Raw genomic sequence first — 57,671 nt, forward strand, 5'->3', positions numbered from 1 at the left:
CGTAGAAAACTTACTTCGTAAGCATCCGCTTTGTTTTCGTAGAAAACTTACTTCGTAAGCATCTGCTTTGTTTTTGGAGAAAACACGCTTCGGTAGCACAAGCTCTGTGTCATTTTCGTTTCGTGTTGAGCTCCCATGAAACCTGATGTTCTTTGGCCACATCTTCAGGCTTCACATGCTGCACAAAAAGATTTTGCAGCTGATCCAAATGGGTTTGAGCAACAGCTGGAGCGATCACATTGTCAAAATTCATTTCCCCGCCTTTAATATCCTTAAACATATTCAAGGTTTCTATCTGCAATTGAGAGTAGCTGGTTGCTTTAAAGTCGCCCTTCACCTTTTGACTTAGGCCTACCGCCGCGTTCATCTTGAAAGCTACTGTCGGATAATTCAACATGAGATATTTCAAAAATTGTTTACTTTCCTCCAAATGTTTGCTTTTGGCAGATAATGTATACGCGGTTCCAGGTGCAATCATGAAATCATTCGGATCGCCCTGCCCCTCAACAGTAGGAAACTTCATGAATCCTACTTTTTCCTTATCTGGCCAGGTTTCAATCTTGGGAACCTCCCAGGTTCCTATGTAATACATCGCAGCCCTGCCAGTTCGAAATAAATTGGAGGCCGTTAAAGAATCGACGGACGTTGCTCCTTCATCAAATGCACCTGCCTGAATCAAATTTTGCAGCATCAGAACGGCATGGACAAAGACCGGATCATTAAAATTCCTTTTGTTATTAATGATATCCTGCAGAAAGCCGGGACCACTATTAAGCCGCTGAAGAATATTCATAAAAAGAAAGGAAGTTGTCCAACGATCCTTGGCACCGATGGCTATCGGAGTGACGCCTTTGGCTCTAAGCTGCTTGGTGACCTCGATTAATTCTTCGAAGGTTTTGGGAAAGCTCAATCCTGCTTTCGCGAATATATCCTTATTATAAAAGATTCCAGCAATGTTCAGATTATATGGTAGCGCATACACTTTTCCATCAAACGTATAATAGTTGAGCACACCGCCTTGGAATGTCGCTTTTAATTCACCCTCCAGGATATCGTCTAAAGGGGCGAGCACACCGCTGTCAACAAACGGTTTCATTTGGGCTCCTGGATTTACCATCGTAATATCGGCTACTTCACCGGATGCGGCTTGTGCTTTAAGCTTGTTTTTCTGTTGTTCGGTATTCAGACGATCAAATTCAATTGTAATATTGGGGTGAATTTGCATATAATCATTGACAATTTTTTCTTCAATTAAATAGGAAGGGGAATTTTTATCTGACTGAAGGGTTTGGAGTGACAGGGTAATTCCACCGTGGTCAGACCTACGGTCGGCTCCAAATCCTTGACCGATTGAAGAAGCATCATATTTATTTGCGCAAGCAGCAACTATGCTTATCAGGGATACCGCCAGAAACACACCCAAATATTTAGTGCTGTACATTCTTCAACTCCCCCTGTAAGTTCAGTTTGATTTCATTCTAAGCTCCTATCAGCAGCATGGTATAGACATAAAAATAAAGAATTTATGTTTGATTTTTCAAGGTTATACTACAATGAGAGAAGCATTCAACTCTTCCTTATTATACAAGATCTATCTCTAAAAAATATGCTATTTTTTCCTGTATTTTACATACAGATATATGCAATGTAAAAGCCCCCAGTGTCCCCAGAGGCTTTTACATTGCATATATGATTACAAACAACTGCGAGTAATGATGACCAATAGAATGAATAATACCAATATTGCGCCTGTGCTCGTGCGAATACCGCCAACAACCGGACCAACTCCACAACCTGCTCCTGCTACCAAACCCATTGATTTCATCCTCCCCTCATACAGTTCTTAGTTATGGTATGTAGGTGGGAGTTGTAAAGATTGGGCGTACAAGCAGAATAGGTATTATATGGATAGGAAAGAAGCAGCGTTAATATGTGATTTTTACTGTTCGTGTCGCATCCAAATAATCGACTTTTGCACCCAGCACCTCCGCCAGCAGACGAACCGGTACCATGGTGCTTTCCCCGATCAGCTTTGCCGGAGTGTCTGTTTTCCAGGTTACCCCGTTAATCTCATACTCATTGGTAGTCGTATACAAGGTGACTTTCAAACCCTTCTTTGTATAAACAGCTGCACGCAGCTGTTCATTCCACTCTACGGATGCCCCAAGAGCTGCAGCCAGATCACGAATATATAAATAAGAAGAGCCTTCTACAATAGCAGGAGACAGATTCATCGGAAAATCAATACCATCGATCTGATAGCTGCTGGCATTCAGCCCAAAGCTTGCTGTGTGAGAAATAGGGTTCAGCGTGAGATAGCTCTGCCTGTATACGGTCGCGTTCTGGTGCAGCTTCTTCTTGCCGATCTGGTCGGCAGGCTCCGTTGAAAAATCCCATTCCTTGACTTCCGTCTTCGTGCTGCCATCACGATGAGTCACTTGAAGGTTAATCTTCACGTGATAGGCCGTATCGAACTGAAGCGGTTGGCGAGGTAAAACAATCACTCCGTTTGTCAAATCACTATCGTTATCCGGTGTATTTGTTAGCAGATCAACCGGTTTTTTGCTGCTGTCCAGCAGCTCCGCGCTTAGAAGCTTAACCTTCTTCACCTCTGATCCGTAATATTGTGCCATAATCGGATAGCCAACAGGATACGTTTGATTAGAATGAATACGCAAGGGATCCGGCTGCTCATCGCCTTTAAACGAGGTCGGCACATACCGATCCCCTTCAACCGGTGATACGACAAGCTTGTCAGGTGTATCCGATTCCGAACTAAATTCTATAATCGTATAATCGCCTACCTTGCCAACCCCCACCTCTTTGATATAAGGGTTCAAAAACGGGTCCCGGTGGTAAGGAGCGTCAAATAATACATCGATGACTTGACTGATAGACCCGGAATAAAAGGCAGCATCTTCTCCTACTCCTGATGTGTAACCAAAGTAAGCGCCGCGCTCTAATGGAGATTTACCAAAAAATCCTTTTTTGTTCGGGTTCTCCTCATGCAGGCTTTCCATGCTATCCGGGCTTTGCTGAATTTTATTGGCATCCAAATACTTGGCATGCGCTGTAGCACTGGCATTCAGACGACCGTTCATCTTGACGGTGGGTAATCCATAGAGCAGCCTGTAATCATTAAGAGCTGCAAATCCGTCCAGCTGTTCCGGGTTGGCGGCAGTAAAGTCGCTAATCGCGTCCTGAGCCACTGTAAAGGACCATGATGCCTCAACAGGCTCATACCCTCTATAACTAATCGACATACGCACATTTTGCAAACCCGGCTTCAAACTATAGTCGGGAGTATAAGTGAACGTACCTTTCTCTTTATCATAAGAGGCAGTCACAGGTTCACCATTCAGATACATGGTGTAAGCGGGATTGGCAGTCATGGTCGTTTTAAAATAAAAGGTAATCGTAGGCTTGGTCACTCCTACAATCTCCTGGGGAGCCACCTCATAGCCGTAAGAAGCAGCAGCATCAACCTGTCGCGGTGGAAACACCAGACTGGCACAGCCAATGAACAGAACCAGAGAGAGCAGCAGCATATATTTGACAAGACTCGTTTGCGATTTCAATGGACAACTCCTCCTTCAGTGTGTCTATATGGATTCGACATGTTATCCGTTATTCTAATCCAATTCGGCAGGCACAAAAAGATTCCTTCATTTAAATATTCCCAGTGGACGTTGTGATTTATCTTGCTGCATAACAAATAAACATTCCACTGCAAGCCATAAAGCGCTGCAGCAGAATGTTATTGGATGTAAGGACCGTAAAGCCACAATTGCTTGCTTTAATGCTTTGATCTTAAATCAAGGTTACGTTATCACGGCTGTTCCGTGTGCGGGCAGGTGTTTTGCGTTTTTCAATCAATCGGTTAATGGCATCGATATACGCTCTTGCACTAGCTTCAAGAATATCTGTACTGACCCCGCGGCCCTGAACCGAGTAATCTCCCTGACGCATCAGTACGTGAACCTCGCCCAGTGCATCCTTACCTTGAGTAACAGATTTGATTGAATAATCTTCCAATTCAACCTCTTCCTTGGTTACCTTATCAATAGCCTTGTAGATCGCATCAACCGATCCATTGCCAACAGCTGCCTCTTCCACAGCGCCGCCATCCAAGGTAGTGACACGGATAGTTGCCGTAGGCACGGATTGATTGCCATAAGATAGCTGCAGGTTATCCAGAGCGAATACCTCCGGTGTTTCGATCAGCTTTTCTTCGATCAACGCACGGATATCTTCGTCTGAAACTTCCTTTTTCTTGTCGGCTAAATCTTTGAATTTGGAAAATGCAGTATTCACTTGTTCATCCGACAGCTCATACCCGATATCGATCAGTTTTTCACGGAACGCATGACGACCGGAATGTTTGCCCAACACGAGTGTGCTTTCTTTCAGACCGATCATTTCCGGAGACATGATCTCGTAGGTTGTCTTTTCCTTCAACATGCCATCCTGATGAATACCCGATTCGTGAGCAAAGGCATTAGCCCCTACTATCGCTTTGTTACCAGGTACGACCATACCTGTCAGCTTGCTGACCAGACGGCTGGTACGGGCAATTTCACCAAGCACCAATGAAGTTTTGGCTTGAAAGAAGTCCTGGCGTGTTTCCAATGCCATAGCCACTTCCTCCAGCGAGGTATTACCGGCACGTTCTCCGATACCATTGATCGTTCCTTCAATTTGATCGGCACCATTCAGTACGGCTGCGAGCGCATTGGCGGTAGCCATCCCCAAATCGTCATGGCAATGTGCACTCAATTGAATCTTTTCAATATCCTGCACATTTTCCTTTAACACTTTAAAAATGTTGCCGAACTCACTCGGATTCAAATAGCCTACCGTGTCTGGAATATTAACGACCGTTGCACCCGCACGAATGGCCATTGCTGTGACTTCACACAGGAAGTCAAGCTCTGTACGACCCGCATCCTCAGGTGAGAACTCAATTTTGTCAAAATACTTCTTGGCATAACGGATGGCCTTATCTGCCGTCTCCAGCATCTGCTCCTTGCTCATCTTCAGCTTATACTTGCGATGGATGGGGGACGAAGCCAAAAACAAGTGAAGACAAGGGTCCTGAGCACCCTTAAGCGCCTCACGCACGGCATCTATGTCCTGCTCACGGGAACGGGCCAGACCGATAACTGATGCATTCTTGATCGCACGAGCTACCGCGTTCACACCCGCCAAGTCACCGGGAGATGCCGCGGGAAATCCAGCTTCAATCCGGTCGACACCCAGCCTTTCCAGCTGCAATGCGATCTCCAGCTTCTCCTGCATGTTCAGGTTCACGCCTGGGGATTGCTCTCCATCTCTCAGCGTCGTATCGAATATATAAATTTTTCTCATGGGTGGTCACCTCCTAAGAATTTTGCTTCGGCAAAATTTACTTCGTAAGCATTACTGAGTTCTCGTAGAAAACTAACTTCGTAAGCATTGCTGAATTTTCGAAGAAAATTTACTTCGCCTTTAAGCAGAAAAAGGTACGGCTCGAAGCTGAGAAAACCGGTGGAGTTACCGCCGCGAGCATTCCCATTATCTTCAAGCCGACCTCAGTTATCTGTATATGCCAATCAACGAACGAGACTTACTTTTTAATCCAGTGCATCAATTCACGCAATTGTGAACCAACTTTTTCAATCGGATGTTCGGACTCGATACGACGAGTTGCTGTCAGGAACGAACGACCGGATTGGTTTTCCAAGATGAAATCGCGAGCAAATTTACCTTGTTGGATGTCAGTCAGTACACGCTTCATTTCTTTTTTGGTTTCATCTGTCACAATACGAGGTCCGGAAACATAGTCACCATACTCAGCTGTGTTGGAGATGGAATGTCTCATTGTAGCCATTCCGCCTTCATACATCAAGTCAACGATCAGCTTCAACTCGTGCAAGCACTCGAAGTAAGCAATCTCAGGCTCGTAGCCAGCTTCCACCAGCGTTTCAAAACCAGCTTTAACCAATGCAGTAGTACCACCACAAAGCACAACTTGCTCACCGAACAGATCCGTTTCAGTTTCTTCACGGAATGTAGTTTCGATCAAGCCTGCGCGTGTGCAGCCAATACCTTTTGCGTAAGCCAAACCAAGATCTTTGGCTTTACCGGAAGCATCTTGATAAACTGCGATTAATCCAGGTACGCCAAAGCCCTCTACGTATACACGGCGAACCATGTGACCCGGGGATTTAGGTGCAACCATGAATACATCTTTATCAGCTGAAGGAACAATTTGTCCAAAATGAATGTTGAAACCGTGTGAGAACACGAGTGCTGCGCCTTTTTTCAGGTTAGGCTCAATTTCATTGTTGTAAGTGCTAGCTTGTGTTTCATCCGGCAAAAGGATTTGTACAACATCTGCCAATTTAGTAGCTTCGGCAACTGTAAATACTTCAAAGCCGTCGTTTTTCGCTTGATCAAACGATTTACCTGGACGAAGTCCGATAACAACTTTCAGACCGCTGTCACGCAGGTTTTGCGCTTGCGCGTGGCCTTGGCTTCCGTAACCGATGATTGCGATTGTTTTACCTTTTAGTGCGCCTAGATCAGCGTCTTTTTCATAATACATTGTAACTGCCATGGATATGATTGCCTCCTTTAATTTAAAACCCTGTGAGTGGGCGATCAAACGGACAACACGCTGCGAAGTTCACATTGTCCATAATCAAGTCATCCACTTGATCCCCCACTCACAAAGCTGTTTTCTTTGTTTTGTTTTGAACTACTTTTTGCTTGAACTACTTAACGATGCCGCGAACCATAGCCGTAACACCTGTTCTTGAAAGCTCACGAATACCGTAAGGCTTCAAAAGCTCAGCCATTGCTTCAATCTTAATCGCATCGCCTACTACCTGAATAATCAATGACGACGGGCTAATATCGACAACCGATGCACGGAACGTTTCGACTAATCCGAAAATTTCCGGACGCAAGCTTGGGTCTGCATTGACTTTGATCAAGGCAAGTTCGCGCGCAACCATCGGGTTGGAGCTCAAATCAATAACTTTAATGACATCAATCAGCTTATACAGCTGCTTGGATACTTGCTCTAAGGTTTTAGCGTCTCCGGTTGTCACAATAACCATGCGCGACAAGCCCTGTTCCTCGGCTTCCCCTACGGAGATGCTCTCAATGTTAAAGCCTCTGCGTCCGAACAAGCCGGACACCCGCTGCAGAACGCCAGGTTGGTTATTCACTAAAACGGATATCGTATGTTTGTGATTCATTCCGAATCCCCCATTATCATTTGATCTATCGTCGAGCCTTGTGTAACCATTGGATACACGTTCTCATCCCTGCGGACGAAAAATTCGACGAGTACCGGACCTGGGGTGTCCAGTGCTTCCTGCCACATGCGGCGAGCTTCTTCTTTATTCGTTGCTCTTAAGCCCTTAACGCCGTAAGCTTCAGCAAGCTTAACAAAATCAGGACTGCCTGCCAGATCAATATGGCTGAAACGATTGCCATGAATGATTTCCTGCCACTGGCGTACCATACCCAGCACCTGATTATTGATAACTACAATTTTAACAGGTATTTGGTTAATCGCACAAATCGCCAGCTCCTGCGAGCACATCTGCATACCGCCATCCCCATTAATGGAAACAACCATTCGATCCGGGTTAGCTACCTGAGCGCCAATCGCGGAGGGGAATCCGAAGCCCATCGTGCCCAAACCGCCGGAAGTGATCCATGAGCGCGGCTTGTTGAACTTATAATATTGGGCTGTCCACATTTGGTGCTGCCCTACATCTGTCGTAACAATCGCGTCACCGTTGGTTGTTTCATGAATCATTTCAATGACATACTGCGGCTTAAGCTCCGTGTCCGAATCAATATAGCGCAGTGGATGGTTAGCTTTGTCCGCCTGAACGTGCTCGATCCACGCAGCCGATTGTGATTTCTTCGCCTTCAGAAGCGCAAGCTGCAGTACCGCTTTGATATCACCCACTACAGGGATATGGGTCTCCACAATTTTACCGATCTCTGCAGGATCCACATCGATATGAACGATCTTCGCTTTTGGCGCAAATCCGTTAACCTTCATCGTTACCCGGTCATCGAATCTTGCACCGATTCCGATGAGCAAATCGCAATTTTGCAGCGCATGGTTAGCCGCGTATGTTCCGTGCATGCCCGGCATCCCCAACCATAATGGATTTGCGCTTGGAAAACCACCTAATCCGAGCAGTGTGGTCGTTACCGGAATTTGTGTTTTCTCGACAAACTCCAGCAATTCCTTGGACGCATCTGCGTACACGACACCGCCGCCTGCAAGAATCATCGGGCGCTCAGCTTCAGCAATCGCCTCCAGCATCCGGTCCACCTGCAGCTTGTTCGGCTGAACAGTTGGATGATAGCCGCGAATCTCTACTTTTTCCGGGTAGTAAAACGGCGCTTCTGCGTTGGATACATCTTTGGGAATATCAATCAATACTGGACCTCTACGACCTGTAGAAGCAATATGGAAAGCTTCTTTAATGACGCGAGGTAAATCCTTTACATCACGCACCAAATAGCTGTGTTTTGTAATCGGCAAGGTAATTCCTGTAATATCCGCTTCCTGGAAAGCATCCGTTCCAATCACAGCTGTAGATACATTACCTGTAATGACGACGAGCGGCACCGAGTCCATGTACGCTGTGGCAATTCCCGTGACCAGGTTCGTTGCTCCAGGTCCGGAAGTCGCGATACAGACCCCCACCTTGCCGGTAGAACGCGCATAGCCGTCAGCTGCATGTATAGCTCCTTGCTCATGACGGGTTAATAAATGCTTGAAATCAGGATTGCCGTGCATGGCATCATAAATATATAATACGGCTCCGCCGGGGTAACCAAAGACGCAATCCACTTCCTCCAGTAGCAGGCTGCGAAGCAGCATTTCCGATCCTGTAATTACATCCGGTTGAAGCAGTTCCTTGTGCAGCTGTTCTTTTGACTTTTTTGTTGTTTGAACGATCATGATTTGTCCTCCTCTCGTAAATTGAGAATACCTAAAAACCCCTTTCATCCCAAACGCCAAATAGAGCGCCTGAAGGGACGAAAGGGGTTCTAATCTTCCGTGGTACCACCCAGAGTTTGTTAAATGCCTCACAGCAAATAACCTTAGCAGGTACGCAGCAAATATATATAGCTGTTATACCTTCAGCACGATAACGTGTGCGATTCCGTTTTCCCCTAATAGCTATGCTCTTGAATCCAATGAACATACTTTTCAGGAAAACAGCTCCGAGGTGAGCTCGTACATAAGGGATTAATGGCATTGGTTTCAGCAAATCCGCTGCTCTCTGGATCATAAGGGCCCTTATAACTTCGTCCTCATCATTGCAGTTACATCTGTTGTACTTTTACAATATTATATGCCGAATCGTTGGCAGAGTCAAGAACTTATCAAACTTATCTCGAAAGTACGGTTATCAGGGGTTCATCCCTTACTATTTGGACTGACGGTCTCTTGGCGAAAGGTCCAGTAATAGTTAAAAATAAAATTGGAGAGAGGAACCGCCAGGACAACCATACATTGACCGAGCAAATAATTCCAGTGCAGCCAGTCGACAACCGTGTACATAATACCGCTATTGAGCAGCAATCCTGTCAAGGACACGACCACGTATTTCACGAACGGCTTCCAGCCCGATGGGGCATCCTGAAAGGTCCACCATTTGTTCAGTACATACGAAATGATCAGAACGAGTAAAAAACCAAGTGTGGAGCCCACTACCGGATTCAAATGGAACGCTTCAACTAGTACAAACAAAGCAGCAAAATGGATAAGTGTCCCCAACAAACCAACGACTCCATACTTCAACATCAATCGTTTCATAAAGCTTCGCTAACCTTAAAGCCTAATTCTGCCGGAGCAACTTCGCTGTTAATTTTTTGACTGACCAAATATCGCGGCCTTCCTTTTACCTCATTATAGATAGATGCGATATACTCGCCGATGATACCAAGTGAGATCATAATGACACTACCCACAACCAGCAGCAGTAAGATAACGGTTGTAAATCCGGTTACAGCGTCGCCGACAAATTTTTGGTACAAGGTTTGAACACCTAAAATAATAGCTCCAAGCAGAAAAACCAATCCAATCAAGCTGACAAAGCGTAATGGAATCGACGAAAAGGAAACAACGGCATTAACAGCCAGCTTCAGCAAGCTATGAAACGGCCATTGGGTTTTGCCACCGGCACGTTCTGCCACCTCGAATGGAATCTGTGCCTTATCATATCCCAGCCAAGCCGTCATACCGCGAAAGAACATGTTACGCTCTGGCATCTCCCGCCATGCTTGAATCACTTTTTGATCCAGAAGCTTGAAATCGGACGCACCGCGCAGATCGAATCCGGACAACCGATTAAGCACATTATAAAATATCGCAGAGCTGAGGGATTTGTTCAGTGATTCTCTCCCACGATCTACTTTGACACATTCCACGATGTCCTTACCGTCTTCACGCCACAATCGTATCATTTCGGCTAACAAGGCCGGAGGATGCTGCAAGTCCGAATCCATCACAATAACAGCTTGTCCTCTGGCATGCTCCAAGCCCGCGCACAAGGCAAGCTCCTTACCGAAATTACGGCTAAGACGCAGGCCCGTAAAATGATCTGAATGCTCACCCACCCAAGCTAACTGCTGCCAGGTAGCATCTTTGGAACCATCATCAACAACAATAATTTCATACGAATACGTAAGCTTCTTTAGTTCTTCTTCAATCAATAGCAAAGAACGAGCAATATGAACCGCTTCATTATAAACCGGGATCACCATAGATATTTCCGGAATAGGCTGATTCATCTTTTCCACCTCCCTCAACTGGACGAATAATTTTGTACAATCTCCACTTGCCTCCGAACTCCTTGTATAGCTGCGTCCATGAGGTGCCCTTCTCGTAAAAATTAAGGTAGGTTGCATTGTCAGCACTTAACGCCGAGCTTTTATCAGGCTTGGGACTTAGTATGAAATCGACACCGTTTTCTATAGGATGCTGCAGAGAATCTTTAAACATTAAATCACTCGTAATTAGAAATTTACTAGGCGCCTTGCTGTTCAGAATGATCGCATACGCGGAATAAGAATCCATCAGTATATTGTAGCCATCTAATTCGGTATCCAAATAATTAGCAATTTCTTTCTCAACCTGCTGACCCGCAGCATATTCCTTCGCATGCAGAAATTTATTCTCATCAGGCGCAATCACAGGGCTCATTAAAGCTTGTGTCAAAATATAGCCACTTGCGATCATGCCCACCAAGACGATACTATAATTGACCATCGATCGTTTAACGCGAGACAGCTCATAGGGCAGCCAGGCTACCGTAATCGGTAAAACGTACATAAAATAACGGAACCAGCCGTATGAGGTTCCCTTCATCAGCAGCAGAAATTGCAGCGCAAGAATCGAGGCAAACAAACAAGCGAGTACCAGAAAGTCCCACACCATCCACCTTCGATTCCATATTCTAAGCACCACAATACTCAATAATGGAAGGGAATAATACATCGTCTTCTTCGCTACGAAAATAAGACCGAGCAGCGGATTGCCCTGCATATCAAGGAACTGCTGGTCCGTTCCAAGTCCCTGAGCCTGCGCAACGTTGGAGTATTCTGAATTCAGAAAATAAAGCGCGTTGTCCATAATCAAGTAGTTCAGCCAAATCCAAATCAAGCCAGAATAAACCACAGGGGCAAGTATTAACGCCCAGGTTCCCTCAATCTGAAACAGTTTAAACTTGAGATTACGCTCAATTTGCGGCTCGACTCTCGGATCACTGGGTGGAATCCAGAATACGATTAAGATAACGGCCAAAGCCAAAGCAGCTCCAAGCGGCACAGCTTCATAACGGGTCCAAAAAGCAAGAGCCAACATGAAGCTGAGTCTAAACAAGCTGCCCACCCTTCGTCCGTGCATCCAATGACATAAGTGAATAACGGACGACATGATAAAATATATAAAGGGGGCATCGCTGAGCCCGTTAGCACCGAATAAAAATATAAAGGGATTACAACTGAAGCTTATACTCAATATAACGGCAAACCTGCGAGACAAACCAAACTCGACAGCAGCACGAGCTAGTAATACAGCTGTCATTCCGGCAAATACGCTGCTCATGATCACACCTGCCAATGCCGAAGAGGCAAGCTCAGGAAACCAGTGATAAGGAAGCAGCAGAAACAGTTCAATAACACTTGGCAGCGGATTCCATACAAATCCAATCGCACCCAAATGGGGGTCACGGCTGTACAATACATAAAAAGCATTGGCCACACGGCTCATGGAATCGGAATGCACATAACCGATAACGTGGCTAACATAGAAACCAGCCGAAAACTCTAACGTGAATAACAAGAGAAATAATACCCAATAAACACTTCGATGCATGACAGGCATTCTTCTATCCCCCATCCTGACTAGCGCTATTGGCTGAGAATGAACCAGGGGCAACTTTAGACAAGCCATGGGTCGTTTTCTCCCAATAGAATGGCTTTGTAATCAACTGCCATGCAGCCTTAACCGCAGCTAAACTCATGAGCACCCAATAAGCAGGTGTTAATAGTGCATATTTGACGAGACTGTAGGAGAAAATATTTTCCTTTCGCTTCTCTAAATCATGGATAACCCAATAAATACCAGCCACATTGCCAAATACGAATAAAAAGTTCCCAATTAAAAACTCAACAGAAGCCAGATAATAGATTGGCCCCGGGAAAAACTGCGGAATCCATTGTACCTTCCAAGCGTACCACATGATAATCATTACCCAGTAAAACGGATTTAAAAGTGGCAGCATCGGCGTTGCCAATACCATCACCTGAAAGCCCATAAACCCTTTAAGGCCCAGCTCTTTATACAGCCTAAATGGATTACGCATGTGAACAAGCCATGTCTGCATGTAGCCTTTGATCCAGCGCGAACGCTGCCGAATCCAGTTTCCAACGCGGCTGTTGGCTTCCTCCCAGGTTCGGGAATCTACGATAGCGGTCGTGTAACCTGATTTATAAAGGCGAATACCCAAATCAGCATCCTCTGTTACATTATAAGGATCCCATGCATTAATTTCCTTCAGAACCTTCATTTTAAAATGATTGGAGGTCCCTCCCAATGGAATCGGAATATCCAATTGCATAACACCAGGCAGCAGAAGCTCGAACCACATGCTGTATTCGTGAGTAAACCATCGGGTCAGCAAATTCTGATCGCTATTGAAATAGTTAAGTTTTGCTTGAATACAGGCACAATTATCTTCATTTTTGACAAAAGCAGCGTGCACCTTTTTAAGCTGGTCGGGGTCTGGACGATCCTCGGCATCATAAATAACAACATACTCGCCGCGTGCACGAATTAATCCATAATTGCAGGCTTTCGGCTTCGTTTTGGGCAAGCTGTGTGGCACTACAATCGTTGTATAATAAGGAGGCAGGTCCATTTCCTTCAAAAGCTCCTGGGCTTCCACATCGTCCTGCTCAATTAATAAACGAACGTCAAGCTTGGCTTTCGGGTAATCGATTTGCTCAATGTTGCTCAATAAGTGCGGAATCACTTGACTTTCCTTATACATGGGAACAAGAATGGTATAGACTGGAAGCGATCTTTCATCAATAGCATCAATTTCTTCCTTCGTGAACCTCATCTGAGCATTCTCGCGAGTACCAAACATAATAATCATAAATTTAAAAAGCGTCATGGAGAAATAAAAAATTTGCACAGCTATATTCATAACAATTAAAGTGTGAAACCAATCGATAACAAGACTTACAAGGAAGACAAAGACACAAATAACAGCTGTCGATATTTGAGCTTTCGTAAACGTGACATGGGCCGAATTCTGTGGCTGTTCATTAACCAGCTTTTGTGTGCTTTCGACCATCAATTCCGATTGATAGACTTCCTTCCAGAAAAACTCCATTTCATCTCGTGTTGCCAGCACCTGTTCAATAGGCAGACCAAGCAGTCCCTCAATCTCTGCACTAGCCTCATCGGACAATGGTCCACCTACAGCAACCAAAAATCGATTTAGATCTTTATTAATAACTACAGCATCATATTGTCTAGCCAAAGCCTCCGGCAGCTTGTACAGCATATCTTCAAAGGCATATTCTGTACCGATGCGTCCGAGATTATTTTGCGTTGCGATATGTCGATACAGCTTCTCAGGATCAATCGAGCGCAGGGACATCAGAATATCACCCAGCATGCCGCCACTTTTCCTCTGAATACCCAATGCTTCATTAAGCTGATGCTGGGTAATCGCACCCGTTTCGACCAACATATCCCCCAGACGGCCTTTTTGCGATTGCTGATTGATAATGGCGGTAACTAAATCCTTTTTGGTGAAGCCCATTTCCACAACAAGATCACCCAAACGGCCACCAAATGATTTCTGACGCTCCATCGCCTGATTCAATTGTATTTGTGAAATCAAACCTTCTGCGACCAGTAGATCACCGAGACGAAGCTTCTGTTTGACCCGATCATCAAAAGAAGGCTCAAAGCCCTTTCGGTCCATAATGTTCAGCTTTTGTGTTATCAACTGATCGATGAATCGTTCCCGATCCTCGATTTCTTTTTGCAAATACTCTTTCTGCCGACCCAATTCTTCCAAACGAAGCCTTCTTCGCTTTTCATCCTGCTCATGGTGTTTTTTTTGCTTGGATAGCTGCTCATCCAGTTCTTTAATTCGTTCGTTGGTCCAGCTTTTGCGGAGCCCAAGCCAAGCTAAACCAAACGTTTTTACTGGTTTCGTTGGATCCATTGCTTTAAATTGTTTTCCATTTGATCAAGTTCATGGGCTTTCTGTTTCAATTGATCGATTTCACCAAGCAGCTCCGCGCTTTGATTCATAAATACTTGATGATCTTCCCGACGTCGTCTCTCAAGAGCTCTAATTTCCAATTGCAGAGAATGGATATACGATTTTACTTTTTCGTCATCATACCCGATCAGCGATCTCTTTTCCCTGACAACAGTTCTTTCTCTCACAGTAGCCATCCTCCAGTTCAAGCCTATTTATAGATTAGTGATGGTTGTTATTTCCAGAAGATCAACAGGACCTAATGCTTGTATCACTGCCTCATCACGATTTTCCAATGTCACATTCCAGCCGCTTGATACGACGATACCTTCTTTATTTTTAACCACTCTGGAGCTTCCGTGCATCACAGTCCAGGAAACAATTTGCCGTCTTCCATCCATCAGGGGTTCAAATATCCGTTCCATCCCTGCCTTCAAATGAATCCTTTGGGTCGTTACGATCGTACCATCCGCAAATACGGAGCGATCTACCAAACGGCTGTGAGTTTCGATGGAGTCACTCTTTGGCAGCAAGCTTTCTTTCATAAGCTGTACGGCTTCTTTTAGCTGCGCATCCGATCCTCTGTGGCTTACCAGAATCCCTTCTTTACTCGCGGCAATAACAATATCGGAAAGTCCCACTGCGATAATAGGAATATCCAATTCATTCACAATTTGTACCTGATTGTTGTCTTTGCCAAGGAAGCCTTTACCGACAATCGGATCATTTAGCTCCTCTGCCACTGTGCACCATGTTCCCATATCCTTCCATGAACCGGTATACATCAGCGCAGCAATTCGTCGTTCCCGCTCTACAACCGCATAATCAAAGCTTCGAATCTCCAGTTGACTGTATACAAGCAGCAGCTCCTCATAGGTTTGCGGAAGCCCCATGCTGGCCAGCAAGTCCAATAAAAAACCCACCTTGAAGCAAAAGACACCACAGTTCCACAAAGCGCCGCGTTCTATATATAGAGCAGCATCCTGTGCATTTGGTTTTTCATAAAATCGCTCTATCGTCATAATCGGCAAATTCTCTGTATCTGGCTCCGGGACAATATAACCATATTTCCGAGAAGGAAATGTCGGCTTCACACCCATTAAAGCTACATTAGCCCCCGTACTTTCCAATGCTTCCGGCAGGTTGATGAGCGCATTATAAAATGAATCTTCGACTCGGCTATCCACCGACATCACCGCAACAGCCTCATCTCTGGAAACACCCCGATGCGAGTATAAATAAGCAACAGATAACAGAATGGCAGGAAACGTATCACGTTTTTCCGGTTCAAGCACCAAATCCACTTCCCGACCAATCTGATCATGGATCAACGCCTGCTGTCCCACCGAGGTTGCGATAACCGTAGAGTTATGTAGATTCCGATGTTTCAATTGACTCCACACATGCTGAAGCATGGATTTCGGCTGGCCGCTGTGATCTTTAATTAGAGGAATGAATTGCTTGGGACGCTGCTCATTAGATAAAGGCCATAGTCTTACCCCAGAACCACCGGAAAGCAATATGATGTTCATAACCACTCACCTAATCTCTCTATAATCAAATATCCTTTAACTTCATATACGTAAAATTCACGAAAAAGATCAATTCCAGCATTTAGGTAATAAGTCCTATGGATTAGATTTATATTTATGATACCATATATTGTTTTCAAAACAATTAAGCAAATATTAGAATATAGTTAAGTTACGTTCAATTCAAGGACATTTGTTAGAAAAGCATGAATTCATTACCTTAGTACCGTTAACTAAAGTAACATCAACTTCTGAAAAAAATCTGAAAAACAAAAAAACGCGTTTCCCTCAATCAAGATTCAGGAAAATGCGTTTTTTATTATTGATGATAACAATTAAGCATTCGCTTTTTGTTTAGCTGCAGTAGCCAGATCGTTAAATGCGTTCAGATCGTTAACAGCCAGATCAGCCAGCATTTTACGGTTAACTTCGATACCGGAAAGCTTCAAACCATGCATGAACTTGCTGTAAGACAAGCCATTGATACGAGCTGCAGCATTGATACGAGTAATCCACAGTCTGCGGAAATCACGTTTTTTCGTACGACGGTCACGGTAAGCATACAGCAAGGATTTCATTACTTGTTGATTTGCTGTTCTAAATAAACGATGCTTGGAACCAAAATAACCTCTTGCCAGCTTCAAAATCTTTTTATGACGACGACGAGTTACGAACCCGCCCTTTACTCTTGCCATATTTCATTACCTCCAGAAATTTAAGTGGGATAAAGATGCAGAACTAGCCTTTGATGTTGCCCAATTGTTGTTTCAAACGTTTTACGTCACCAGCAGCCATAACTGGATTAGTACCCAATACGCGTTTTTGACGATTGGATTTTGCGGACAGTAAGTGGTTTTTGTGAGCTTTGTATCTCATAACTTTACCTGTACCTGTGATCTTAAAGCGGCCTTTAAGGCTGCTGTGTGTTTTCATTTTCGGCATGATGTGTGGAGTCCTCCTTCAAATTTATGCTTGCTGCTTAGGTGCCAAAATCAGAATCATACTGCGACCTTCAAGCTTAGCTCTACGCTCGACGATAGATAGTTCCTCAACTTCGGCAGCCATCCGCTCCAGTACCTTTTGCCCTATGCTTGCATGAGCAATTTCACGGCCACGGAAACGAACACTCAATTTCACTTTATCGCCTTCATTTAAAAACTTCACAACATTACGCTGCTTCGTTTGAAAGTCATGTTCATCGATAGTTGCACTCAAGCGAACTTCTTTAAGTTCAACAATTTTTTGATTTTTACGGGCTTCCTTTTCTTTCTTTTGTGTTTCATAGCGGAATTTCCCGTAATCCATAATCCGGCAAACCGGCGGTTTAGCCGTTGGAGCAACATTAACTAAATCCAAATTGGCATCCTGTGCGATCTGAAGTGCTTCGCGAATAGGTTTGATTCCGAGTTGTTCTCCGTCCCCACCGATCAAGCGTACTTCCTTCACTCGAATATCCTCGTTAATTAAATGCTCTGTACTAATAACTTGCCACCTCCATGGATTAAATTAAAAAAGACGCGGGCTGCGAACGCCCACGTCTGTTAAAGTTTAAGTGATCAATTACCAAATTCACATTCACTCTAGCTTTATAACCAGCCAACTCAAGGTCAGTCAGGTGAGAAGCGGGCGCCTCTTCTTTTTCAACTAGGTCATCATATCATAAAATGCTTTACAAAGTCAAACGCTTATTTAGCTAACCTGCTTGCTTTGTACTTCCTCCAACCGAATGACACGCGTGTGCTCGGTGTGGCTCCATTGCTTGTTATTTTGCGTGAAGAATGCATAGACGGTTATTGGCCACCAGGATAACATAAACAGCGGAAACGGGATCAGGTACAAATAGGTTTTCCAATTTGCCTTTTCAATAATAAGCGCTAGCGGGAATTGAATAAAGCTCAGAATACCAATCGTCATAAATAGCGGCGGTGAGTAATCGAATAAGGATTGAAGGTAGGGCAGACCTGGTGTAATCCTATCTGTCCACAAAACAATCGTAACTAACGAACCGATCAGCACATTGTATACGTTAAGTGCATATAGGCCTGTGTCTAGCTTCGACCAGCTGCCTTCCTTCAGACCTTGCCACAGCAAAGGAAAGGAATAACGGCGTGCTACATCAAAATGACCTTGCATCCAGCGAAGACGCTGTTTGGCGGAAGCTTTGAAGGTCAGAGGCTTTTCATCGTATACCTTGGCATCATAATTAAATGTTGGGTTAATGCCACGCTGTACACAACGCATGGTGAACTCCAGATCCTCAACCAGACTGGTTGCGCCCCAGCCGATTTCCTTCAGCAGGTTCGTATCGAAGCACATGCCTGTGCCTCCAAGGAAGTTAGCCAAGCCAAGGTTTTGGCGCGGAAGCTGCCATAGACGGTTGCAATACCAATAAGTTACGGCATAAGCCGCAGTAATCCATGAATCGTTCGGGTTCTTGGTATCCAGATAAGCCTGAATAACCTTGGAGCCGTTACACAAGTCATTGTTCATAAGAGTCAAATAATCCGGATTCACCAGATTGTCCGCATCAAACATCACGATGGCATCATAGCTGCGTGGCTTCTTCCAAAGCTCCTTCAGCATCCATTCAATGGCATAGCCTTTACCACGAAGCTTGAGATTGTGACGTTCACATGCATAGGCTCCCTTGCTGCGGGTAATATCGGCTGTACGGTCTGTGCAGTTGTCGCAAATTACGAATACATCATATAATTCTTTCGGATAATCGAGTTTTTTCAAATTATCGATCAGCGCACCGACCACTTGTTCCTCGTTATGAGCGGCGACCAGAATAGCGAATGATTTTTGTGGTGCAAATTGCGGCTTTGCCTTGACCCGATACCAGCCAAAGCACGTCAAAAAGAGCTGATAAACCCCAATCAGCGCCAAGACAACCTGAATAACCAGTATGACATTGTCCAGCATTTAAAATCCCCCTTTTTTGTTATGTACCCCAAAGTTTTCTCTGTCTATCATGCTTAGGCATGTATAAGCTTCGTTGGTTTATATTTTTTTTCCAAACAACCGAATATGATTTTCCTCTCTTTCCTATACTTTGTCAAAAGCGCCTTATAGCCGGAATAAGCCGGATCTTATGAATAATCAGTGTTTTATAAGGAATTAAGGTCATGTTCTTTGCCATCCATGCTTTATTCCGTCTTTTCATCAATTCTCAGCGATTTTCATTGTACTAATTGACCGATAGCAGCTTTTCTCAAGTTTTTGCAGGGCGCCAGCCTGTATTTTGGGGTCGATACACAGCTTTTATGATACAATAATTCTACTGCTTGCACAAATTTTGCGTAAGCTCCCTGTTCCTGCTGCCGCTGCCTAGATGTTTAAACGGTATTTATATGCGGTTAATACTCCAATAACAAACGAAGTATATAATATGGAGTAGGTATGTATATGCTGGTTATAAAAGATGATTAAAAAGTCACCTTATATTCACATCATTACTGATCGGTTTGTGCACCTTATATACTTTTAAACAGGAGGTGACTGGAATGAAACGCTTCGTGTCCTGGCTGCAGCAGCAAGAGAACCGTATGTTTCTATGGATTAACAAAAGGATGCGCCGTACTTACCTGGATCGCTTCTTCAATATGATTACCCACCTTGGAGGTGCAACCTTCACGGTGACAGCCGCATTGTGCTTGAGCTTATTCGGGCATGACAGCTGGCGTCTGGCAGGCATGCAGAGCTGTATTGCATTAGCCGTCAGTCATGTGCCAGTCGCCTTGTTCAAAAAAAACTATCCGCGGCTTCGACCTTATCTTGTTCTCAAGGATACGAATACATACAAAAATCCGTTAACGGATCATTCGTTTCCTTCAGGACACACTACAGCCATCTTTTCCATTACGATTCCGCTTTTCTATGCCAACGCTTGGTTAGGCACAGTTTTGCTGCCAGTCGCATCCTTAGTGGGCATATCGCGCATGTATCTGGGACTACACTACCCGTCGGACTGTCTGGTTGGCTGTATCATCGGCACCGCTGCCGCATTTGGAGCTGTCGTATTATTCACATAGTTGCTTTTTGGGTTCAAAATGATTAATGTTAAATTTGTGTAAATCCAATTGTAACAAGGTATGGTGAAACGCATATGCGTAAAAAAAGGGTCTTGTTATTATCCGAAGGCTTTGGGGCCGGGCATACACAAGCTGCTCAGGCACTGTCAGTCAGTCTTCGTATGCTCTCACCCGATATCCAGACACGTGTACTGGAGCTCGGCTCCTTTCTCAATCCAACTTTGGCTCCTTGGATACTTACTGCTTACCGCAAAACCGTTACCACACAGCCCAAGCTGTATGGGATCATGTATCGTTCCCAGTATAAAAAGTCTTTAAACCGTTTTGCTCAATTAGCTCTGCACCGAATTTTTTATGCACAGACGGCCGCTGTTGTTCATCAGCTTCGACCCGATGCGATCGTTTGCACGCATCCGATTCCCAATGCGGTGATTTCAAGATTAAAGCGAGCTGGCTTAAACGTTCCTTTGTGTACGGTGATTACGGATTATGATGCGCATGGCACCTGGGTAAGTTCTGAGGTTAACAAATATTTGGTGTCCAGCTCTAATGTTAAGGATCAGCTTTTGAAGCGTGGTGTGTTGCCCGAAGCTATAGAGGTGACGGGGATACCTGTTCATCCGAATTTTTGGGAGCCGCATAATCGTGAAGAGCTGCGCTCACAGTTTGGCTTAAAGGCTATGCCGACGGTACTTGTTATGGGTGGCGGCTGGGGGCTGATGAGCACAAAGGAATCATTGAACCATTTCACGGACTGGCGGGAAAAGATCCAATTGATTATTTGTCTCGGCAGTAACGATAAGGCATTAGCTGAATTGTCACACGATGAACGGTTTCAGCATGAAAATATTCGATTGATGGGATTCACGCGAGAAGTCGATAAATGGATGGAAGTGTCCGATTTACTGATTACAAAGCCAGGCGGTATGACCTGTACCGAGGGCTTATCCAAAGGGATTCCGATGTTATTCTACCAACCGATTCCCGGCCAAGAGGAAGAGAATATGGATTACTTCACCCAGCACGGGTATGGGGAGCCCATTAAATCGGAAGCCACCATTGATCGATGGTTTCAACAGCTGATTGACCGGTATTCCGATCTGTCCAAGGCACGCTCGAACCCAACCTCACATAATGATGCCTATCATCCAGCCGATTGCTCACAAGCGATTATGGAGATGCTGAAGGTTAACGTGAGTTCATGAGAAATATGATTTCAGTTGCAAAAAGCATGCAAGTACTCCATGATGGAGAGCTTACATGCTTTTTGTATGTTAAACGTCTTGATTATATATAATCGCTGCACAATAAGGCTTGCTTACAATTCCTCCGAACGCTCCAGATCAGCCAGCTGTTGTAGATGCTGATCCATCGCCTGCTTGCCAATCACCACTTCCAACCGATGAATAGGAACACCCTGCTCCGAAAATTTGGTTTCATATTCAGTTAAAACCAAGTCGGTACGAACGCCTTCTCTATGCAAATTGAGTGAAATGTTACGCATACGCAGACCCATGTCTGCAAAAGAATTCAACGAAAACTCGAAAAGAGAACGTGAATCGGTTTTAAAATGAATTTCGCCCTTTTCATTCAAAATTTCGATATATTTGCGCACAAATCCGGCATGCGTCAATCGACGGCGGGCGTGTCGTTTTTTGGGCCACGGGTCGCTAAAATTCAAATAAATCCGTTCCAATTCGCTGTTATCGAAGATCTCTTCGATTTTTTCAATATTAAATAATGCCAGCTTGAGGTTATCCAGACTTCCTCCATCCGCGGCACGTGCCAGTTCTGCTTTTTCACCAGCCCTGCGCAGCAGTTCATCGTACATATCAACGCCTATGTAATTAATATTAGGGTTCTGATAGCTAAGCTCACTAATAAATTTGCCTTTTCCCATCCCAAGCTCGACATGAATCGGGTTATTATTGCCAAATAACGAGCTCCATTTTCCTTTATAAGTCGCAGGCTCCAATATAATAAGCTCTGGTTGTGCTATGAGTGCTTCTCGAATTCCTTTTCTTCCTCGTAAACGCATAATCATCCTCCGGCTGTAAACTTACGATTATCTTACACACGAACTAACCGCTCAGGAATGATTATACTCTAAATAGGTAGTTTATGAAAAGACGGCCGCCATCAGCCTGAAGGCAGCCGCCGTTCTTATCTCTAAAATTATTTAATGTCCGATTCGTTACGGTTCCCGCCACGCATCCCGACCAGACCTAACAGACCAAGTAATCCCAGCCAACCCCAGTTTGTACCTTTTGTCGTTGTATCCGCATTGGCACGATAGCTATAAGTATCATAATTGCCGCCATACCCTTTTGTGTTCGCATTTGTATTGCTATAAGTGTTCATTCGGTCAAGCAGGTGATGGGTCTTGTTGCTAACGGTGTTGCCTAATGTGGTGCCATAATTGGTAGTACCTGTACCTGTTCCATCTGTGCCATAAGTTCCATAGGCACCAGGTGTTGTGCTTGTAGTACCATATCCTGTTGTTCCTGTTCCATTTGTACCATACCCAGTTGTTCCCGTTCCCGTTGTGCCAGTTCCATAAGTTCCGGTTGTGTCAGTTGTTGTTCCTGTACCATAGGTACCTGTGCCTGTTGTTGTACCCGTTGTTCCCATACCATCGGTACCCGTCGTAGTCCCCGTTCCATAAGCATTTAACGTACCCGTACCGCTGCTGCCTGTAGTCGAGCTATTGACCCCCATCTCTGCAAAAGCCTGAGTACCGAACCCCATAGTTGAAGTCAGGGCCAACACAATCACCAGCTTGCTAAACTTGTTCATTGAATGATTCTCCCTTCGAACTGTTTTGTTTGGTACAAATGTAGCATGGTCGATTAGAGCATGAAGTATTCTTTGAACATGCAGGGGGCTTTTGCTATGGGAAATGTTCGCAAACCGCTTCAATATACGTTAAAATGGAGCTGATTGCATTTATGGATTTGCCACAAGAAGGAGTTTTGTAACATGAATCAAATTCAAGAAACAGCGTTCCCCGTTCAATGGGGTGACAAGCGATTTCATACATGGAATACCGAAATGCGCCGCGTATTTGGCAGCAAGGTTTTTAAGGTAATGCTTGACGCCGGATTTACTTGTCCAAACCGGGATGGTGCGATTGCCACAGGCGGCTGTACCTTTTGCAGTGCGCGCGGCTCCGGAGATTTTGCAGGCAGCCGCCGTGATGATCTGGTTACACAATTCAACAAAATTCGCGATCTGCAGCATAAAAAATGGCCTGATGCGCAATATATCGGTTATTTCCAAGCCTATACCAACACCTACGCACCTGTAGACGAGCTGCGTGAGTATTATGAAGTCATTTTACAGCAGCCAGGGGTCGTTGGCCTCTCTATCGCCACAAGGCCGGACTGCTTGCCGGATGATGTTGTCGAATATTTGGCCGAGTTGAATGAAAGGACCTATTTGTGGGTTGAAATGGGCCTGCAAACTGTTCATGAATCAACTTCCAAGCTGATTAATCGCGCTCATGATACGCAGTGCTATACCGATGCGGTAGCCAAGCTTAAAAAGCACAATATTCGGACCTGCGCCCACATTATTCATGGTCTTCCTGGTGAAACCCATGAAATGATGCTTGAAACTGGTCGCGTTGTAGCCAAAATGGGTGTGGAAGGCATTAAAATCCATCTGCTGCATTTAATGCGTAAAACGCCGATGGTAAAGCAGTATGAGGCAGGACTGCTGCGCTTTTTGGAAATGGACGAGTATGTCAAACTTGTGGTTGACACCCTTGAGCTGCTGCCTCAGGAAATGATTGTCCACCGACTTACCGGTGATGCACCTCGCGACTTATTGATCGGCCCGATGTGGAGCCTGAAAAAATGGGAAGTGCTTAACGCTATCGACGCGGAGCTGCGAAATCGGGATACGTATCAAGGTAAGAAATTCATCTGCTCCTGACATTATTTTCATGAATGGTTGAACCGAATAACATCTGCTATACGTTACCTGAGTAGGCGTTATGATCCAGGCATCAACCTGAGCATGAATTTAATTACTTGTGAGGAGCTGTGACTATTTAATGAAGAAACGTAACCTGTTTGTATGGACCTGTATGTTAACCGTATTGGCTATTGCCGGATGCAGCAGTGACAAGCCTGCTGCACAGCAAGCAAGCTCTACACCGAACCCGGCGAGCCCGAGCGCGGCTGTCACCCCGCCGAAGTCTGAGACTGAGGCTAAACCGCCAGCTAACACACCAAGCGGTACCAGTTCTGGCAGTACAGCGGCTAACAGCTCAGCCGAAGCAGCGAAACCTGCTGCGACGCCTACGCCAGAGCCAGCGAAGCCAACAGGTGCCGCCGAGGTCAAGCCCGCACCTGCAGCGGTGCAAGAGCAGCCGAAGGCAGCGACACCTGAGGTCGTCAAGCCGACTGTACCGCAGACGCAAGAGCCTAAGGTGGCCGTGTCAGAGCCGGCCAAGACGGAGGCTGCGAAGCCGAAAGCACAGCCCGTGCAAGAGCAGCCCAAAGCGGCACCTGCTCCCAGTCCTGCCCCGGCACCTGTAGCATCACCCGTGGATGCGCCCAAGCCAGCCGCAGAAACCAAAGCACCGGTCGCCACCGCCGCTGCTGCAAAAGCAGAAGTGCTGTTCAAGGACAACTGTATGGCTTGTCATGGAGATCAACTGCAAGGCGGTATGGGTCCCAATATATCGGCTGTAGGTTCCAAAAGAAATAAAGATGAATTAATTGCCAAAATAAATGGTGGCGGAAAGGTGATGCCAGCATTCAAAGATATGCTTAAGACTGATGAGGTTGAAGCATTGGCAAGCTGGCTGGCCAGCAAAAAATAATCGATGGAGGCGGGTTCGGTTTGTTATCTATTCTTAACTATGCCCACAAGCTGGTCCAGCAGCTTGTGGGACCCGGAGACACGGTAGTCGATGCTACTGCTGGCAATGGGGGCGACACGCTTTTCCTCGCAAGGCTTGTAGGTCATGAAGGCACTGTACATGCCTTTGATATTCAACAGCAAGCGATTACCGCAACTAAACAGCGCTTGGCCCAAGAGCAGCCGGACTATTCCCATGTCCGGCTGCATTTGTGCAGTCATGCAGAGCTGGAATCCCATGTCCCGGAAGCCGCGCAGCGACGGATTGGAGCGGTTATGTTCAACCTGGGCTACCTGCCTGGAGGCGATCATCAAGCTGTTACAACCCCATCCGCTACCATTCCCGCGCTGCAGGCTGCCGCAGCCAGCTTAAGAAAAGGCGGTATACTGACTATCGTGTTGTATACAGGACATCAAGGTGGCGAAGATGAGGCCGCAGCCGTTCGAGCCTGGGCCGAACAGCTACCGCAAAAACAGTTTCAGGTGCTGGAATACCGTTTCATGAATCAAAGAAATCACCCTCCCTATTTGATCGCGGTAGAAAAGCTGAAGCTGGATTGATATAATGTAAGGTAGGCTACATATGCATAAAGAAACAGAACTCATGCGAGAAAGCAGGGAATCGAATGAAACCATATCCTTTATTATTTCAACCGGAACTGAAAGAACGTGTTTGGGGAGGTCGGGCGCTTGAGCAATTCGGGCTGGAATTACCGGAGGGCCCTATCGGGGAGGCTTGGGCCATTGGCGATCATCCTAACGGTACGACCAAAGTTATTAATGGTTCACTTAAAGGCCTTGGTCTGGACGAAGTCCGTGAGCAATACGGTCAGAAGTTTTTTGGCAGCAAAGGATTTTCCGAGAAAAACGGCCGGTTCCCTTTATTGATCAAATTGCTGGATTGTCAGGACGACTTGTCCGTTCAGGTTCATCCTAACGATACTTATCAAGGGTTGCCGTCAGGTGAGCTGGGCAAAACAGAAATGTGGTATATTCTTGACGCCAAGCCAGGAGCCAAAATTATTTATGGCATGAACGATGGGGTCACCCGTGAGCAATTGGCTCAGGCAATTAGCGAAAACCGGATTATGGATACGCTGAATGAGATTACAGTTGAAACCGGCGACTCCTTCTACATTCCTTCAGGTACTGTACATGCTTTGGGTGCAGGTGTACTTGTTGCCGAAATTCAGCAAAATTCCGACAGTACATACCGCTTGTATGATTACAATCGATTGGGTCTGGACGGCAAGCCTCGGGACTTGCATATTGAAGACTCGTTAAATGTAATTGCTTACTCCAATTCCGGAGCTACTTTTATGAAAACCAATTTGGAATCATCCAATCAATGGTTGACCTTGGCTCAATCACCATTTTTCATTACGGAAAAGGGCAAGGTTGAACAGTCATGGAAGCTGCAAACAACGCCGGAAAGCTTTATCATTCATGTGATCTGTGACGGATCCGGGACGATTGAATGGGGCGATGGAGAGCAGCAGTCTGTCAAACCGGGTGAGTGTTATCTGATTCCTGCCAATTTAGGCGAGTATACGCTCACGGGATCGATGACGGTTCTAAGAAGCTATCTGCCTTAATTCTTATTTGTATGATACAAAATAAACTAAGCATCTGAATGGCCCCCTGAAACATGGCTCTCAGATGCTTTTTCAATGAGGTGTGTTCGTAATGAGCTTGCAATGGCTGGATTGGGCAAAAAGGATACAATTTTTATCGCAAGCGGGGTTAACCTTTTCCAAAGATCCCTTTGATATCGAACGGTTCACCGAGCTGCGAACCATTAGTGCGGAAATTATGCAGACCTATACGGGATTAGAGATGGACAAGATCAATGACTTATTTACGAATGAAACCGGCTTTCAAACGCCTAAAGCGGATGTTCGCGGAGTCGTGTTTAAAGACGATCAAATTTTAATGGTAAGAGAAAGCAATAACAATAGATGGTCTTTACCTGGCGGTTTTTGCGATATCGGTCTATCCCCCTCTGAAAATGTAATCAAGGAAATGAAGGAGGAGTCTGGATATGAGGTAAAGGTCACGAAACTGCTCGCTATTTTTGACAGCACTAAACATCCACACCCGCCTCAACCTTACCATTATTACAAAATCTTTATTCGCTGTGAGATTATCGGGGGAGCTCCAATAACAGGAATAGAAACAACGGATATCCAGTTTTTTTCTGAAAATCAATTACCGAACCTTTCCACCGATAGAAATACCGAATCCCAAATTAAGCTGATTTTTGAATTTTTAAGAAATCCAGATCAACCAACCATAATTGATTAACAACGCAAAAAGCAGTCTAAAACTATACTTTCTAGTTAAGACTGCTTTTTGTTGAATATATGGTCGATAAGCTAAGACTTACATCGCCTGCGCCGATGTTAGCGACAATGTAAAGTGCATTGCACGAGTCGAAGTGTCGGGCGGGAAATAAATGATAAGCAACTGCTCTGCATCGGCGATAAGCTCGCCTGTTTCCAGATACGTATCCAGTCGGAACGGAAGCACCTCGATCATCACGTGCTTGTGGATATCCTTCTCCCCGATACCAAGTTCAGCATAAGCTGTGGAAACGGCCTCCGGGTTATGGACAAGCCTGCGTAAGTAATCGTTCTGCGCCGCTTTGTTCAGAGTAAATTCCCACCATATTTTACGAGGCTTGTACTTATGGTTGAGGAAGTAATCCAGTTTCATCAAGCCCTCAATAACATCCATCCGCTGTGTTCCCCGATGAATCAGGAACGCACGCAGTCGGGTAAACAAATCCTCGAGCTGATGGCCGATTTTTTGCCAGCCCTGGGTTTCCCAATAGTCGCCAAACTGCTGGAAGAAATCAAATGCCGAAGGGAACTGCTCCCGAATTAAATAATTCACGGTATGATCCAGACGATGTGAATTCCAGTATTTTTCCAATACATCCTCAACCCGTTTGATCCTTACCAGATCGGAGAAAGGCAAAATATCGTTGCCAAGAATTTCGTAGGGCGCATTGTCCATATACATATAACCATACTTTTCTGCATCAGCGCGCATGCCTGTACCCCGCAGCATTTTCAAAAATCCGAGCTGCAGCTCCTCGGGCCCCAATTCAAACACATCGTTGAACGTTTTGCGGAATGAATTATAATTCTCCTCAGGCAAACCGGCAATCAAATCCAAATGCTGATCAATCTTGCCACTTTCCTTGACCATGGTCACGGTTCGCGACAGCTTGGCAAAATTTTGCCGACGCTTCACAAGTCCATTCGTCAAATCATTCGTGGACTGCACGCCAATTTCAAAACGGAACACACCCGGCGGCGCATTTTCCGCCAAATACTCCAATACCTCGGGTCGCATAATGTCCGCTGTAATCTCAAATTGGAACACACAGCCCTGATGGTTGTTAATGAGAAATTCAAATATGTCCATCGCATAATCGCGCTTGATATTAAAGGTTCTGTCCACAAACTTGATCAGCTTCGCACCCGATGCGATCAAATACAGAATGTCGTTTTTTGTCCGATCGATGTCAAAATAACGAACACCCACTTCAATCGAAGACAAACAGAACTGACAGCTAAACGGGCAGCCACGGCTCGTTTCAAAATAAACGACACGGTTCGCCAGGCTCGGAACATCTTCGGCAAATCGGTGTGGTGATGGGATATCGTCGAGCTTCAGCTTTGGCCGCGGCGGGTTGATCAGAACTCTGCCCTCTTTGCGATAAGCAGTCCCGAATACACTGTAGAAGGCACGATCTCCGCTAATTTCCTTCAGTAAATGATGGAAGGTTTCTTCTCCCTCACCCATCACGATATAATCGACCTGCGGCAGTCTCTCCATCCAATAATCGGTATCATAAGAGACCTCAGGACCACCTAAAATAATAATAAGCTGAGGATTAATTTTCTTCAGCATACTGATCACGGTAATCGTTTCTTCGATATTCCAGATGTAACAGGAGAAACCGATCACATCAGGCTGACGTTGAAATAAATCCGAAACAATGTTCATCGCCGGATCTTTTATCGTATATTCCGTAATGTCTATGTTAAAATCGTCGCCACAAAAGGCTTTCAAATAACGGAGGGCAAGCGATGTATGGATAAATTTGGCGTTAAGCGTCGATAATACGATTTTCATGCGAAATAACCTCTTTTACTTTACAGGATTCATGCAACCCTATTTTACACGGAAAAGATGCCGAATACAAAAAAAAGAAATGGAACACCTCGTAAGGTAAATTCCATTTCCAGCTACAAGCCTGCTGTATTCGTTTGAATGCCGCCAACCTCAGGAACCATTGCACTTAACATGAAATCGTCATTGCCTTCTTCTGCCCAGTAATTCGCCTGCGTCATAAGCTGTGCTTCAACCTGTTCTTTTTGCGTGACAAGCTGCTGTGCCATAATACCCTCGGATTGCTCAATCGTGTGCTGGAGCTTCTTTCTTTGCTCCATCCGTTTGGCCATTTGATATAAAATCATTAATTTCCCTCCTCTTTCATTCACTACGGACTAAGTGTAAGCCACCAACATGAACGCAGTATTAACTTAGTGTGAACACTCTGTTAACTTAGGATGATTTACCACTATTTACCGATTATTACCGTTTACCTTCTATTTATAGGATTCCCGGTAAAGTTTATTCTATGCATGGAAAGCGTTCATTATGTCAAATAAAGCAAGATTATGCTGATGTCCATACAAACTAGTCGCGAAGTCGTTACTATGGGGTCCTCATACCCACCTTCGAGTATATGATTTAGCATTCACTGCGCATGACCTTCTCCCGTCCTGCCGAACATGGTATAGTAAAGAAATAAACCGAATAAACCAATGAATCGGAGCGACAACTACCTAATGAGTAAACCACCCAAAGCCAATCGAGGCGCAAATCGAAATCCACGCCCAGCTAACAAAGCGAATATTTCTAATAAGCCGACTACTTCACATAAGGGTCCTTCCAAACCTATCGTCTTCAAGGTAGCCGAGCCCACGGAGCTGCTGACTTTTTTATTGGAGCATCTCTCCAATATGGGACGTAATTCAGTTAAATCCATTCTGGCCCGCGGGCAGGTTTCAGTGAATGATCGGACTATAACCACCTATAATTTTGCGCTCAAGCCCGGGCATATCGTCAGTATTAGCAAGGATAAATCCGCACAGGCATCACCTATATTGGGTCTCACTATTTTGCATGAGGATGAGGATCTCATCGTCATTAACAAGGATTCCGGTATTCTGTCAGTTTCAGCGACGCACAAGGAAGACGAGGTCACAGCCTATCGTCAGCTTACGATGCATGTTCGTGAAGAAAATCCGCGCAACCGGATTTTCATCGTTCACCGACTGGACCGTGACACCTCGGGAGTGATGGTATTCGCCAAAAGCGAGAAGGTTCAGCAAACCTTGCAAAACGCATGGCAAGACATGGTCAAGGAGCGTTCCTACACAGCTCTGGTTGAAGGCAAGGTGCGAAAAATTGAAGGTACGATCACCTCATGGCTCAAAGAAAGCAGCACACTTAAGATGTACTCCAGCCACTACCCCAATGATGGACAACAAGCGATAACTCATTACCGATTGGTCCAAACGAACGGAAATTTTTCTTTGTTGGATATTCATCTGGAAACAGGCCGCAAAAATCAGATTCGTGTTCATATGGAGGACATCGGGCATCCTGTGGTCGGTGACAAGAAATATGGCTCCAAGTCGAAAATCATTAACAGGCTCGGTCTGCACGCACGCGTTCTAGCCTTTATACATCCTACCAAGGGGGAACTACTGCGCTTCGAAACGGCGATTCCCAAAATGTTCTTGCACCCGTTTCGCCCATCCCCTCATGCCAGCCTATAGCCTTAACCTAAGGAGCCCATCGCGATGGGTTCTTTTTTTATTCATATGTCGGGACAAAATAATCCAGCCAATCAGGCAAATTAAGATATGTACAATCACCAAAATCATCTTTATGATGGATAAGGATTAATGATAATCATTATCAATTATATAGAGCTATAAAAGGAGGTTACCCAGTCATGGAATCATTACATACTCAAAGTACAGGCGCAATGGCTAATTTGATAAAATCGCGACGTTCGATTCGTCAGTTCAAAAGCGATCCTGTTTCAAAGGAACTACTGATCGAGCTGCTGAATGTTGCTGCCTGGGCACCGACTCATGGAGTCCGGGAGCCGTGGAGATTCATTCTTTATATGGAAGAAGCACGTGACACACTGGCCAAAGCTATGGTCGATACCTATAGTGCTGAGGATCGGGTCAAGTATGCTCAAAAGAAAATGGATTATTTTCTGCATGTGCCCATGCACTTGATTGTGGTAATGAACGAGGATTCCCGTCAAAAGCAGTGGGATGAGGATTATGCAGCCGCTAGCGCCTGGATACAGACCTTTCAGCTTGCCGCATGGGAACAAGGACTTGGCGTCGTCTGGAAGACGAATAACTTTAATTACCACCCTGGCTTCAGGGAGACGGTAGGGGTGCAGCCAGGTGAGAAAATCGTCGGCTTGCTGCACATAGGCTATCCGGAGCTCATCCCTCCACCGCGTCCGCGCAAAGATGCCCAGCAAATTCTGACCATACATGACAAGCTGTAAGCTTGCAACAAAAGTTTAACAAGGGGGAACACCAATGAAACAGCTGCACTTATTATTAGCATTCGTTGTATTATTGTTTGCCGCTGGTTGCGGATCGAGTCCAGTTGCCTCTACAGGCGCAGCCACTGGCACTACGCCTGGAAAGGATGCAGCGTCGTCCAAGCCAGCTGCTGCTTATGACAAAACCATTACCCATACTATGGGGACCACTACCTTGAAAAAGGTACCTGAACGCGTTGTTGTCCTATTCAGCGGCATGGTGGACATCACTACTGCTTTAAACGTGAAGCCAGTAGGCGCGGTAGAATCATGGGATGAAAAACCGTGGTACAAGTATTTGGGTTCGAAGATGGATGGGGTTAAGAACCTCGGTGATGAATTGCAACCGAATATCGAAGCTATTATCGCTCTTAAGCCTGACCTGATCATCGGGCAAAAAACCAGGAATGAGAAAGTATATCCACAGCTTAATTCCATAGCTCCGACCATCATTGTGGGTGATTTATTTTCCTGGAAGGAAAATCTGAACATTGCTGCGGAAGCATTGAATAAGCAGGATGAAGCAGCAAAAATCATCAAGGAATGGGATACAGGTGTCGCTACATTTAAGCAAAAAATGGGCGATCGGCTCGGCAAATCCGAAGTATCGATTATTCGCTTCGAGCGGGATGGCAGTGCTCGGATTTACTCAACCGGCTTTGCAGGCACCATCTTCAAGGAGCTCGGATTGCCAAGACCGAAGGCACAGCAGGTTGAAGGTAAAACCGTGATCAATCTGACCTCCAAGGAGCAAATGCCACAGTTGGACGGCGACTATATCTTTGATATCACGTCTCAGGTGGATGATGGATCGAATGCAAGAAAGACTCAATCGGAATGGACCTCCCATCCTCTCTGGAAGGACCTTAAGGGCGTCAAGAACGGTAAATACTTTAAAGTCGATGTTGTGACATGGAATCTGGGTGCAGGCAGTACGGCAGCCAAATCGCTGTTGGATGATCTTTATAAATATTTTGAGATCAAATAGACTGTTCAGCTCCATTTCATATTTATTAATGGAATAGAAGTAACGCATAGGAGAATGAGCCGTGGGCTCATTCTCTCTTATGCATCATCAGGACATTTCTGGAGGATATCCATGACCGCTAATCTTTGGAGAGTATCGGGATTGGTCGCAGCCGCTTTAATATTGCTGGTTTGCCTAATCTCAAGTATTATGTTTGGAGCTACCAATTTCCGATTCGCCACCGCTTGGCAAACGCTCATGCATTACGATGAAAACGTGCGTGAACAGGTGATTATACATACGACACGTATGCCACGGGCATTCATCGCAGCAGCCATCGGGGCCAGTCTGGCTATTGCCGGAGCCCTGATGCAGGCATTAACCCGCAATCCACTTGCAGCGCCAAGTGTGCTTGGTGTGAATGCAGGGGCTACTTTTTTCATCGTATTCGCAGCAACGGTACTATCCGTCTCCTCGCTTTCCGTTTTGATGTGGATCTCATTCCTGGGAGCTGCTGTCGCTGCAGCAGCTGTGTATGTGCTCGGCTCCATGGGAAGAGACGGTTTAACGCCTATCAAAATTATTTTGGCGGGTTCGGCGATGACAGCTTTATTCTCTTCATTGACACAAGCGATGCTGGTCGTCAACAAACAAGTACTGAGCAGTGTATTATTCTGGTTAACCGGGTCCATCGCCGGACGCTCACCGGACATGCTGCTTGCTGTGCTTCCTTATATGATCGTATGCTGGCTGGCTGCTTGCGTCATTGCACGCGATGTCAATTTACTGTTGATGGGTGAGGATACTGCCAAGAGCCTTGGACAGCGTACAGTTGTGATCAAGACGGTGGCAGCGATCATCATTGTCGTTCTCGCTGGCAGCTCCGTTTCTGTAGCCGGACCCATCGGTTTTATCGGCATTGTCATTCCGCACATATCCCGATTTTTCGTTGGAATGGATTATCGCTGGGTCATTCCCTATTGTGCGCTGCTCGGTGCGATTCTGCTGATTTTGGCCGATCTGGTAGCCCGCTTTATTATGATTCCTGAAGAAATGCCGGTTGGTGTTATGACCGCCATGATCGGAGCTCCGTTCTTTATCTATATGGCTCGAAAGGGGATTGCCAAAACATGAAACCGTATGTCCCCATCCGCTCTGTCCGCGGGCGTATATCCTTCTTAATTCATAAGAGAACCGTGCTCGTCATTGCAGCGCTGCTCATTGTATGCACGACTGCATTTGTGGTCAGTACAGGACTTGGAGAAATGTATATCAAGCCCTTTGATGTCATTCGCAGCGTATTAGGTATAGGCGCTGAGGATCAAACCATGATTATTCAAAAGCTGCGTCTTCCTCGCATATTGCTGGCACTGCTGATCGGGGCTTCATTAGCATCCTCAGGCGCGATCCTGCAAGGGATGATCCGTAACCCTATGGCGTCACCAGACATATTGGGCGTGACAGGTGGTGCTGCCGTAGCGGCTGTTGTCTTTCTGACTTATTTCGCCAAAACGATGAGTATACGACTGCTTCCGGTATCCGCCATGCTCGGAGCAGCCGTTGTGGCCGTTGTCCTCTATGCGCTTGCCTGGAAAAAAGGAGTCACCCCATTTCGTCTTATTCTGGTTGGCGTAGGAGTCTCCACCCTGATGTCGGCCATGACCACGATGATGATCATTTTCAGTCCCAAAAATGATGCGGGCCAAGCCTATCTATGGCTGACGGGATCTGTATACGGAACAAATTGGGAAAATGTATTTACGCTGCTGCCGTGGACTGTCATTCTGATTCCATTAGCCTTCCTGTTGGCTCGGCACGTCAATATTCAACAGCTCGGGGACGATGTCGCTGCCAGCGCTGGAAGCCATGTAGAGCGCAATCGATTGGTGCTGCTGCTGTTAAGTGTTGCCTTGGCCGGATCAGCAGTTTCCGTGGGCGGTGGTATCGGGTTTGTCGGACTGCTGGCCCCACATATGGCACGCAAGTTGGTCGGAACCAGCTTCGGCAGTATCCTGCCTGTCTCTGCGCTGCTTGGAGCGATCATTGTCGTCGTTGCCGATCTCGTTGGCCGCACCTTTTTTCTCCCTTTGGACATCCCTGTAGGTGTGTTTACTTCTGCAGTAGGCGCCCCGTTCTTTATTTATTTGTTGTACACAAATCGTAATGCCGTATAACAGGAGCCAGACGAACCTTTCGCACAAGGAAGGGTTCGTCTGGCTATCCTTGATTATTATCGATTCAGGCGATGGATTGGAGACCTGCTCATGAATAACCAGCCGCGATACCCAGCCCCGTATTCGATTTACTTTCTGCACTCGATACACAAACGTCGTTACTGTAAGGAGCCGCTGCGATATCGTCATTTTCCGGTCACAATGATTTGCTTCATTATCAAGGGCACGGGGACACTATTGATCGATAGTAAGCTTATTGAAATCAAACCTCTGCAGCTCTATATATTCAAGCCCAACATGGATATCGAAATCGCTTTACAGTCCGAGTCGATCGAGTATTACACAGTTATGTTCAGACATTTCACAAGTGCTGCTGTGGGTAAAAACCATCAAAGCATTCAACTACTCCGTGCGCCTCTGCCTGCATTTCCTGCGGGTTATATTCCTATGGAAGATCCCGCAAATGTTCAAGCACTACTTCGCTCCCTCTATGAGAAAAGAAATGAGCCTGCGGATCCTTTCCAGTCTCATATTCAATTCCAGGAGCTGCTGCAGCAAATTCTTCAGGCTCCTGTCCATGATTCCGTGAAACCTTTAATTCGGCACAGCATACAGCAGATCACAGCGTATATGCAATCGAACTTTGCAGGCAAGCTCGACATGGTCAAGCTTGCGGCAATGGCCGGGATGACGACCAGCTCCTTTTCCCGATTATTCAAGAAAACCATAGGGGTATCCCCCATTGAATATTTGACTCAACTGCGCATGGAAAGTGCCAAACACCTATTGTCCAAACCCGGATACAAGATTAAGCATGTATCCGCGGCAGTCGGCTATGAAAATGAGTTTTATTTTAGCCGAATGTTCCAGCAAAAGGTCGGCGTATCCCCTACTTTTTTCATGACGAGGTATAGGTTGAAGATCGCCGTTGTCTCTTGCTTGAAATTCCAGGACAGCCTGCGTTCACTTGGCATTGAGCCTATCGTTCATGTGAACTGCTTCAAATACCCCGGTATGGGAGACAGCGAGCACGCTCATGTTTTGTCCTGCCGTTTGCAGGAGCTTGAGCACGCTCAGCCCGACGTCATCATCGCCGACATGTTCCATCAAGAGTTTCAGGAGGAATTAATCAGGATTACACCTACCGTGATGTTTGCCGTAGATCCAGATTGGAGCGTCAACTATCGAAATATAGCCGAGCTGCTTGGACGAGAGGAAAAGGCGGAGCAGGAACTTAACCAGTTGGCTTTACATACGACTGCAGCACGGAGACTGCTTGCACGCAGTATGGTTAATCAGACGGTTACGCTCATGCAGGTCAACCACCTTTTTGTCAGGATTCAGGGAACGATCGATCATCCCCTCAATGAACTGATCTACCAGGAGCTTGGTTTAAAACCCGGCAGCAATATGCCCCTGCAAACCAAAAGCATTGAGTTGGCTCCGCAATGGCTTCCTCCGCTGGAGACCGACCATTTGTTTATTCAAAAAAACCATCTGCGTGCGGGCAGTGAAAACATGTACGAGCAAATGTGCGGTACGCATGCATGGAAGGCGATCAAAGCCGTTCAACAAGGTAATGTTATGTTAATTCCCAATTGGTTTAGTATGAGCTGGACGTCTGGTGGCAGAAGGGCAATTATTGACCAACTAGTAGAGTATCAAAAAAATACAAAATAACAGACAAATTACGATATGGACTTCCAACGCCCAGAAGGTTAGCATCAATAATGAAAATCATTATCAATAGATGCTAACTAAACAGGGGGAAGAGAAGAGAAGTATGAAGCACATTTCTATTTTAATCGGACTCATCCTGCTGCTGGTTCTGGCAGGCTGCGGCATTACTCACACCAATCTTGGTGGCAGTCCCGGTAATTCAGCACCCGCCGCTACTGAAGCGGTTCAACCGAAGGAAGCAGTACCTGTCAAAGAGAACAGCAGCACCGCTATAGTCAATAAAACGATAACCCATGAAATGGGCACATTCACTCTCAACAAAACACCGGAGCGTGTTGTTTATTTATTTGCCGGCGCCGTCGACATTGGAGTCGCACTTGGAGTCAAGCCTGTCGGTGCGGTAGAATCTGTCGATCAGAAACCATGGTTCCGCTATTTGGGCAGCACCATGAATGGGGTAAAGAGCCTCGGTGAGGAATCGCAGCCGAATATCGAAGCGATTATTGCTCTCAAGCCAGACCTTATTATCGCAACCAAAGTTCGTCACGAAAAAATATATCCGCAGCTTTCTTCCATCGCGCCCACCATTGTAACCAAAGATTTGGCTGATTGGAAGGTAAATATCAAACTGATGGCAGACGCTTTGAATAAACAAGAGGCCGAAGCGACAATCATAACGGACTGGAATACTCGTATAGCCGGGTTCAAACAAAAGATGGGCGACAAGCTGCCTACAACCGAGGTTTCGATCATCCGTTTCGAAAAAGATAACAGCGCCAAATTTTATGTGACCGGCTTTCCCGGTTTAATTATTAAAGAGCTCGGCCTGCCAATTCCCAAGGCACAACAGATTGAAGGCCTTACCGGCTCTGGGGTCAATCTCATCTCCAAAGAGCATATTCCTCAGTTAGACGGTGATTATATATTCGATATCACCACGCAGCTTCCCGATCAAAAAAACACTCTTCAATATCAGCAGGAGTGGATCACCCACCCGATTTGGAAAGATTTAAAGGGAGTTAAGAACGGAAAATATTTCAAGGTTGATCCCATCACGTGGAATCTCGGTGGAGGTGCCTTGGCCGCCAAGCTGATTCTGGATGATCTCTACACCCACTTTGGTATCCAATAAGTCTACTCAAAAGTTATTCGCCCTTCGTTTTCACTTCATTTGTGAGAATGAGGGGTTTTTGCTATCCAAAAAGATTGACAAAGCACAATATCCTTGTTTTAATCATCTTATTGAGAATCATTATCGTTACTAAAGGATTGAATCGAACTACTGGATCGGAGACTCGTTTTTATGACAAATAAACCCAGCTCCCCAACGCCCCATTCTGTATGTTTTCTTACCTCCATCCGCAGCCGTCGGCATCATAAGCGGTACAAACTGCAGTACAGCCATTTTCCGGTTTCGATGCTCTGCTTGATTACCCAAGGCAAAGGCACTGTGCTCATAGATCAGAAGCGTTATGAATTTGAACCTCAACAATTATATTATTTAACTCCAGGCATGAACATAGAGCTATCTGTGGAGTCCGAGAACCTGGCCTACTACTCCCTGGAGCTTGAGCACTATGTCGGTTCACAAGCAACAGCCTCAGCCGCAGGCAGTCACAAAATGTTGAATTTACACGGCACAGATACACCTTTGTTTCCCCTTGGCCTTATCCCTATCCGCAAATCGAATACCCTTCTTCATAAAGTTCAACAGCTGTATGAGGACAGCCTCCAGCCGAATGATCCATTCAAGCACCATTTACAATTTCAGGAGCTGCTCCTTACCATTATCGAGCATTCCACGGAACAACAACCGACTGAATTTCCTGCTGCACAAGGTATCGAGCAGGCACTTGCTTATATGCAAACACACCTTGATGAACAGCTGGAGATGAAAACTTTGTCGAAAATGGCAGGACTGACAGCGAGCTCCTTTTCCCGCTTGTTTAAAAAAACGGTTGGAGAAACTCCTGTTGCTTATTTAAGTCGTCTGCGCATGGACAATGCAAAGGAGCTGCTGGGCCAGCAGGATTGTAGGATCAAGGAGGTATCCAAGGCTGTCGGCTACGAAGACGAATTTTATTTTAGCCGTGTGTTCCATCGCACAGTAGGTGTATCTCCTACACTGTATATGAAGCGAAACCGGATGAGGATTGCTGTCGCTTCCTGCACCCGGTTTCATGATAACCTGCTATCGCTTGGTATCGAGCCTGTCGCCTCGATTAATTGCTGCCGCTATCCGGGTATGTCCGATGCTGAATATGAGCACCTGCTAGCTGCCCAATGGGAAGAGCTCGCTCGTGCGCAGCCAGACCTGATCATAGGAGATCGATACCATCAGGGCTTCCATCATCAATTCAACAAGTTGGCCGCATCATCGATACTGCTGACTAGTCCGGATTGGCTTGTCAATTATCGCAAGCTGAGCTCCATGCTTGGCAGGCATCAGGAAGCTGAAGCTACGCTCAACCAACTTGCTCTGCGTGTTACGTCCGCGCGGCGTATGCTGCATCATAGCATGGAGAACAAGACGGTCAGTGTCATGCAGGTTACCCACGCTTGTGTGCGAATACATGGTACCGTCAACCATCCTTTGAATGAATTGATCTATCATGACCTTGGTTTAAAGCCGGGAAGAAATGTGCCCTTGAATTCTCTATCGTTGGAGGTACAGCCTGAATGGTTGCCTCCACTGGAGGCTGACTATGTATTTGTGCTGCAAAAAAACGTTCGTGCTGGCAGCGAGGCTATCTATGAACGCATGCGCAGGACGCATGCATGGAACTCCATTCAGGCCGTCCAAAGTAATCAAGTGAGGCCCATCCCGCAATGGGTCCGCATGAGCTGGACACCTAATGGAAGAGCTGCGATTATCGACGAAATTTTGAGTATAACAGGCACGGAGCACACTTCGAGCTAAACCGCTTTGCCGTTCATTATCTGCATCAAATAAAAAAAGCCTGACTGCTTCCTCAGGGAAGCAGTCAGACCTATTTAATGATGTTAAAAGAAAAAAGGACTTCCGTAACCGTAACCACCGTAACCACCATATCCTCCATACCCACCATAACCTCCATACCCACCATAACCGGCAAAAGGGGCCGTACCCACTGCCAACAGATCGAATAATACGAGTGGTATTAATGCCGATACTCTCGCTTTACCTTTTGAGGGAGCCACGATCAAACGGTTTCCACTGATGCGAACCAGCTTGCCGCTTACAGCTGTACCGTCTTTTTTGATTGCATAAATGTTCTTGCCCAGCAGCTTCTGAACATCCTTCTTGAGAATCGTTGGACGCATGTCATCAACCTCCATTCTTAAGCCATACCCGAGTTGCACGGCTTACCGTGTCTCAGGCTACGCTATAGAGTATGGAAGTCAACACCCAGTTGCTTGTACAGTTGTACCGTTACACTTTACGCAATCGGCCTAATTCGACGGTTATCGCTTCAATCTCGCTAATGCTGAATTTCGATTTAGAAGCTACCATTTCGTACAGGTCTTTCAAATCCTCATATTGATTATCGTTCAATGAAGATGCCTTGAGTGCAGCTCCACTTGCCATCCGCAGCTTTTTTTTAATTTCTTCCATCATGATTTCCGTGTTGGCCAACGTATTTTCTGTTAAATCCATGGCTCTTGTCATCCTTTCCCGACCCAGCTCGCCAATAGGCTAACCTGTCCTCTTGTAGTCATTCGTTTATTATACCACGTTTTGTGATGACACCGAGGATAGTTTATAATAGGCTGACAAGGAGGCGATTTCCATGATTCACACCCTACATCTTCAAACCAACCACCGCGATGAAATGATCGATATCACTCAACACATAACCAGGCTCTTAAAGCAGGATGCGATCGAGGATGGTACCGCTGTCATTTATTGCCCACATACGACTGCAGGCATAACCATTAATGAGAATGCAGATCCTGATGTAAAAAGAGATGTACTTATGCGTCTCAATGAAGTCTATCCATGGGAGCATCCCCAATACCAACACGCCGAAGGCAATACGGCTGCCCATCTCAAGGCGATCACTGTCGGCTCCTCACAAACTGTACTCGTAGCAGGCGGGCGGCTGATTCTCGGTCGTTGGCAAGGTATTTACTTTTGTGAATTTGATGGACCTCGACAGCGACATGCTCTGGTTCAATTCACATCTAGCTGAGCAAGCCTTCACTCAAAAACTTCACATGCTGCTCGGCCAGCTTTTTGACATCCTCATACGACTGCTTGTAATGAATATTATAAGAAATAAATCCATGCATAGACATGAACAGACTCCAGGGCAGGCTGTACATTTTCGACTCATTATTCGGTTGACGGGCAATAACGGAACGCACTACTGTCGCGAATAAATCGAGACATTCAGCCTGCTCGGTACGTGAGTATTTTTGCAGCTCCGGATCGTTAATCATAAACATAATTTCATAATGATAAGGATTCTCAAGACCAAACCTGATAAACTCCTGCATCAGCTTCTGCAATTGTCCAACATCGCCCATACGGGTACGTGCCAGCATCTCGCGTTGACGATTCAGCAGCATATTGAAATCCTCATTAACCAAAGTATAAAATAAATCCGCTTTTTCCTTAAAATGATAATACAGCGCTCCGTGACTGTATCCCATGGCTTGGGCGATACTGCGCATCGTTAAAGTTTGATACCCGTGTTCAGCGAAAAGCTGTCGTGCTCCCTCCAGAATCCTTTCGCGACTAAGCTCTTGCGCTACTGCTTTTCTGGCCAACACCATTCACTCACTCTCTGTGGATACTCTCAGGAAAATCTTCACAACTCATAGTTTATCATTTAATCATGGTATAGCAAGAGGAAATACCGGCAATATGATCTGATAATGATCTTATATGCCTGTGGTGCCCGCCCCATCCTGATTCCCTACTGCATGCTCTATGTAGCGTTCATCACCCTGTATAATCACGCCTTGACCCTGTGTAACATCCTGTACCCATCCAATAAAAGCTTCCGCTTCGCCTGCAGTCGGCAAACAGATCAGGGTTACCTTGTCCGTAAAATGGGTGTCTTCAACCAGCACTTTGCGACCACGCAGCTCGTTCTCCATTTTGCCATGCCATGTATAATCGATCTCCACACGTATTTCCTTATGCAATACCTGATAGACCGGGACGGCTGCGGCGATACCAATAACAGCTCCATCGGTATAAGCACGAATCAGTCCACCAGCCCCCAGCATAATTCCGCCAAAATAACGCGTAACCACAACGACGACGTTTTTCAAGCCCTGATTCTTGATGACCTCCAATATCGGACGGCCCCCTGTCCCGCTCGGTTCTCCATCGTCAGATTGCTTCTGGATCTCGTCCCGCTGCCCGATCATGTAAGCCGAACAGTTGTGATTAGCCAGCTTATGCTGCGCTTTGATGCTTTCGATAAAACGTACAGCCTCTTCCTCTGTAGCCACTGGCCTCGCATGTCCGATAAACCGGGATTTCTTGATCACCATCTCATCGACTCCCGGCCCTTTGACCGTTTTGTACTGAGCCAGCATTAGCAAGCTCCCTCCTTAACCTCACATCAGTACCTGATTTGCAAAAAAGCAGCACACCCATCAATAAGCTAAGGGTGCGCCGCTCGATCCAGCATCAACATACATTACTTGGTAAGTCTAGCTTCCAGTTCTGCTTTTTCTTTCTCGTATCCAGGCTTGCCCAACAGAGCAAACATGTTCTTCTTGTAAGCCTCAACACCCGGCTGATCGAATGGATTAACACCCATCAAATAGCCGCTGATTCCGCAAGCTTTCTCGAAGAAATAAACCATGTATCCAAATGTGTATGCACTTGTATCCGGAATGGTCACAATCAGATTCGGTACGCCACCATCCGTGTGTGCCAGCATCGTGCCTTCGAACGCTTTTTTGTTAACAAAATCCATCGTTTTTCCGCTCAGGAAATTAAGCCCGTCCAAGTCTTTCTCGTCCGTACCGATTGTAATTTGCTCTGCTGCTTCCGCAACCTGAATCACGGTTTCAAACAACGTACGGTTCCCCTCCTGAATGAATTGCCCCATGGAGTGCAGATCTGTTGAGAAATCAACAGCAGCCGGGAAAATCCCCTTGTAGTCCTTGCCTTCGCTTTCTCCGAACAGCTGTTTCCACCATTCCGATACAAAGTGCAAAGAAGGCTCATAATTAACTAAAATTTCTGTTGTTTTGCCTTTACGGTACAAGGCATTACGAACAGCTGCATATTGATAGCTTTCATTTTCTTCCAGCTTTGGATTGCTGTATACTTCCTTCGCATCCGCCGCGCCTTTCATGATTGCTTCAATATCGACACCGGCAGCAGCAATGGGCAGCAAGCCAACAGCGGTCAGCACGGAATAACGTCCACCTACATCATCAGGAATAACAAAGGATTCATATCCCTCAGCTGTTGCCAACTTCTTCAGGGCTCCCTTGGAATGGTCCGTCGTTGCATAGATCCGCTTACGCGCCTCTTCAACACCGTATTTCTTCTCCAACAGCTCACGGAATATGCGGAAAGCAATAGCCGGTTCTGTAGTTGTGCCTGATTTGGAAATAACATTGACGGAGACATCCTTGCCTTCAAGCAGCTGCAGCAAGTGAGTCACATACGTCGAACTGATGTTATTACCTACAAAATAAATTTCAGGCGTCTTGCGCTTGCCCTTGGGCAGCAGGTTATAGAAGGAATGGGACAGCATTTCAATCGCCGCTCTAGCTCCAAGGTATGAACCCCCGATACCAATAACAACAAGCGCATCCGAATCGGACTGGATCTTCTTGGCCGCTTGTTGAATACGAGCGAATTCTTCCTTATCATAATCAACTGGCAGGTCGATCCAACCCAGATAGTCGGAACCCGCTCCTGTTTTGTTATGTAACTGATCATGGGCCAATCGAATCGGATCGGCTAAATAGTCAATCTCGTGCTGCTGGATAAAAGAAAGAGCTTTGCTGTAATCAAATTTTAGCTTGTTACTCATTTGTCATCCTCCTGATAATCATTATCATGGGTACATAAAGATAGGATACTGTAATTGGGAACTGAATTGCAAGTCCATCATTCCCTCAGTCAGCTTGAAATGCTACAATAAGAGCAGAGGTGATTAGCTAATGAGGGTAGGATTTATTGGTCTTGGCACTATGGGTAAGCCCATGGTAATCAATTTATTGAACAAGGGTTATTCTGTAAAGGTTTACAATCGCACAGCGGATAAGACCGCAGAGGTCGTCGCTCTTGGTGCCGTTGCTGTAAGTTCAGCCGTTGAAGTTGCACAGGAAACGGATGTCATTATGACCATGCTCAAGGACGATGCTGCTGTATTGGAGGTCATTCTCGGTACTACAGGAATCATTCACGGTTTGTCTGCTGGCCAGACAGTAATTGATTGCAGCACCATCTCGCCCGATACAAGCCGGCAGATTCACGAAGCTTTGCTGGAGCGCGCTGTTGACTTTCTGGATGCCCCTGTTACAGGCAGCAAGCCGGCAGCTGAGAACGGCACACTCGCCTTTATGGCTGGTGGCAGATTCGCGGCACTCGACAAACAGCGTTCGCTTTTTGAAGCTATTGGAACGAAGGTCATCTATATGGGCCCTTCAGGCTCCGGTTCCTCAGCGAAGCTCGCTCACAACACGATAGCCGCAGTCAATTTGCTTGGCTTTATCGAGGGTCTGACGATAGCAACCAAAGCAGGTCTCGATCCTGAACGTTTTATTGAAGCTGTACTCGCAGGTGGAGCTTCCAGCAAACAGGCTGAATCCAAAGGCAGCAAGATCATCAACCGTGACTTCAGCTCACAATTTTCACTGCAATTAATGCTCAAGGATCTACTACTGGCAGGTGAACTATCCAACAGCTATCAACTGCCTTTGCCGCTGCAGAAAGCAGCAACCAACTTGTTCCAGATCGGTTTATCCAAAGGTTTCGGTGACCAGGATATGAGCGCAATCGTTCAATGCTATGAAGAATGGATGCAGACGCTGGTCGTCAAGCAAGCTTCCGGCTACGAGCGCCGCAAAAACACGCGTTTACACATCGATATCCCGCTTATTTTATCTGTCCATCAATGGGAGCAGGAAGGCTCATTCACCGGACAAACGATAGAGGGCAAGCTCTATGATTTATCAGAAAGCGGTATGCAGATCGTATCCTCTTTCCCGCTATCGATGGATATGTTCGTCGTCATCCATTTCCCGAAGGAAGCGGATCTCCCTCCCATCACCGCCCGGGTCATCCGAATTGATAATGACAACGGAAGCTTCCGCTATGGATGTATGTTATCCGGACTGGCACCTTATGTACGTCTGAAAATCGAAGATTATATCGCTATTTATCCTTACATATCCGGTGATTACGAATCCACGACACAATAAATTTTTCGCCATACCCGTATTCCCAAAAAATACCCTGTCCAACCGCCATTCATGCGGGCGACAGGGTATTTGTTTTTCATCTTTAAAGCTATTATTCGGCAATGTATGAACAAATATAATCAGTAGCTGTTTTGACTTCCAGCTTGAATTTGGCATTAGCCGGAACAGTGAATTCACCTGTACCGTTAATTTGCAGCCATTCCGTCGTACCTGGCAGCAGCACGCTCAGTTCTCCGGCTTGAATCTCCATAATTTCCTTGGTATCCGTTCCGAATTCATATTCACCAGGCAGCATAATACCAAGCGTTTTTTTAGTGCCATCGGCGAATACGATTGTACGGCTTGTTACTTTTCCGTCGAAGTATATATTCGCTTTTTTAATAACGCTCACTTGCTCAAATTGTGACATGGTTGGGTTCTCCTTTCACTATTCTTTCTTATTTCAGCAGCTGCTTCACACGTGCTACTACATTTTCAACCGAGAAGCCGTACTCTTTAATAACAACAGGGCCCGGAGCTGAAGCACCAAAGCGGTTAATACCCAATACATCGCCTTGATCACCCACATAACGATCCCAACCGAATGAATGTCCCATCTCAATGGCAAGACGCGCTTTAACGCCAGGAAGAATAACGGAATCTCTGTATTCCTGGGATTGCTTGTCGAACAGCTCCCAGCTTGGCATACTGATGACACGAACAGCAATTCCTTCTGCAGCCAGTTCCTTCTGTGCAGCGATAGCCAGTTGTACTTCTGTACCGGTAGCGATCAGCTGTGCTTGTGGTTGACCATTGTCCGCATCGGACACTACATAGGCACCGCGTTTAAGTGAATCCTTCGCTTGCACAGTACCATCTAGTTTTGCTGCTGCTTGACGGGAGAAGATCAAGGCTACAGGACCTTTTTTGTTCTCAACCGCATAACGCCAAGCTGCCGCTGTCTCGTCGCCATCTGCCGGACGGATCACGGTAACACCCGGAATCACGCGAAGTGCAGCTAATTGCTCGATAGGCTCATGCGTAGGACCATCTTCACCGACACCGATGCTGTCATGTGTAAATACGTAGATAGCCGGTACACCCATAATGGAAGCCAGACGAATTGCCGGACGCAGGTAATCCGAGAATACGAAGAACGTACCGCCGAATACTTTCAAGCCGCCATGCAGCAGCATTCCGTTAACCGCAGCACCCATACCGAATTCACGAACACCATAATAAATATTTTGGCCGTTATAATTTTTGGCTGTTGCTACGCCAAGATCCTTCAAATGCGTCATTGTGGAGGACTCCAGGTCAGCAGATCCACCCACGAGCCAAGGTACATTTTTGGCAATAGCATTCAATACGATACCGGAAGCCGTACGTGTTCCTTTATCAGCAGGTGCGCCTTCTGGAATATCCTTATCCCAGCCTTCAGGAAGGTCGCCACTAATAGCCGTTTCAAACTGCTTAGCCAGCTCTGGATAAGCTTTAGCATATTCAGCAAACATTTTTTCCCAAGCTGCGTTAGTTTGGATACCTTTTTTCTTCACTTCAGCAAAATGCTCAGTTACAGCCGCAGGAACGAAGAAATCTTCTTCTGCTTCCCAAGCATATGCCTTTTTGGTTAACACTACTTCTTCAAGACCAAGCGGGGAACCATGCGGTCCCAAATGTCCGCCCTTGCCACCTTTGTTCGGGCTGCCGTATCCAATTACCGTTTTCACTTCAATTAAAGTAGGGCGATAATCCGTATGAGCCTGATTCACAGCTTCATGAATGGCATTCAGGTCGTTACCGTCGTCTACACGAAGCACCTGCCAGCCATAACCTTCAAAACGCTGCATGACATTTTCGGAGAATGACAGGTTCAGCTCGCCGTCGAGCGAAATATCATTGGAATCGTACAAAACAACCAGCTTGCTCAGCTTTAAATGTCCAGCCAGTGAAGCTGCCTCGGAGGAAAGACCTTCCATCAGGTCGCCATCGCCGCAGATCACATATGTATAATGATCCACTACACGGAATTTATCTTTATTATAAACAGCACCCATTTGTGCTTCTGCAAGCGCCATACCAACAGCCATACCCAAGCCTTGTCCCAAAGGACCCGTAGTTGCGTCTACACCCGCTGTATGTCCAACCTCAGGGTGACCCGGAGTTTTACTTCCCCATTGACGGAATTGCTTAAGCTCTTCCAGTGGCAGGTCATAACCGCTTAAGTGAAGCAAGCTGTATAGCAGCATAGATCCGTGGCCCGCGGATAATACGAAGCGGTCGCGGTTAATCCAAGTCGGATTTTCTGGGTTATGATTCATAAATTTCGCAAACAGCTCGTACCCCATAGGTGCAGCACCCATTGGCATACCGGGATGTCCGGATTTCGCTTTTTCAATTGCATCGATCGACAACGTACGAATCGTATCGATGGATAATTGTTCGATCGCTTTATTAATTACCGTCATAAATAGAACCTCCTAAATTTGTTGGCGCAATTTGGACTCCACACAGCTAAATATCGATCATGTTAACGTGTGCATAAAAGCCTTTAGCACAAAAAAGCTCACTCGCACCATTTTACCATTGTCCGTTTCGGTTTGCCAGCCAAAACCTGCGGACAACCAAAAAAAAATCATTTTTTAAAAGTAAACCGCATACGAAGGAATTCTCCTTGCGTTGACGAATATGTAGTATTCGGATTTAGAATATAGGGGTAATTTGAACGATGGGAGTCGATCATGAATCATTTATTATTAGAGTTGGCTAATAAAAGTCAAACCTATCGAAAGATGCTCAACTTATATTGGATAACGATTATATTGACCATCGTGTTGGAATTTCTGATCCATCGTTTGGAAACGTTCTCGGCTCCCTACACGTTTTTCTATATACTGGTCATGCAAACCTTAGTGCTGTCAAGCATTACCGGAGTCGTCGAAATGCTGTACCGCTATCGCAAGATCCATAACGACGATCTTTTAATCGTGACCGGTATTATTTACGCATCCAGCATTATTTATATGAACCCGACGATTGGCATCGTACCCGCGATTTATATATTCCCGATACTCACGTCCGTACTCTCCTTTAACAAGAACCGTATCCTGCTTGCTTATTGCCTGGTCATTGTCAGCTTTACGGCTTTATACGCTTTCTCCCCAATTCTTCGTGTCAGCATGCAAACTAATGAATTGATTGGCATCCTGTTTCTCTATATCGGGGTGACTGTTATCGCTATGACCATTTCAAGCAACGGCATTGAACTGCTTAACAATCTGAAGCACACCACGCAGACCAAACAGGAGCTGCTGGTCAAAACGATTATTATGGACAAGCTTTCCAAGATGGATGCTTTGACGGATCTATACAACCATAAAACCTTTCATGAATATTTGGAAAAACTGATTGATCAAAATGAACGCAACCACCTTCCACTGCAGCTAGCTATTCTCGATATCGATAATTTCAAGCACATTAATGATACCTATGGTCATTGGGTGGGAGATATTATTTTACAGCGTGTTGCCCTGATCATCAAAGAAACCGTAACTTCCAACGACTTTGTCGCTCGTTATGGGGGTGAGGAATTTGCCATTATTTTTGCCGATAAGTCGATGGATCAATCGTATCTCATTGCCGAGCAGATCCGCCAAAAGCTCAATTTAACACTGCACCCCGAATTGGATTCCAAAGCTGCCACGATCAGTATAGGTCTGCAAAATTATGCCACAGGCGAAGGCAAGGAAGCTCTGTTCAGAGGAGCAGATGCTTCACTCTATATCGCCAAGCGATCCGGCAAAAACAAAACGGTCGTTCAAATGCCTGCTTCTCAACAATCTGCTGGAGGTTGATTCCAGACTGAATATAGGCCAAAAAGACTGCCCTTAAGAAAAAGGTACAGTCTTTTTTTGTGTGTTCTGCTATTTAATTAAATACGACAGTTTTATTCCCATGCACGATAACCCGATCTTCTACATGCCACGAAACGGCGCGTGCCAGCACAATTCGCTCGATATGGCGGCCAATTCGTTTTAGATCGTCAACGTTGTCACGATGACTGACGCGCTGGACGTCCTGCTCGATAATCGGACCTCCGTCAAGCTCCTCGGTTACGTAGTGTGCAGTGGCCCCGATAATTTTCACGCCACGATTATGAGCCTGTGCATAAGGCTTGCCGCCAACAAAGGCGGGTAGAAATGAATGATGAATATTAATAATCCGATTGGCAAAATGTTCAATAAATTTAGGTGAAATAATCTGCATGTATCTTGCCAGCACAACAGCGTCAACTTGACCCATGACCAATTCAAGCTGTCTGCGTTCGGCTTCAGCCTTCGTGTCGGCAGTGACCGGAATATGGTGATAAGCGATCCCGAACGATTCTACCAAACCGCGGAGATCATTGTGATTGCTAATAACCATCGCGATCTCTGCTTCCAGATCTCCAGCCTGCCACTGCCACAGCAGCTCAAGCAAAGCATGATCCTCCTTGGAAACAAAGATGGCCAGACGCTTCTTGCGACCTGCACGGTTAATTGACCAATCCATGCTAAAACGATCTGCTACTTTGGCAAACTCACTCTTCAGTTGTTCCCGACGTCCATCCAGATTATCCAGATCAAATTCGATTCGAATATAGAACATTCCCCCTTGCGGGTCAATCGTGTATTGATCGGACTGGACAATGTTAGCTCCATGCTCAAATAAAAACCGTGAAACCGCCGCAACGATCCCCGGCTGGTCCGGGCAGGCTACAAGCATCCTGGCCCGGTTTTTCAAATCATCTCTAATACTCTTTGGTGCTATATTCGGTGTCATAATACGACTGGCTCCTTATAGATTCATTTTATAGATTGGGCGGTTTACTTGCCCTTGGCAAACCAACCAGTTATCCGTTGATTGATCTGTTCTTCGCTTAGCTCAGGGAACAAACGTTCTTCACTTACGGTATCAAACAACCGTTCCATGGGCTCGCGTCCATCAGCCTTCTTGGCTTTGGCATCAGTTTTCAAGACATCCCAGGTCTGAAGCACGAAATCCCTGTGCTCGATATCCCGTTTCGTAAAGAAATGGGACAAGCGTTCTACATCTTCCATAAATTGACCGCCAAAGCGCTGTTCCACATTACCGTTAAGCAAAGCAATTTCCACTTCGTACATCGGCCGCTGTGTTTTATCGTTTTTGCCGATCCAAGGTGTTTCCAGAATAAGCGGTAGATGCTTCAGCTTGTCGTGGTGAACGATACGGTTCATTGCTTCAAAACCGATCCATCCAGCCCCGACCGGAGCATGGCGGTCTTTACCTGCGCCCTTCGGATTTTTGCTGTCATTCAGATGCACCACACCAATACGATCCAACCCGACTACCTTGTCAAAATGCTCCAGTACCCCGTCGAGGTTGTTAATAATATCATAGCCAGCATCATGAATGTGGCACGTATCCATACAGACGGACAGCTTTCCGTTATCCCCTACCATGCCAATGATCGCCGCAAGCTCTTCAAAGCTCCGTCCAAGCTCCGAACCTTTACCTGCCATCGTCTCCAAAGCAATGTTCACATTCGTGTCCTTGACGCCTTCGAGCACTTCATTCAGTCCTTGAGCAATCCGTTTCAGACCAAATTCCGCATCCATATCCGTATAAGCGCCAGGGTGGAGTACAATTTGCCTCACACCCAAATAATCCGTGCGCCGAATTTCTTCCTGTAAGAAACGAACCGCAAGCTCGAACGTATCTTCCTTATAAGACCCCAAATTAATAATATAGGGCGCATGTACAATAATTTCACTCATGTTATGCTTGTCCATCACCGCTTTGCCTTCTTCGACATACTGCTCTTCGATCGGCTTACGGCGTGTATTTTGCGGGGCACCTGTATAAATCATAAACGTCGAAGAGCCGTAGGATACAGCCTCTGTCGCAGCATTCAACAATCCTTTATCTGAAAACGATACGTGGGAACCTATTCTGGGCATCGCAGGATTCATCTCCTTTATTTTTCACACCTCTCCATTTTACTAGGATTGGAGCAATAAATCTAGAAATATCAAGTGAAATGTCAGGGCGTAAGCGCCAAGAGTACTTTTGATGATCAACAAAATAAGTTATACTAAGCATGAGGTGACAATTACGATGAACTCTTGGTTTATGTGGTTTATATTATTTTGGGTTTTCGTGCTCATCACGTTTATGTCGATTGGCGGCTTTTTTATGTTCCGCAAATTTATGAAGGTGCTGCCGAAGGCCGATGGCAAGTCCAAGCTTGATTGGCAAAATCATTACGTAGAAACGTCGCGGCATCTGTGGACCGATGAGTCCAAGGCGCTGTTGGATGTGTTGGTCGATCCTGTGCCATCGCCATTCCGGGATATTGCGCGTCACTCGATTGCTGCCCGGATCGCACAACTCGCATTGGAAGGCAACGCCTCCTCGATCACTCGGGAGCATTGCATCGAAGGTTATATTTTGGCCACTCCCAAACGCGATTACAATAGCTTGACCTCCTACCTGGACAAAAAGCAGATCGATTACAGCGCGTATCGACATCTGCTGAATTAATGCGATCTATCGGGTATGAGCAAATAAGGGCGTCACCTCACAGCCACTTTGGATGAGGAACAGCCCTTATTTGTTTTGCCAGATCGAAATTTCTCTTGAGAAAAATCGAATTGATTAACCTTTATACGCTCCGTTGTTTCGCTTAACGGGTGTCTCGCAATGCCTTCAATCTTCCTGGATAGTCCGTAATGATACCAGAAACACCAGCATCCAGTGCCTTGCGCAGATCCTCTTCATCATTAATCGTGTAGGGATACACATATAAGCCGTTTTGTATCGCATCCTGTACGTCCTCAGCTTCAAGCAAACGATATTGGGGATGAAGTGAATATACCTCGACACCTGTCGCTTCCGCCATCTTCCGATGATTTTGGAAATTAGCCACATACAAAAGGCCAATCTTAAGCACAGGCTCCGCCTGCTTCAGACGAACCAATATTTTATGATCAAAGGAAGATACGATCACGTTATGCAAACGGTCAAACTGCTGAAGAAGCTCCAGCAATCGCTGCTCCAGACGGCTGCTATAGGCGCACTTCACTTCTATATTAATGAGGATGTTATGTGGTATAAGCGCGAACACCTCTTCTAATACAGGAAGCTTCTCTCCAGCAAAATGGGGGGAAAACCAGCTGCCCGCGTCCAGTTGCTGAAGCTCTTCCTGTGTCATTTGGCTAATCAAGCCTTGGCCATTGGTTGTACGGTCCACACTGGCATCATGGCATACGATAAGTGCTCCATCCGCAGATTCGTGGATATCGAGCTCTAACGCCTCTGCTCCCTGCTCCACAGCGAGCCCAAATGAACCCAGTGTATTTTCAGGAGCTTCTCCCGCCGCCCCGCGATGGCCGATGATGATCGTTGTATTACCGTTTGTTTGCATAATGCGATCCTCCTACACATATATTGAAAGCTGGAAGGCTTGCCTGGCAAGCCTCTCTTGCAGATGCCAATCCTCGTTTACGGTAACCATTCAAACCATGAACAGGGTCAAGTTCCGCTAATCGCAGACGCTCAACCCTGTTCCCAATAGATTGTGGGCAATCAAATTCGAATATCCAACGTTTTGCCTAGATTCGGATGCTGAGCCGCAGCAAAGTCCTGCAGCATCACAGCTGCCTGGGCAGCTTGTGTATCTTGTACTTTGCTTAACAAGGTAATTCCAACGGCTTGCTTCAAAGCATCTCCAGTACTGACAGCAGCTAATGCACTACTAATATCCATGTTATTACCTGCTTCCCTGGTTCAATATTAAAGCCCACATCATACATATCGGCTAATGCACATGCATTTTTTAGCTGCAGTGCTCCCAATTGTTCATCTGAAGGTTACTCCCTAAGTGCATCACGCAGCTTGCTGGACATACTGCCTTCGTCTTTGCTGTGTAGAATATCCCTAAGTCTAACGATCTCCTGCTTTAATCTCCTGTTTTCCTGGCTGAGCTTCTCCATATTATCCAGCATGATCGGCTCCCGCTCAAGAGCATCCAAAGCACTCATCACACCTTGAACGAAATCATCGTTCTCCTGGACATACTGATGAAGCTGGTCCCGCAATTCATTGCACTTATTCTTATGAAGATCGCTCATGTTTATCCACCTATACATTTATTTTCTATGCAGCAGCTCAATTCTGCGCTGCTTGTCCATTACTGATCTTCTTCCCCTTCAGTGGCATACCCGGCAATGGCCAGCAGTTCTCCATTGTGCTCAACCTTCAGCGCATAGGCAAGGGCTATCACATTATCTCTGGATGGATGAATCCTGCCATTCTCGATTGAATTCAGGATAGAGTAGCTGATGCCCGATTTCTCACCAAGCTTGCGTAAGGAAAGGTCCCTCTGCTGTCGTAACTCCTTCAGCTTGCTCGCAAATTCCATTGATCTTTCTCCTCGCCTGGGTCCCCTTATAAAGCTCAATTATGGGGATCGATTTACTGGTATTATACCATCAACGAAGACAATACCCCAACACAATACAGCCAATTCCCATGATACAATGTTCATTTTGTGTAAAAGAAAAACACTTGGCGTGATAACATCAAGATTGAATGCATTACATATTAACCTTCGCAACAAAATGATATCAATAATATAAACAATATAAAAAAAGAAGACCCTTGAACATCAAAGGTCTTCTCGTCTGCAACCAGTATGCGGTCGGCGGGATTTGAACCCGCACGTCCATGGGACACTACCCCGTCAAGATTGCGTGCTAAAACAACTCTACGTATCTTCTAGATGTTGTTTCATCCAGCTAAGTTACTTATTTCCCTTGTTAGATTTCAATTCTTCCTCGGCTTTTATTCGAAATTCATTATACTTATCATCTTCCGTTAGTTTAATTATCTCTTTCAATTTAAGTTCATATAACTCATTAGGAGAAAATACAGGAACATAGTAAAAAAAGTCAACAAACTTTATTTTATTATCTCGAAATGCACTCTTTGTATATAATTTAAGCTTATATTCAAAATAATACTTTTCGTATTTTGCTATTTCGTCACTACTTGGGTGAGGATAACCAAATTTTTCAAAATAACTTAATTCCACTGGTTCAGTAACATCAGAAGAATAGGTTATGGGTGAATTATACATAACATCTTCCTTGAGTCTTCCGTAATTCTGCAGTACATAAGTCATACTTTCTGCAAGTTTGGTATCAGTTTTTTTCATTCCAGGGCTATAGTTATCTAACACCTTCTTTATTTTGTCTCTGTCAGAATTTTCCAGACCATTATCGTTAAGTTTTTTGACTCCATTTACATAAGCATTAAATGTATGGATTTCGGCTAACCTCTTTACAGACAAAATATGGCTCTTCATTATATTTGCCTTTAAGTTATATATTGTTTCTCCAAAATCTGTAATGGTCAAATCTAAGTATTTTAATGCTAACTCCGCATCTCCTTTAGAGAAATTTTGCATTGCTTTTTTATATGGCTCAGGAATCTCTGCGGCTTTTTTCTTTTCTTCTTCTGCCTTCTTTGCTTCTTCTTCCTTTTTCGCTTGTTCAATTTTCATTTCTTCGTTTTTCTTCTTTATGCCATCAAGTTCTGCCGTGTATGTAGCATTATCTGTAATCTTTAAAATCTCTTCGTATTTTGTGATTGCTTCTTCATATTTTTCTGCTTTCACCAATGGGTCTACTTCACTTTTTATTGAAGCAATTTTTTCTTCTTTGCTTGTACAAGCAGAAATAGTCACCATAAAACAAATGCTTAGAATAAGCATAAAACAGGGCTTTCCTCCCATGTTTTCTCGCTCCTTGAAGTAAAATTTACCAATACGACTATATCGTATTTATACTGTATTTTCATTAGTTTTCTAAAACTTTATTCTGAAATATTCATAGCATTACACTGAACATGCTGTACGACCAGTAGCAGCAGTTTAACATTTCCGCTTAGAAAGTGAAATGAAAATATGGAAAAAGAGCCCTTACTTAGAACTCTTGGGTAGTAAATTTAAGCAAAAAAACCACTCCCTATTCAGAATTTAATGTCCTGATAAGAAAGTGGTTTAATGGATTGGAATCGTGTCCTGAGATAAACACTATCTAATCATAACCTTAAAAATTAACAAAACTGTTCATCTACGATGCGGTCGGCGGGATTTGAACCCGCACGTCCATAGGACACTACCCCCTCAAGATAGCGTGTCTGCCGTTCCACCACGACCGCGTATAAGAAATCAAATTGAGGGATAACTTATCACCGATATGGCGACAAAATTTATTATAACTTAAACATTCTGCCGTTGACAAGTGTTTTTTCAGTTCCATTTATGAATTCGTTACAAAAGAGGGTTGCCCGCGACTCCATACACGAGGCTACGCGGCCTACAACGCCGCTCCGACGCCCCCTCTGCTCGAGTTCGAACCCCTCTTGACCCTCCGAGAGCAGCAAAAAACCGCCATTTTACACGGCGGTTTCATTGCTTGCTATTTTACGGAGAGAGAGGGATTCGAACCCTCGCACCACTTACGCAGTCTAACCCCTTAGCAGAGGGTCCCCTTATAGCCACTTGGGTATCTCTCCTTAAAGAAATGGCTCCCCGAACAGGACTCGAACCTGTGACAACTCGATTAACAGTCGAGTGCTCTACCAACTGAGCTATCAGGGAACAACAATTGTTAATTTATCACGAATGCTGCTGCAAGTCAAGCTTGATCAGCTTCAATTTCCCGCTGCAATTTCCACAAGCATATTTCTTCGGATCCAGCTTTCTTTTACGTATATATTCAGTCCGACAGCTTGTACAAACCAATTTATAGCGATAAGGCTCCTTACGCTTAACCGTAGGTAAGGAACGGCAAAATCGCGTCCCGCCCACCTTTTGCAGCAAGGTTTTGAATTCCTCATCCCGATGCTGGTAGCCACGCCCCAAAATATGCAAATGGTAATGGCACAGCTCGTGTTTAATGATCTTTTCGACATCGTCCGCACCAAACTGTTCGAGCTGCCGCCGACTGATCTCGATATGGTGAGATTTGGTGAAATACCGTCCACCTGTTGAGGTTAATCTTCCATTGAAGGTAGCCTTATGCAAAAAAGGACGCCCAAAGAACGCCAGCGAAATTCGCTCCACCCATTGCTGAAGTTGTTCGTCCTCCATGACTTCCCTTCTTTCACAGCATCGCTTTTCTTTTCATATTCTCACTTGAATTGTAACCGCAGCATAGGCTACACTGTCAAGTAGGTAAACGCATTTTCCTATTTTTGCAGCATTTAACCGAACCACAAGCACGAGAGGAGTCCTAATCGACTATGTCCACAATGAGATACACTATCCTTCAGTACAATGATCATATTGAATTTGTCGAAATGCCTGCAACACATGCGTACCAGCTGACCGCTTTGCATTTGCGTTTGCATAAGGAATTGGAAAAGCTGACCGCTTCGAACATACCTTCCTTACCCAAGGTGATTGCCGAATGCGACGCCCTGGATTTGGTAAGCACGGGCTACACGCTTCATCATGGATTGGCATATATCAACCAGCTTGAGCAAACGTTTGCCGCGATTAACGAGCAGGCTTATCCGCTCGTCTCCTTGTTGACCGAAATCCGCGCCCTGCAGGCCCAGCTTGAGCAGTGGTACGAGGATGAAGAAGAACTGACCAATTAGGACCTGCACCCACACGCCCACCCTGCCATATCCTAAACCATCGAGAAAAAGTTAAAGGCTGCGTAGACGCCTTTTTAACTTGATCAAGGCAGGTCGGGAAGGGGGCTGGTTCTTTTGCCACAATGGCTGTGCAATCAATTAATGAGAGCCTATTACAACAAAAACCGCAGACAAATCCGTCTGTTGAACGATTGCTGGTTTTTTTACCGGACACGCGTCGAGGAATCGTCTACATCCCAGCTGTAGCCAAATCCACAACACCCCAAAACAGTTAGAGCACAGACCAGCGAGTCCTCACTCACCGGGCTATGCTCTATTTCAATTTATTGGTATTGTTCAAAAAATCAGGAAGGATTTTTCATCGTCAGGCTTACCCGCCCTTTTTTCAAGTCGACACTGAGTACCCTCACGGTTACGGTATCGCCAACAGAAACGACATCCTTCGGATGCTTAACGAACGTGTTGCTCAGCTGTGAAATATGAACCAGCCCATCGTTCTTGATCCCGATATCGACGAAAGCGCCAAAATCGATTACATTGCGAACCGTACCCTGCAGCTCCATCCCAGCAGTCAAATCCTCAATCTTCAGTACATCCGTACGAAAAATCGGTGCCGGCAGCTCATCCCGTGGATCACGACCCGGGCGCTGCAAGCTATCTAAAATATCACGCAGCGTCGGTACACCAACGCCAAGCTTGGTAGCCAGCTCCACCGGCTCAACCGCCTGCAGCAGCTCTTTCAGCTTCTGAGAGCCCACTTCCTTCAGCTCCAGCTTCAACTCACGGAACAGCTTGTCCACCGCGTCGTAGGATTCTGGATGAATAGGTGTGTTGTCCAGCGGATTTTTGCCCTCGCTAATGCGCATAAAGCCGGCACACTGCTCATAGGCCT

General features: G+C 45.6%; 58 protein-coding genes and 3 tRNA genes (1 of these 61 running past the window's edge). 21 read left to right on the top strand and 40 right to left on the bottom strand.

Features of this window, described 5'->3' with window-relative positions:
- Positions 1-109 precede the first annotated feature (109 nt).
- The 17 genes from OB236_RS35965 to OB236_RS36045 form a co-directional block, all read right to left on the bottom strand.
- Positions 110-1,441, bottom strand: coding sequence for an extracellular solute-binding protein (locus tag OB236_RS35965; protein WP_262688354.1), 1,332 nt, complete (start codon positions 1,439-1,441; stop codon positions 110-112).
- A gap of 252 nt (positions 1,442-1,693) precedes the next feature.
- Entirely contained in the window at positions 1,694-1,816 is a 123-nt protein-coding gene (locus OB236_RS35970) for a YjcZ family sporulation protein (protein ID WP_218639004.1), read from the bottom strand.
- Between the two features lie 109 nt (positions 1,817-1,925).
- The gene (locus OB236_RS35975; protein WP_262688355.1) at positions 1,926-3,578 is read right to left on the bottom strand and encodes a stalk domain-containing protein; all 1,653 of its coding nucleotides are present in this window, start codon (positions 3,576-3,578) and stop codon (positions 1,926-1,928) included.
- A 232-nt stretch (positions 3,579-3,810) separates the two neighbouring features.
- Positions 3,811-5,367 (bottom strand): 2-isopropylmalate synthase, encoded by a 1,557-nt coding sequence (locus OB236_RS35980; RefSeq protein WP_076229701.1) that lies wholly within the window; start codon positions 5,365-5,367, stop codon positions 3,811-3,813.
- 238 nt (positions 5,368-5,605) lie between these two features.
- A complete protein-coding gene (ilvC, locus tag OB236_RS35985) occupies positions 5,606-6,598 on the bottom strand; it encodes a ketol-acid reductoisomerase (RefSeq protein ID WP_076229700.1) in 993 nt (330 codons plus the stop codon).
- Between the two features lie 157 nt (positions 6,599-6,755).
- A complete protein-coding gene (gene ilvN / locus OB236_RS35990) occupies positions 6,756-7,244 on the bottom strand; it encodes an acetolactate synthase small subunit (protein ID WP_262688356.1) in 489 nt (162 codons plus the stop codon).
- Positions 7,241-8,980: a biosynthetic-type acetolactate synthase large subunit gene (gene ilvB, locus OB236_RS35995; protein ID WP_262688357.1), complete on the bottom strand. Its 1,740-nt coding sequence runs from the start codon at positions 8,978-8,980 to the stop codon at positions 7,241-7,243. The genes ilvN and ilvB overlap by 4 nt, the downstream gene beginning before the upstream one ends.
- A 462-nt stretch (positions 8,981-9,442) precedes the next feature.
- Positions 9,443-9,841: a GtrA family protein gene (locus OB236_RS36000; RefSeq protein WP_262688358.1), complete on the bottom strand. Its 399-nt coding sequence runs from the start codon at positions 9,839-9,841 to the stop codon at positions 9,443-9,445.
- The gene (locus tag OB236_RS36005) at positions 9,838-10,818 is read right to left on the bottom strand and encodes a glycosyltransferase family 2 protein (RefSeq protein WP_262688359.1); all 981 of its coding nucleotides are present in this window, start codon (positions 10,816-10,818) and stop codon (positions 9,838-9,840) included. The genes OB236_RS36000 and OB236_RS36005 overlap by 4 nt, the downstream gene beginning before the upstream one ends.
- Positions 10,772-12,412, bottom strand: coding sequence for an ArnT family glycosyltransferase (locus OB236_RS36010; RefSeq protein ID WP_262688360.1), 1,641 nt, complete (start codon positions 12,410-12,412; stop codon positions 10,772-10,774). Before OB236_RS36010 ends, OB236_RS36005 begins: the two co-directional genes overlap by 47 nt.
- A gap of 4 nt (positions 12,413-12,416) precedes the next feature.
- Positions 12,417-14,774 carry a glycosyltransferase family 2 protein gene (locus OB236_RS36015; protein WP_083689194.1) on the bottom strand — a complete coding sequence of 786 codons (2,358 nt, stop codon included), beginning with the start codon at positions 14,772-14,774 and terminating at the stop codon, positions 12,417-12,419.
- Entirely contained in the window at positions 14,753-15,001 is a 249-nt protein-coding gene (locus OB236_RS36020; RefSeq protein ID WP_076229695.1) for a hypothetical protein, read from the bottom strand. Before OB236_RS36020 ends, OB236_RS36015 begins: the two co-directional genes overlap by 22 nt.
- Before the next feature lie 27 nt (positions 15,002-15,028).
- The gene (locus OB236_RS36025) at positions 15,029-16,345 is read right to left on the bottom strand and encodes a sugar phosphate nucleotidyltransferase (RefSeq protein ID WP_262688361.1); all 1,317 of its coding nucleotides are present in this window, start codon (positions 16,343-16,345) and stop codon (positions 15,029-15,031) included.
- A 335-nt stretch (positions 16,346-16,680) separates the two neighbouring features.
- The gene (rplT, locus tag OB236_RS36030; RefSeq protein ID WP_076229693.1) at positions 16,681-17,040 is read right to left on the bottom strand and encodes a 50S ribosomal protein L20; all 360 of its coding nucleotides are present in this window, start codon (positions 17,038-17,040) and stop codon (positions 16,681-16,683) included.
- A 43-nt stretch (positions 17,041-17,083) separates the two neighbouring features.
- The gene (rpmI, locus tag OB236_RS36035) at positions 17,084-17,287 is read right to left on the bottom strand and encodes a 50S ribosomal protein L35 (protein ID WP_076229692.1); all 204 of its coding nucleotides are present in this window, start codon (positions 17,285-17,287) and stop codon (positions 17,084-17,086) included.
- Positions 17,288-17,311: 24 nt separating this feature from the next.
- Complete coding sequence (infC, locus tag OB236_RS36040) at positions 17,312-17,827, bottom strand: translation initiation factor IF-3 (protein WP_076229691.1); 516 nt, start codon at positions 17,825-17,827, stop codon at positions 17,312-17,314.
- 207 nt (positions 17,828-18,034) lie between these two features.
- Entirely contained in the window at positions 18,035-19,270 is a 1,236-nt protein-coding gene (locus tag OB236_RS36045; RefSeq protein WP_262688362.1) for a glycosyltransferase family 2 protein, read from the bottom strand.
- 581 nt (positions 19,271-19,851) lie between these two features.
- Here OB236_RS36045 and OB236_RS36050 point away from each other — a divergent pair.
- Positions 19,852-20,379, top strand: coding sequence for a phosphatase PAP2 family protein (locus tag OB236_RS36050; RefSeq protein ID WP_076229689.1), 528 nt, complete (start codon positions 19,852-19,854; stop codon positions 20,377-20,379).
- A 74-nt stretch (positions 20,380-20,453) separates the two neighbouring features.
- Entirely contained in the window at positions 20,454-21,584 is a 1,131-nt protein-coding gene (locus OB236_RS36055) for an MGDG synthase family glycosyltransferase (RefSeq protein WP_262688363.1), read from the top strand.
- Positions 21,585-21,697: 113 nt separating this feature from the next.
- Here OB236_RS36055 and trmB read toward each other — a convergent pair whose 3' ends face one another.
- On the bottom strand, positions 21,698-22,417 hold the full coding sequence (gene trmB, locus OB236_RS36060; protein WP_262688364.1) for a tRNA (guanosine(46)-N7)-methyltransferase TrmB: 720 nt from the start codon (positions 22,415-22,417) through the stop codon (positions 21,698-21,700).
- A gap of 137 nt (positions 22,418-22,554) precedes the next feature.
- On the bottom strand, positions 22,555-23,175 hold the full coding sequence (locus OB236_RS36065; RefSeq protein WP_262688365.1) for a hypothetical protein: 621 nt from the start codon (positions 23,173-23,175) through the stop codon (positions 22,555-22,557).
- Between the two features lie 183 nt (positions 23,176-23,358).
- Here OB236_RS36065 and OB236_RS36070 point away from each other — a divergent pair, with 183 nt between their 5' ends.
- From OB236_RS36070 to OB236_RS36090, 5 genes are all read left to right on the top strand, one after another.
- On the top strand, positions 23,359-24,315 hold the full coding sequence (locus OB236_RS36070; RefSeq protein ID WP_262688366.1) for a TIGR01212 family radical SAM protein: 957 nt from the start codon (positions 23,359-23,361) through the stop codon (positions 24,313-24,315).
- A 121-nt stretch (positions 24,316-24,436) separates the two neighbouring features.
- Positions 24,437-25,210: a c-type cytochrome gene (locus tag OB236_RS36075; RefSeq protein WP_262688367.1), complete on the top strand. Its 774-nt coding sequence runs from the start codon at positions 24,437-24,439 to the stop codon at positions 25,208-25,210.
- A 20-nt stretch (positions 25,211-25,230) separates the two neighbouring features.
- On the top strand, positions 25,231-25,809 hold the full coding sequence (locus tag OB236_RS36080) for a tRNA (mnm(5)s(2)U34)-methyltransferase (protein ID WP_256711233.1): 579 nt from the start codon (positions 25,231-25,233) through the stop codon (positions 25,807-25,809).
- A 65-nt stretch (positions 25,810-25,874) separates the two neighbouring features.
- Positions 25,875-26,843, top strand: coding sequence for a type I phosphomannose isomerase catalytic subunit (locus OB236_RS36085; protein WP_262688368.1), 969 nt, complete (start codon positions 25,875-25,877; stop codon positions 26,841-26,843).
- Positions 26,844-26,934: 91 nt separating this feature from the next.
- Positions 26,935-27,552 carry an NUDIX hydrolase gene (locus OB236_RS36090; protein WP_262688369.1) on the top strand — a complete coding sequence of 206 codons (618 nt, stop codon included), beginning with the start codon at positions 26,935-26,937 and terminating at the stop codon, positions 27,550-27,552.
- A 78-nt stretch (positions 27,553-27,630) separates the two neighbouring features.
- On the opposite strand, the gene OB236_RS36095 is transcribed toward OB236_RS36090, so the two are convergent.
- Positions 27,631-29,394 carry a B12-binding domain-containing radical SAM protein gene (locus tag OB236_RS36095; RefSeq protein ID WP_076229679.1) on the bottom strand — a complete coding sequence of 588 codons (1,764 nt, stop codon included), beginning with the start codon at positions 29,392-29,394 and terminating at the stop codon, positions 27,631-27,633.
- A 113-nt stretch (positions 29,395-29,507) separates the two neighbouring features.
- A complete protein-coding gene (locus tag OB236_RS36100; protein WP_076229678.1) occupies positions 29,508-29,738 on the bottom strand; it encodes a hypothetical protein in 231 nt (76 codons plus the stop codon).
- Positions 29,739-30,113: 375 nt separating this feature from the next.
- Between OB236_RS36100 and OB236_RS36105 the strand changes: the two genes are divergently transcribed.
- The 8 genes from OB236_RS36105 (at position 30,114) to OB236_RS36140 (ending at position 39,647) form a co-directional block, all read left to right on the top strand.
- Positions 30,114-31,109: an RluA family pseudouridine synthase gene (locus OB236_RS36105; RefSeq protein ID WP_262688370.1), complete on the top strand. Its 996-nt coding sequence runs from the start codon at positions 30,114-30,116 to the stop codon at positions 31,107-31,109.
- Between the two features lie 179 nt (positions 31,110-31,288).
- Complete coding sequence (locus OB236_RS36110; RefSeq protein ID WP_076229677.1) at positions 31,289-31,867, top strand: nitroreductase family protein; 579 nt, start codon at positions 31,289-31,291, stop codon at positions 31,865-31,867.
- 34 nt (positions 31,868-31,901) lie between these two features.
- Positions 31,902-32,894 carry an ABC transporter substrate-binding protein gene (locus OB236_RS36115; protein WP_262688371.1) on the top strand — a complete coding sequence of 331 codons (993 nt, stop codon included), beginning with the start codon at positions 31,902-31,904 and terminating at the stop codon, positions 32,892-32,894.
- A gap of 111 nt (positions 32,895-33,005) precedes the next feature.
- Positions 33,006-34,007: a FecCD family ABC transporter permease gene (locus OB236_RS36120; protein WP_262688372.1), complete on the top strand. Its 1,002-nt coding sequence runs from the start codon at positions 33,006-33,008 to the stop codon at positions 34,005-34,007.
- Positions 34,004-35,047, top strand: coding sequence for a FecCD family ABC transporter permease (locus OB236_RS36125; RefSeq protein WP_262688373.1), 1,044 nt, complete (start codon positions 34,004-34,006; stop codon positions 35,045-35,047). The genes OB236_RS36120 and OB236_RS36125 overlap by 4 nt, the downstream gene beginning before the upstream one ends.
- A 90-nt stretch (positions 35,048-35,137) precedes the next feature.
- Positions 35,138-36,727, top strand: coding sequence for an AraC family transcriptional regulator (locus OB236_RS36130; protein WP_262688374.1), 1,590 nt, complete (start codon positions 35,138-35,140; stop codon positions 36,725-36,727).
- Positions 36,728-36,830: 103 nt separating this feature from the next.
- A complete protein-coding gene (locus OB236_RS36135; protein WP_262688375.1) occupies positions 36,831-37,859 on the top strand; it encodes an ABC transporter substrate-binding protein in 1,029 nt (342 codons plus the stop codon).
- A 171-nt stretch (positions 37,860-38,030) separates the two neighbouring features.
- Positions 38,031-39,647 carry a helix-turn-helix domain-containing protein gene (locus OB236_RS36140; protein WP_262688376.1) on the top strand — a complete coding sequence of 539 codons (1,617 nt, stop codon included), beginning with the start codon at positions 38,031-38,033 and terminating at the stop codon, positions 39,645-39,647.
- An 83-nt stretch (positions 39,648-39,730) separates the two neighbouring features.
- Here the strand turns inward: OB236_RS36140 and OB236_RS36145 are convergent, their stop codons facing one another.
- Positions 39,731-40,030, bottom strand: a complete 300-nt coding sequence (locus OB236_RS36145) for a hypothetical protein (protein WP_262688377.1) — start codon at positions 40,028-40,030, stop codon at positions 39,731-39,733.
- A 109-nt stretch (positions 40,031-40,139) separates the two neighbouring features.
- Positions 40,140-40,364 carry a DUF1128 domain-containing protein gene (locus OB236_RS36150; RefSeq protein WP_262688378.1) on the bottom strand — a complete coding sequence of 75 codons (225 nt, stop codon included), beginning with the start codon at positions 40,362-40,364 and terminating at the stop codon, positions 40,140-40,142.
- A gap of 133 nt (positions 40,365-40,497) precedes the next feature.
- Between OB236_RS36150 and OB236_RS36155 the strand changes: the two genes are divergently transcribed.
- Positions 40,498-40,899, top strand: coding sequence for a secondary thiamine-phosphate synthase enzyme YjbQ (locus OB236_RS36155; protein WP_076229668.1), 402 nt, complete (start codon positions 40,498-40,500; stop codon positions 40,897-40,899).
- Here the strand turns inward: OB236_RS36155 and OB236_RS36160 are convergent.
- The 3 genes from OB236_RS36160 to OB236_RS36170 all read right to left on the bottom strand — a co-directional run bounded on the left by OB236_RS36160 (position 40,892) and on the right by OB236_RS36170 (position 43,719).
- Positions 40,892-41,479, bottom strand: a complete 588-nt coding sequence (locus OB236_RS36160) for a TetR/AcrR family transcriptional regulator (protein ID WP_262688379.1) — start codon at positions 41,477-41,479, stop codon at positions 40,892-40,894. The genes OB236_RS36155 and OB236_RS36160 overlap by 8 nt on opposite strands.
- Positions 41,480-41,593: 114 nt before the next feature.
- Positions 41,594-42,259: a YigZ family protein gene (locus tag OB236_RS36165; protein WP_262688380.1), complete on the bottom strand. Its 666-nt coding sequence runs from the start codon at positions 42,257-42,259 to the stop codon at positions 41,594-41,596.
- A gap of 104 nt (positions 42,260-42,363) precedes the next feature.
- Positions 42,364-43,719: a glucose-6-phosphate isomerase gene (locus tag OB236_RS36170; protein WP_262688381.1), complete on the bottom strand. Its 1,356-nt coding sequence runs from the start codon at positions 43,717-43,719 to the stop codon at positions 42,364-42,366.
- 130 nt (positions 43,720-43,849) lie between these two features.
- Here OB236_RS36170 and OB236_RS36175 point away from each other — a divergent pair, with 130 nt between their 5' ends.
- Entirely contained in the window at positions 43,850-45,112 is a 1,263-nt protein-coding gene (locus OB236_RS36175) for an NAD(P)-binding domain-containing protein (RefSeq protein ID WP_262688382.1), read from the top strand.
- A 91-nt stretch (positions 45,113-45,203) separates the two neighbouring features.
- Here OB236_RS36175 and ppnP read toward each other — a convergent pair whose 3' ends face one another.
- Together ppnP and tkt are read right to left on the bottom strand one after the other, a co-directional pair.
- The gene (gene ppnP, locus OB236_RS36180) at positions 45,204-45,521 is read right to left on the bottom strand and encodes a pyrimidine/purine nucleoside phosphorylase (protein WP_076229664.1); all 318 of its coding nucleotides are present in this window, start codon (positions 45,519-45,521) and stop codon (positions 45,204-45,206) included.
- Between the two features lie 28 nt (positions 45,522-45,549).
- Positions 45,550-47,559: a transketolase gene (gene tkt, locus OB236_RS36185; RefSeq protein ID WP_262688383.1), complete on the bottom strand. Its 2,010-nt coding sequence runs from the start codon at positions 47,557-47,559 to the stop codon at positions 45,550-45,552.
- Between the two features lie 273 nt (positions 47,560-47,832).
- Between tkt and OB236_RS36190 the strand changes: the two genes are divergently transcribed.
- Positions 47,833-48,945, top strand: coding sequence for a GGDEF domain-containing protein (locus OB236_RS36190; protein WP_262688384.1), 1,113 nt, complete (start codon positions 47,833-47,835; stop codon positions 48,943-48,945).
- A 73-nt stretch (positions 48,946-49,018) separates the two neighbouring features.
- On the opposite strand, the gene purU is transcribed toward OB236_RS36190, so the two are convergent.
- On the bottom strand, positions 49,019-49,912 hold the full coding sequence (gene purU / locus OB236_RS36195; RefSeq protein WP_262688385.1) for a formyltetrahydrofolate deformylase: 894 nt from the start codon (positions 49,910-49,912) through the stop codon (positions 49,019-49,021).
- A gap of 44 nt (positions 49,913-49,956) precedes the next feature.
- Positions 49,957-51,069 carry a deoxyribonuclease IV gene (locus OB236_RS36200; protein WP_262688386.1) on the bottom strand — a complete coding sequence of 371 codons (1,113 nt, stop codon included), beginning with the start codon at positions 51,067-51,069 and terminating at the stop codon, positions 49,957-49,959.
- Between the two features lie 157 nt (positions 51,070-51,226).
- Between OB236_RS36200 and OB236_RS36205 the strand changes: the two genes are divergently transcribed.
- Positions 51,227-51,652, top strand: coding sequence for a DUF2621 domain-containing protein (locus tag OB236_RS36205; RefSeq protein ID WP_076229659.1), 426 nt, complete (start codon positions 51,227-51,229; stop codon positions 51,650-51,652).
- Positions 51,653-51,794: 142 nt separating this feature from the next.
- Here the strand turns inward: OB236_RS36205 and OB236_RS36210 are convergent, their stop codons facing one another.
- The 9 genes from OB236_RS36210 to OB236_RS36250 all read right to left on the bottom strand — a co-directional run bounded on the left by OB236_RS36210 (position 51,795) and on the right by OB236_RS36250 (position 56,267).
- Positions 51,795-52,535: a glycerophosphodiester phosphodiesterase gene (locus OB236_RS36210; protein WP_262688387.1), complete on the bottom strand. Its 741-nt coding sequence runs from the start codon at positions 52,533-52,535 to the stop codon at positions 51,795-51,797.
- A 161-nt stretch (positions 52,536-52,696) separates the two neighbouring features.
- A complete protein-coding gene (locus tag OB236_RS36215; RefSeq protein WP_262688388.1) occupies positions 52,697-52,876 on the bottom strand; it encodes a YjfB family protein in 180 nt (59 codons plus the stop codon).
- A 104-nt stretch (positions 52,877-52,980) separates the two neighbouring features.
- Positions 52,981-53,241: a hypothetical protein gene (locus tag OB236_RS36220; RefSeq protein ID WP_262688389.1), complete on the bottom strand. Its 261-nt coding sequence runs from the start codon at positions 53,239-53,241 to the stop codon at positions 52,981-52,983.
- Positions 53,242-53,300: 59 nt separating this feature from the next.
- Complete coding sequence (locus tag OB236_RS36225; protein WP_262688390.1) at positions 53,301-53,531, bottom strand: helix-turn-helix domain-containing protein; 231 nt, start codon at positions 53,529-53,531, stop codon at positions 53,301-53,303.
- Positions 53,532-53,912: 381 nt separating this feature from the next.
- On the bottom strand, positions 53,913-54,905 hold the full coding sequence (locus OB236_RS36230; RefSeq protein WP_262688391.1) for an outer membrane protein assembly factor BamD: 993 nt from the start codon (positions 54,903-54,905) through the stop codon (positions 53,913-53,915).
- Positions 54,906-55,251: 346 nt separating this feature from the next.
- A tRNA-Leu gene (locus OB236_RS36235) sits at positions 55,252-55,333 on the bottom strand.
- 268 nt (positions 55,334-55,601) lie between these two features.
- A tRNA-Ser gene (locus OB236_RS36240) sits at positions 55,602-55,690 on the bottom strand.
- 9 nt (positions 55,691-55,699) lie between these two features.
- Positions 55,700-55,775, bottom strand: a tRNA-Asn gene (locus OB236_RS36245).
- 18 nt (positions 55,776-55,793) lie between these two features.
- Positions 55,794-56,267: a SprT family protein gene (locus tag OB236_RS36250; protein WP_076235409.1), complete on the bottom strand. Its 474-nt coding sequence runs from the start codon at positions 56,265-56,267 to the stop codon at positions 55,794-55,796.
- A gap of 152 nt (positions 56,268-56,419) precedes the next feature.
- Here OB236_RS36250 and OB236_RS36255 point away from each other — a divergent pair, with 152 nt between their 5' ends.
- Together OB236_RS36255 and cmpA are read left to right on the top strand one after the other, a co-directional pair.
- Positions 56,420-56,779 (top strand): hydrolase/acyltransferase, encoded by a 360-nt coding sequence (locus OB236_RS36255; RefSeq protein WP_262688392.1) that lies wholly within the window; start codon positions 56,420-56,422, stop codon positions 56,777-56,779.
- A gap of 114 nt (positions 56,780-56,893) precedes the next feature.
- Positions 56,894-57,025 carry a cortex morphogenetic protein CmpA gene (gene cmpA, locus OB236_RS36260; protein ID WP_262688393.1) on the top strand — a complete coding sequence of 44 codons (132 nt, stop codon included), beginning with the start codon at positions 56,894-56,896 and terminating at the stop codon, positions 57,023-57,025.
- A gap of 98 nt (positions 57,026-57,123) precedes the next feature.
- Here cmpA and OB236_RS36265 read toward each other — a convergent pair whose 3' ends face one another.
- Positions 57,124-57,671, bottom strand: the 3' portion of a protein-coding gene (locus OB236_RS36265) for a Tex family protein (RefSeq protein ID WP_317259418.1). Its footprint extends 1,654 nt past the window's final position; only the last 548 of its 2,202 coding nucleotides appear in the window; its start codon lies beyond the right edge, outside the window — the gene reads right to left on this strand; the stop codon is at positions 57,124-57,126.

The organism is Paenibacillus baimaensis (genome assembly GCF_025567575.1).

Bases quoted from the DNA above. Each gene is read 5' to 3' on its own strand.
- OB236_RS36135 (WP_262688375.1), top strand. From the start codon at position 36,831: ATGAAGCACATTTCTATTTTAATCGGACTCATCCTGCTGCTGGTTCTG.
- OB236_RS35970 (WP_218639004.1), bottom strand. From the start codon at position 1,816: ATGGGTTTGGTAGCAGGAGCAGGTTGTGGAGTTGGTCCGGTTGTTGGC.
- OB236_RS35965 (WP_262688354.1), bottom strand. From the start codon at position 1,441: ATGTACAGCACTAAATATTTGGGTGTGTTTCTGGCGGTATCCCTGATA.
- OB236_RS36165 (WP_262688380.1), bottom strand. From the start codon at position 42,259: ATGCTGGCTCAGTACAAAACGGTCAAAGGGCCGGGAGTCGATGAGATG.
- OB236_RS36125 (WP_262688373.1), top strand. From the start codon at position 34,004: ATGAAACCGTATGTCCCCATCCGCTCTGTCCGCGGGCGTATATCCTTC.
- OB236_RS35980 (WP_076229701.1), bottom strand. From the start codon at position 5,367: ATGAGAAAAATTTATATATTCGATACGACGCTGAGAGATGGAGAGCAA.
- trmB (WP_262688364.1), bottom strand. From the start codon at position 22,417: ATGCGTTTACGAGGAAGAAAAGGAATTCGAGAAGCACTCATAGCACAA.
- OB236_RS36015 (WP_083689194.1), bottom strand. From the start codon at position 14,774: ATGGATCCAACGAAACCAGTAAAAACGTTTGGTTTAGCTTGGCTTGGG.
- tkt (WP_262688383.1), bottom strand. From the start codon at position 47,559: ATGACGGTAATTAATAAAGCGATCGAACAATTATCCATCGATACGATT.
- OB236_RS36130 (WP_262688374.1), top strand. From the start codon at position 35,138: ATGAATAACCAGCCGCGATACCCAGCCCCGTATTCGATTTACTTTCTG.
- OB236_RS36075 (WP_262688367.1), top strand. From the start codon at position 24,437: ATGAAGAAACGTAACCTGTTTGTATGGACCTGTATGTTAACCGTATTG.
- OB236_RS36140 (WP_262688376.1), top strand. From the start codon at position 38,031: ATGACAAATAAACCCAGCTCCCCAACGCCCCATTCTGTATGTTTTCTT.
- ilvN (WP_262688356.1), bottom strand. From the start codon at position 7,244: ATGAATCACAAACATACGATATCCGTTTTAGTGAATAACCAACCTGGC.
- OB236_RS36155 (WP_076229668.1), top strand. From the start codon at position 40,498: ATGATTCACACCCTACATCTTCAAACCAACCACCGCGATGAAATGATC.
- OB236_RS36120 (WP_262688372.1), top strand. From the start codon at position 33,006: ATGACCGCTAATCTTTGGAGAGTATCGGGATTGGTCGCAGCCGCTTTA.
- rplT (WP_076229693.1), bottom strand. From the start codon at position 17,040: ATGGCAAGAGTAAAGGGCGGGTTCGTAACTCGTCGTCGTCATAAAAAG.
- rpmI (WP_076229692.1), bottom strand. From the start codon at position 17,287: ATGCCGAAAATGAAAACACACAGCAGCCTTAAAGGCCGCTTTAAGATC.
- purU (WP_262688385.1), bottom strand. From the start codon at position 49,912: ATGACACCGAATATAGCACCAAAGAGTATTAGAGATGATTTGAAAAAC.
- OB236_RS36070 (WP_262688366.1), top strand. From the start codon at position 23,359: ATGAATCAAATTCAAGAAACAGCGTTCCCCGTTCAATGGGGTGACAAG.
- OB236_RS36090 (WP_262688369.1), top strand. From the start codon at position 26,935: ATGAGCTTGCAATGGCTGGATTGGGCAAAAAGGATACAATTTTTATCG.
- OB236_RS36225 (WP_262688390.1), bottom strand. From the start codon at position 53,531: ATGGAATTTGCGAGCAAGCTGAAGGAGTTACGACAGCAGAGGGACCTT.
- OB236_RS36105 (WP_262688370.1), top strand. From the start codon at position 30,114: ATGAGTAAACCACCCAAAGCCAATCGAGGCGCAAATCGAAATCCACGC.
- OB236_RS36145 (WP_262688377.1), bottom strand. From the start codon at position 40,030: ATGCGTCCAACGATTCTCAAGAAGGATGTTCAGAAGCTGCTGGGCAAG.
- OB236_RS36210 (WP_262688387.1), bottom strand. From the start codon at position 52,535: ATGCAAACAAACGGTAATACAACGATCATCATCGGCCATCGCGGGGCG.
- ppnP (WP_076229664.1), bottom strand. From the start codon at position 45,521: ATGTCACAATTTGAGCAAGTGAGCGTTATTAAAAAAGCGAATATATAC.
- OB236_RS36250 (WP_076235409.1), bottom strand. From the start codon at position 56,267: ATGGAGGACGAACAACTTCAGCAATGGGTGGAGCGAATTTCGCTGGCG.
- OB236_RS36005 (WP_262688359.1), bottom strand. From the start codon at position 10,818: ATGAATCAGCCTATTCCGGAAATATCTATGGTGATCCCGGTTTATAAT.
- OB236_RS36045 (WP_262688362.1), bottom strand. From the start codon at position 19,270: ATGCTGGACAATGTCATACTGGTTATTCAGGTTGTCTTGGCGCTGATT.
- OB236_RS36115 (WP_262688371.1), top strand. From the start codon at position 31,902: ATGAAACAGCTGCACTTATTATTAGCATTCGTTGTATTATTGTTTGCC.
- OB236_RS36150 (WP_262688378.1), bottom strand. From the start codon at position 40,364: ATGGATTTAACAGAAAATACGTTGGCCAACACGGAAATCATGATGGAA.
- OB236_RS36010 (WP_262688360.1), bottom strand. From the start codon at position 12,412: ATGCCTGTCATGCATCGAAGTGTTTATTGGGTATTATTTCTCTTGTTA.
- OB236_RS36055 (WP_262688363.1), top strand. From the start codon at position 20,454: ATGCGTAAAAAAAGGGTCTTGTTATTATCCGAAGGCTTTGGGGCCGGG.
- OB236_RS36095 (WP_076229679.1), bottom strand. From the start codon at position 29,394: ATGAAAATCGTATTATCGACGCTTAACGCCAAATTTATCCATACATCG.
- ilvC (WP_076229700.1), bottom strand. From the start codon at position 6,598: ATGGCAGTTACAATGTATTATGAAAAAGACGCTGATCTAGGCGCACTA.
- OB236_RS36205 (WP_076229659.1), top strand. From the start codon at position 51,227: ATGAACTCTTGGTTTATGTGGTTTATATTATTTTGGGTTTTCGTGCTC.
- OB236_RS36100 (WP_076229678.1), bottom strand. From the start codon at position 29,738: ATGATTTTATATCAAATGGCCAAACGGATGGAGCAAAGAAAGAAGCTC.
- OB236_RS36190 (WP_262688384.1), top strand. From the start codon at position 47,833: ATGAATCATTTATTATTAGAGTTGGCTAATAAAAGTCAAACCTATCGA.
- OB236_RS36175 (WP_262688382.1), top strand. From the start codon at position 43,850: ATGAGGGTAGGATTTATTGGTCTTGGCACTATGGGTAAGCCCATGGTA.
- OB236_RS36065 (WP_262688365.1), bottom strand. From the start codon at position 23,175: ATGAACAAGTTTAGCAAGCTGGTGATTGTGTTGGCCCTGACTTCAACT.
- OB236_RS36085 (WP_262688368.1), top strand. From the start codon at position 25,875: ATGAAACCATATCCTTTATTATTTCAACCGGAACTGAAAGAACGTGTT.
- ilvB (WP_262688357.1), bottom strand. From the start codon at position 8,980: ATGATCGTTCAAACAACAAAAAAGTCAAAAGAACAGCTGCACAAGGAA.
- OB236_RS36050 (WP_076229689.1), top strand. From the start codon at position 19,852: ATGAAACGCTTCGTGTCCTGGCTGCAGCAGCAAGAGAACCGTATGTTT.
- OB236_RS36230 (WP_262688391.1), bottom strand. From the start codon at position 54,905: ATGGGAGGAAAGCCCTGTTTTATGCTTATTCTAAGCATTTGTTTTATG.
- OB236_RS36255 (WP_262688392.1), top strand. From the start codon at position 56,420: ATGTCCACAATGAGATACACTATCCTTCAGTACAATGATCATATTGAA.
- OB236_RS36200 (WP_262688386.1), bottom strand. From the start codon at position 51,069: ATGCCCAGAATAGGTTCCCACGTATCGTTTTCAGATAAAGGATTGTTG.
- OB236_RS36110 (WP_076229677.1), top strand. From the start codon at position 31,289: ATGGAATCATTACATACTCAAAGTACAGGCGCAATGGCTAATTTGATA.
- OB236_RS36220 (WP_262688389.1), bottom strand. From the start codon at position 53,241: ATGAGCGATCTTCATAAGAATAAGTGCAATGAATTGCGGGACCAGCTT.
- OB236_RS36025 (WP_262688361.1), bottom strand. From the start codon at position 16,345: ATGAACATCATATTGCTTTCCGGTGGTTCTGGGGTAAGACTATGGCCT.
- OB236_RS36000 (WP_262688358.1), bottom strand. From the start codon at position 9,841: ATGAAACGATTGATGTTGAAGTATGGAGTCGTTGGTTTGTTGGGGACA.
- OB236_RS36215 (WP_262688388.1), bottom strand. From the start codon at position 52,876: ATGGATATTAGTAGTGCATTAGCTGCTGTCAGTACTGGAGATGCTTTG.
- OB236_RS36170 (WP_262688381.1), bottom strand. From the start codon at position 43,719: ATGAGTAACAAGCTAAAATTTGATTACAGCAAAGCTCTTTCTTTTATC.